Below are 55,977 nucleotides of genomic sequence, written 5' to 3'. Positions count from 1 at the left end.
CCGGCATGCAGCAAACGGCCTCGCGTCTGGTTTCGACGACCTACGCCAGCCAGAAGCTCAAACAGGCACTGGTGTTCAGTTCGTTTCATCTACCCCCTGAGGCGTGCGGTCTGGAAGATCAGGTGCCAGGGAGCGCGAGGCTGGTGCAAGTTCGCTTTGAACTGGCCGTCGTGGCTGTTCCCGAGGGCGCAGAGGACTTTCGCTTCATCAAGCGGCGTTGTCGGATCAGCGAGCTCGCCTCTCGCGCTCCAGCATCCGCTCCTTGACGGGCTGTCAGCGAGTGCAGGTCGGCATCCGTTGTGGGCTGGACATCTCATCCATGACGCGACCCAATGATGCCGGCAGCATCGCACCGTGGGTCAGTCCTTCGAACGGAACCAAGCACACCTGCATTCCGGTCGTTCGCTTCAGGTCCCGTGTCAGCTCACGCACCGGATTTAGCGTATCCGCCTGAGGCGTGCTGCGTGGTGTGAGCGGTTCTGCGCTCCCGCGCATCAGCAACAGCCGTGGGTGCCGGTCGGACAACCGTTCGCGCAGGCCTTGCGCTTCGTTGAGAATGACTCCGTCGTTCCACCACAACGATGGACTGGCCGCCGCATAGTCGCTGAACAGCCACGGGCGGGTGAACAGCGTGTGCAGCACCGCCAGCCCGCCATAGGAGTGGCCCCAGAGTGTCTGCCGTTGCGGGTCGACGGAAGCAACAGCGGCGATCATCGGGCGCATGCGCTGTTCCAATAGGTCGAGGAACTCATCGGCACCCCCGCTGGCCTGGCCGGTCAGGGGGTCGCGTTGCGCGGCCAGTCCGGGCACCACGGGGGTGTAGTCGTAGGTACGTGCGGCGCGCTCGATGCGTTGGTCTGTCTGGTAGCCGACGGCGACCAGCAGCGGTGCCTGGCCGTTGTCGAGCGCCTGCAGCTGCTGCGGCGTCAGGGTACTGATGGCGGCGTTGCCGTCGAGCATCCACAGCACCGGGTAACCGCTGGCGGGGGCCGGACGTCGGGGCTGGCCGATCCACAGGCGGTAATGGCGCTGGCCATCGCGCGAATCCAGGTCGAGGTGGCTGAAGCGATAGGCCAGGTCCTGGCGCTGCAGCAGGGTCGTGTCCATCTTCTGCTCGGGTTGCGGCTGGGCCAGGGCCGTGCCGCTCAGCGCCAGCGTCAGGACAAGGGAGAGGATCTTCATCGGGCGTTCTCGTGAGGTCATCCATGACAGGCCGCCGCGGCATCGTCGGATGCGGCGGCGGCACGGGTTCAGAAGGAGGCGGTCAGGCTGGTGTAGAGAGTGCGCCCGGGTTCGTTGTAGGTGGCCGCGCCCGCACCCTCGATACCGTTCACCGCCTGGGCGTTGCCGGCCCGGTACAGACGCTTGTCGAACAGGTTGTCGATGCCGGCGGTAACGCTCAGGTTTTTAGTGAGTGCATAGGTGCCGCTGGCGCCGACCAGGGCGTAAGGGGCCACCTGGTCGTTGGCGGTGCCGGTGACCCGCTTGCCCTGGTAGTCGTACTTCTTCGGCGTCTGCTTGCCGTACCAGGCCACGCTCAGCTGCAGCGACAGGTCGTCGCAGGCTTGCCAGTCGAGCATCGAATTGAGGGTGTAGGCCGGGGTCACCGACAGGGTCTCGCCGGTGGTCTTGTTCTTCGACTGCAGCATGTAGGTGAAGTTGTTGCTCCACTTCAGCTGTTCGCTCAGCGGGATGGTCAGGGTGCCCTCGAGGCCCTCGACCAGCGCCTTGGGAATGTTCTCCCACTGGTACAGGGTGGCGTTGGCGTTGAGGCCTGCGCCACCGGATGCCTGGCCGATGCCGCTCAGGCCCGAGTCGATCTTGTTCTTGTAGTCGTTGCGAAAGTACGTCAGGCCGGCGACCCAGCCGTTTTCCTGGAACTCGATGCCCAGTTCCTTGTTGACGCTGGTCTCGGCTTCCAGGTGCGCGTTGCCCTGCAGGTAGCAGCTGGTGCTCTGCCCGTAGCAGCCCTGGCCTCGGCTGTAGAGCAGGTAGTCGGGATTGAGCTGGTACAGGTTCGGCGCCTTGTAGGCGCGGGCGATGCCGGCCTTGAGCGTCAGGGTGTCGGTCAGCGCGTGGGACAGGTTGAGCGACGGGCTCCAGTTGTCGCCGACGATGCTGTGGTGATCGAAGCGCAGTGCCGGAGTGAGCATGGTGCCGGGCAGCAGTTCGATGTTGTCCTCGGCAAACAGCGAGAAGATCTGCGCCTGGCTGCTGGTGCTGCGGCCGCTGCTGCTCAGGCCGGGCACGCTGCCGCCTTCGCTGGTGGTCTGGGTATTGGCGTTGGGGTCGTCCAGTTTCTGCTGGCTCCACTCGCTGCCCAGGGTCAGGGTCTGGTCGCGCCAGGCGTGCAGTGGCAGGTTGAGCTCACCGTGGGCGGTCAGGTCGCGCAGGGTCGAGGTGTAGAAGTCGGTGTTGCTGAAGATGCCTTCGGTGCCGCCGGCCAGCCCTTCGTTGATGCGCTGGTTACGGGTCTTTTCGTATTGCAGAAAGGCCATGCTGCTGCCGAAGTCCCAGTCGCCCCGGTGAGTGATGGCGAAGTTCTCGCGGTAGAGAATGTTGGTCTCCTTGCCCAGCATGTTTTTGACGTTGGCATTGGAGTTGGTGTTCTGCGTATCGCCCGCGTACAGGTTGCCCTGGCGGCTGAAGCCGGCTTCGAGCTCCAGGGTCTGCTCCGGGGTCAGGCGCCAGCTCAGCAGGCCGTTGAGGTCCTTGTTGCGCACGCCTTCGCGGCCGGCGGGCAGGGTACCGGCCTGGGTGCCGGTGCGCGCGGACTCGTGGCCGGCGTTGATGTCCCAGTCGTCCGCGTCGGTCTTGGCCACGTTGCCGTACACCCGATAGCTGAGGGTGTCGGTCAGTGGGCCGTTGAGGCCGAAGCTCACGCGCTTGGTGGCGCCTTCGTCACCGTGCTGCGGGAAGTTCTGGTACACGGTCATGTTGCCGTGGGTCTCGCCCGCCGGTTGCTTGGTGATGATGTTGATCACCCCACCCATGGCCCCGGAGCCGTAGCGCGCCGCCGCCGGGCCGCGGATCACCTCGATGCGCTCGACCTGGTCGGCCGGCACCCAGTTGGTGTCGCCGCGCGAGTCGCGTTCGCCGCGCCAGCCGTAGCGCACCGAGCTGCGGCTGCTGACCGGCTTGCCGTCGACCAGGATCAGGGTGTTCTCCGGCCCCATGCCACGGATATCGATCTGCCGGTTGTTGCCGCGCTGGCCGCTGGTGGAGTTGCCGGTGAGGTTGACTCCAGGCATGGTGCGGATGATCTGCGACAGGTCGTTGGCCGGTGGGCGTTTCTGGATGTCCTCGGCGGTGATGACCGATACACCCGGTGCCTGCTTGGTCTCCTCCAGGGCGGTGGCCACCACGTTCTGGCTTTCCAGCACGATGGGTTCTGGCTGGTTGGCGGCCTGCACGGCGCTGCTCAGCAGGCAGCTGGACAGCAGCAGGAAGGGGGCGAGGGAAAGCGGGCGGGGCGACATGTGTGATCTCCGGCACGGCGGGCTGAATTCAAGAGATCACAGATGGTAATAACTCCTATTTGAGAGTAAAGCGCATTAACTTTCTAAACACTTTCGCTGGCCGGCAGCAGCAGGTGCAGGCACAGGCCGGGATGGCCATTGGTCGCCCACAAGCGCCCGCCTTGCAGCTCGATGGCGCGTCGGGCGATGGCCAGACCCAGGCCGAAGCCGGCGCCGCTGCCAGGCAGGCGGCGATAGGGCTGGAAGATCTGTTCGAGTTCCGCCTCCGGCACCCCGGGCCCTTGGTCGCGCAGGCACAGGCGCCAGAAGGCGCCCTCGCGCCAACCGTCCAGGCTGACCCGGCCAGTGGCGGGCGAGTGGCGGATGGCATTGCGCAGCAGGTTTTCCAAGGCCTGGGCCAGGCTGTCCAGGTGCGCCTGCACATTGCATTCGAGCCCGAGCGAGCAGGGCAGCCGTTCGGACGGCCAGCCGCTTTCGAAGCAGCTGTCCTGGACCAGCGCCTCCCAGACCGAGAGCACCAGTACCGGCTCGGTCGCCAGTTGCGGCCGCTCGGTGTCCAGCCAGGCCAGGTCGAGGGTGTTCTCCAGCAGTTTCTGCATGTCGTCCACCTCGCGGTCCAGGCGCTGGCGCAGCTGCTGCGCCGGTAGTTCGCTGTCGTGGGCGATGCGCAGGCGCGCCAGCGGGGTGCGCAGTTCGTGGGACAGGGTGCGCAGCAGCAGGCGTTGCTGGTCGAGGCTTTTGCGCAGGCGCACGGCCATGTGCTCGAAGGCCTGGGCCAGCTCGCCCAGCTCGTCGCGACGCTCCTGCAGGGGCAGCCCGGGACCGTCCAGATCATCGGCGCGCAGGGCGTCGGCGCGGTCGCGCAGGCGGTTGAGCGGCACGACCAGATGACGGTACAGCGCCAGGCCCAGCAGCAGGGCGAGCAGGGCGGGGGCCACGCCGTGGGTGACCACGTGGGTCCAGGGTGTCAGGCCGGTGGGCAGCAGGTGCTCGGGGAGCTGGATGACCAGGCGGCCGTCCTCGGGGTGCTCGGGGAAGGCGATGCTCACGTACGGCAGCTCGTCCTGCAGGCGCCGGCTCATCGGCCAGTCGAGCTTGCGCATGAAAGTCAGGCGGCTGGCTTCATCGGCGCTCAGGGGCGTGGTGCCGAGGCTCTGCAGGTGGGGGCCGATGATGGCGACCCAGGTGTCCTCCTCGGTTTCGAGCCGGCGGCGCAGGCGTTCCACGCCATCGGCGCCCTCCGCGCGCCAGGCCTGCTCGGCCCGTTTGGCGAAGTCGGCGAGGAACACCCGGTCGGCGGGGGCCAGAAAGTAGGTGCTGCGCTCGACGGAAAGGCCCCAGGTCCAGATCAGCCAGGTCAGCAGCAGGCAGAAGCACACCTGCAGCAGCGCCAGCTTCCACAGCAGCGGATGACGGCGCATCAGCTGCTGCCCGCATCGACCAGGATATAGCCCTGGCCGCGCACGGCCTGGATCTCCAGGTGGCCGGCGCCGATGGTGGCGAGCTTGCGGCGCAGGTTGCAGACATGCACATCCAGGCCGCGGTCGAGGCGGGTATAGGCCCGGTGCAGGACGCTCTGGTAGAGAAACGCCTTGCTCAGCGCCTCGCCGGGATGGGCCTGCAAGGTCACCAGCAATCGGTATTCGGAGCCGGTCAGCCCGGCATTCTGGCCATGGTGGGCGACATCATGGTTGGCGGTATCGAAGGTCAGCGGGCAGGTGTTGCGTGGCATGGGCGGGCGTCGGTCCAGCGCCACCCGGCGCAGCAGGGCATCGATCCGGGCATCCAGTTCGGCCAGGCTGAAGGGCTTGGGCAGGTAGTCGTCGGCGCCGCGGGTGAAGCCGCTGATGCGGTCCTGCTCGGCGCCCAGGGCCGACATCAGCATCACCGGTACCGCCTGGTGCCGGCGCAGTTCGTCGAGCAGGCTGAGGCCATCGATGCCGGGGAGCATGATGTCCAGCAGCAGCAGGTCGAAGGGGGCCTTGTGCATCGCGTTCAATGCCTGGGTGCCGTTCTCGCAGGCCTGGACGCTGAAGCCGCGACGCAGGAAGTGCTGTTCCAGGTCCTGGCGCAATCGGGGGTCGTCTTCGGCGAGGAGGAGCTTGGGGGGCACGGGGTGACCTTGATGAGAATTCGTTGCAAATACGAATCATCCCATTGGCGATGGTGCCGGGGCAATGGCTGGATGCCGGCATTTCGTCGCGTGGTTGATGCCTGCGGCCCCTTTTTCAGCGACTGATGAACATCCCGCCGGCTTCGGTGCGCACTCGCAGGCCATGGCTCTCGCTCAGCATGGCCAGGGCCAGTGGCAGGTCATCGACCGGGAAGCTGCCGGAGACCCGCAGCTCGGCCACGGCCGGGTCGCAGACCAGGCGTTGGTCGCCGTAGCGCATCAGCTCCTGGGCCCACTGCAATAGCGGCATGTCGTCGACCACCAGCAAACCCTTGCGCCAGGCCAGCTGGGTGTCCCGGGCGGTTTCCACCAGGCCGAGCCGATCGCGGTCGAAGCGCACCTGCGAGCCGGTGTGGATGACGGTGCCACGGCCAGCTTCGGGGGTGACGCGCACGGCGCCTTCATAAACCGCGAGCTGGGTCTCGCGAGGGAGCTGGCGCACGCTGAAGCGGGTGCCCAGCGCCTGCATCAGGCCGTGCTCGCTCCGCACCCGCAACGGCCGCGACGGGTCCTGCGCGGTGATGATGTATGCCTCGCCACGGCGCAGGTGCAGCAGGCGTTCCTTGGCCGAATACACCACCTGCAGCTCGCTGTGGCTGTTGAGCGTGACCTGGGTGCCATCGCTCAGCAGCAACTCGCGCCGTTCGCCCACTGCGGTCTGGTAGTCGACACCTTCCCGGGCCTGGCGCCATGCCCACCAGCCCAGCGGGGCCGCGCCGATCAGCACCAGCAGGCCACGCAGTACGGTGCGCCGGCTGCTGTCCTGCGGGCGAACGAGGGTTTGCCGGGCGAGGGTCGGCGGCAGGGTGCCCAGGCGGGTCAGCAGGCGCTGGGCACGCTTCCAGGCGCGTTCGTGGTCCGGGTCGCGGCGCCGCCAGCGCTCCAGCTCGAGCTGTTGCGCCGGCGTCAGCGGGCCTTCCTGCATCAGCAGCAACCAGGCGGCGGCCTCGGCAAGCACGGCCTGGGCAATGGCGGGCTGGTCAGTCATCGGGCATCTGGCTCAGGCAGGCCATGTAGCCTTCGTGGATGTACTTCTTCACCGTCGGCAAAGCGACGTTCAGGGCCTGGGCAATGTCTTTCTGTTTCATGCCGTCCAGGGTGGCCATCAGGAACGCCTGCCTGACCCGTGGACGCAGGCTGTCGAGCACCGCGTCGATCTCGTGCAGGGTCTCGAGGATGACGCTCTGCTGCTCGGGCGACGGCTGCAGCGCCTCGGGCACCAGCGCCAGCGCCTCGAGCCAGGCCTGCTCCAGCGAATGACGGCGGCGCCAGCTGACCAGCACGCAGTTGGCGATGCGGGTCAGGTAGGCGCGTGGCTGGCGCAAGGTGTCAGGCTGGTTGCTGTCGCGGCTGGCGAGCACGCGCACGAAGATGTCCTGGGCCAGGTCGTCGGCCACGCCACGCCCCCAGGAGCGCAGTCGGTACGCCAGCCAGCCGCGCAACCAGGCGTGGTGCTCGATGTACAGCGTGGTCACGGCGCAGCGCTCGGCGGGCTGGGGCGGAGTATTGAAAAGTGTCATGGCGGGGAGGTGTCAGGGCGTAAATGCAAACAATTATCACTAGATTTGGCTAAATCACAAGATCAAGTGAAAATGCGAATCGCACGCATATACCTTTTTCGCCGTCATGCGACAGAAGGGGTGCAAGCCCGCATCGAGTGCCGGGCACTGACCTCACGAGCGAGAAAAGCATGCCCGCAATCCGTCGGCTTTCCCCTGTTTCGCGTCCTTTGCAACGCTTGTCCCCGATCAGCTTCGCCGTGCGTTGTGCGATGCTCGGCTGCCTGATGGGCACGGCTTCGACCCTGGCCCAGGCCGCCGATACCCCGGCCGCGGCGTCCACCCGGTTAGACGATGCCAAGCTGCGCGACTACGACATCGTCCAGGGCCCGCTGGGCACCGCGCTGGGCGTGTTCGCCAGCCAATCGGGCCTGCTGTTGTCCTATGACCCGGAGCTGACCCGCGGTCGCGCCGCGCCGGCGCTCAAGGGGCGCTACACCGTGCAGGAGGGAGCCCGGCGGCTGCTGGCCAACAGCGGCCTGCAACTGCTGCCGAACTCGCGGGGTGCCTACATCCTCATCCCGCAGGCCCAGGCATTGGCGATGGCGACGGAACTGACGCCGACCATGGTCGCGGCCAGCGAGCTGGCTGACCCACAGCGCGACACCTACCGCGCGCCGCGCTCGACGGTGCACCTGTCGCGCGAGGACCTCGACCGCTTCAGCACCGTGTCGGTGGGCGACATGCTCAAGGGCGTGGCGGGCGTGCAGGTGGGCGACAGCCGCAACGGCGGCGCGCTGGACGTCAACATCCGCGGCATCCAGGGGCAGAGCCGGGTGGCGGTCAGGGTCGATGGCTCGGAGCAGGCGGTGGATGTCTACCGGGGCTACGGCGGTACCCAGCAGCGCAGCTACATCGACCCCGACCTGATCAGCAGCGTCACCGTGAACAAGGGCCCCAGCACCCGCTCGGGGGCGATTGGCGGCTCGGTGGAAATGAAGACCATCGGCGTCGATGACATCCTGGTCGATGGCAAGGACGTCGGCGTGCGCCTGACCGGCAACCTGTGGAACAACGGCGTGGAGCCCGAGCACCGCAACCGCAACTCCAAGGACGAGGATCTGAGCGCGGTGCCACGCGACGAACGCGGCAGCCTGTTCGGCTCCAAGGCCGAGTCCGGTAGCGCCGCCTTTGGTTACTCCCATGAACGCTTCGACCTGGTGGCGGCCTATGCGCACCGCAACCAGGGCAACTATTTCTCCGGCAAGAAGGGTCAGGACCGCTACCGGCTCTACGATCGCGACGGTGACGAGCAAGCCAGCGTCGCCAACACCTACAACGCCGGCGAGGAGGTGCTCAACTCGTCGTTCGAGACCGACTCCTACCTGCTCAAGACCACCTGGCGGCTGGCCGACGACCATACCCTGGACCTGGGTTACCGCCGCTTCGACGGGCACATGGGCGAGATCATGCCGTCGGACATCTTCCGTTATGGCACCGCGGGCATCTATCAGTACCCCACCAGCGAAATCCAGATCGACACCTACACCGCTCGCTATCACTACCTGCCCGAGGGCAATCCGTGGGTGGACCTCACCAGCAGGCTGTGGATGACCGACTCGAAGACCAGTACCTTGAGCGCGGCCTGGATGGCGCCCAAGTCGCAGCTGTACCGTACCGACCGCGCCTGGTCCCGTCAGGACAACCGTCGCATCGGCGGCGACCTGAACAACGTGTCGCGCTTCACCACCGCCCATGGCGATTTCAAGCTCGACCTGGGCGGCGCCTTCCAGCTCGAGGACCTGCAGCCGCAGAAGAGCGTGGTTTCCACCCAGCACGACATCAATGCCAACCGCATGCTGCGCGATGCCTCGCGCCAGGAATTCAGCTTCAACGGCAACCTGGAATACAAGCCCACTGAAGCGCTGACGCTGTGGGGCGGTGGTCGCTATGCCCACTACCAGACCAAGGACAACACCGTGCTGGCCGAGGCTCGCCGCGAAGAGCGGGAAATGCGCTGGATCACCGCCAGCAGCCCGGGGCATTGGGGCAGCATGATGTGGTTCCCCGACCAGAACGGCCAGTACACCGACGCCACCGACCCACGCCTGAACAACGGCATCGTCTTCGAGAACAGCAACGAGCCGTTCAATGGCGTGCCGTTCAACGAGTCCGGCGCGACCAACGTGGTGGTCCATCCCGAAGGCGTCAGTAACGTGGTCACCGGCTACGACTACACCCCACAGGGCAAGAGCCGCGGCGGTGGCTTCGCACCGGCCTTCGGTATCAATTTCGAGTTCCTGCCGGACACCTTCGTCTATGCCTCCTACACCGAGGGCCTGCGCCTGCCGTCGCTGTTCGAGACCAGCCAGGGCACCCAGCAGGTCACCCCGGGCAAGCACCTCAAGCCCGAGCGCTCGCGCAGCTGGGAAGTGGGCGTGAGCGCCTTGCGCAGCGACCTGCTGACCGCAGGCGACGAGGCGTCGGCCAAGCTGGCCTGGTTCGACAACGACATCAAGAACTACATCACCCGCTACTACGACCCGAGCCCGGGCCTGTGGGGGCAGATGACCTTCAGCAACACCGACAGCTTCCACACCCGCGGCCTGGAACTGCAGTCGCACTACGATGCCGGGCGCGTGTTCGCCGACCTCTCGGCCACCTACTACCTGATGACCGAGACCTGCGACGCGGCCTTCGCCGCCAAGCTGCGTGCCAGCGCCAATCGCTACCAGCGCACCCAGGACACCCCGGACTGCACGTCGGGCAGCTACATGGGCTCGTATACCAACACCCAGAACCCGCCGCGCTTCTCGGCCAACCTGCTCGGCGGGATGCGCTTCTTCGACGAGGCACTGACCGTGGGCGGGCGCATGACCTACAGCTCGGGACCCACCGCGCAGATGGACAAACCCTGGCAGACCGGCGCAACTACGCCGCAGATCGACTATCGCTCGGTGGCGTTGTTCGACCTGTTCCTCAAGTACAAGCTGCTGGAGCACACCGAGCTGAATGTGTCGGTGCAGAACCTGACCGACCGCTACTACCTGGACCCGCTGGCGCAGAGCTTCATGCCGGCACCGGGGCGGACCTGGCGGGTGGGGATGGTGGCGCGCTTCTGAGAGGGCGGCCAACTTTTCGTCAGGCATTAAAAAGCCGGCTTGTGGCCGGCTTCTCGGGGACGGTCTTGGCTCATTTTTGATAAGCCGCAACCGCCTTGAACGGTTGGCAACATGGCCTGAAAAAGATGGCGTACGGCTGTGTGAGGCGTCGCCAGGCCCTCTGGAATGCGGCTTGCACCATCAGGGGGTAAGATGTGCGGCGTAGCATACCCGTGTGTGCGGCACATGCCCAGCAAAAAGTGAGGTGCTTCAGCCGGGGCGTGCCGGGCGCAGGCTTGACCACCAGAACACCCAGCCGAGGATTTCCACGTTCTGCACCCGGCGCTGATAGGCCGTATAGCGTTCGCTGGGGTGGTTGAGACGGTCATGGCTGTGCAGGCACAGCGTGCCGTTGTGGCCAAGGGTGAGGTGCTGCACCCGCAGGCGGCCATTGTGCAGCAAGGCATAGCATTCGCCCTCGACCACCCGGGTACAGCTGCGGTCGATAGCCAGCAGGGTGCCCAGGGGCAGCAGGGGGGCCATGTTGTTACCCGGCATGCCGAGGCAGATGGCCTTTTCTGCGTTGACCTGCACGCACTCCAGGGCTCGCCGGGGTATCGGCTGGTAGTGGCCTGGCAGTGCCAACAGTCTGCCTTCCCGCACCTGGTGCAGGGGCAGGTGGACCAGGTCAGTGTCCAGGGCCTGCAACGGCGGCGGCAGGGCCAGGCTTGGCGCCGCCGATGATATGGGGGTCAGGGGCGTCGGATGCTTCGGTCCCTCGCCACTGCGCAGCCAGCGCCTGCGCACGCAGAACAGGTCGGCAATCTCGTCGAGCCGAGCCTGGGGCACACCGCGCTTGAACCAGTTGTTGACGTGCTGCGGCGTGACCTTGCGCTGGGCGGCAAAGTCGGACGGGGTCAGGTTGCACTCCAGCAGGAGGGCTTTGAGACGGTCACCGGATGTTTTCATGGTGCCGAGTCTATAGACCCTCGAACGGTGTGGAAATCAACCCGATGTCGAGGGTATTTGTAGGAAACGTGGTGGCTTGTAAGGTAATGCCTAGGAGCGAGTAAGAAGTTTCTCTCCATGCATGGTCGGTGTGCGATTCCCCTTGGCGAGCGCCCATAAAAAAGCCCTGCCGAAGCAGGGCTTTTCTTGTGTCAGGCTCAGCCCTTGTAGGCAGCGACCGACTTGGTGATCGCGGCGCGGGCGGCGTCGGCGCCGTCCCAGCCTTCGATCTTGACCCACTTGCCCTTCTCGAGATCCTTGTAGTTCGCGAAGAAGTGTTCGATCTGCTGGATCAGCAGGGCTGGCAGGTCGGTGTATTCCTTCACGTCGACATACAGCTGGCTCAGCTTGTCGTGTGGAACAGCGATGACCTTGGCGTCGCCGCCGCCGTCGTCGGTCATGTTCAGGATGCCGACCGGACGGGCGCGGATGACCGAGCCTGGAGCGACCGGGTACGGGGTCACGACCAGCACGTCCAGCGGATCACCGTCGTCGGCCAGGGTGTTTGGAATGTAGCCGTAGTTGGCCGGGTAGAACATCGGGGTGGCCATGAAGCGGTCGACGAACAGGGCATCGCTGTCCTTGTCGATCTCGTACTTGATCGGCGCGTGGTTGGCCGGGATTTCGATGGCGACGTAGATGTCGTTCGGCAGGTCTTTGCCGGCTGGAATCTTGCTGTAGCTCATTGGGCAATGCCCCCGTGTTTGAACAAAAAAGTGGCGGCGATTATAGGCACATTCCCACAGCGGGTGCCACGCCCGGCCTGATGTGCGGGCGCTCAGACGTGGCTTTCGCGGTAATCCGGGTGCTCGGCTTGCAGGCGCGCCAGACGCTCGAGCGGGTCCTGGCGGTAGAACAGCGACAGCTGCTGGTAGACCTGCGGCCAGGCCTGGTGCAGCAGGTCGGGGGCGCTGAAAAAGTATTCGCTGGTGACGGCAAAGAACTCGGCCGGGTTTTCCGCCGCGTAGGGGTCGATGGCCGTTTCGGCGTCCGGGTCGGCATCGAGCTGGCGATTCATCGCGTCATAGGCCTGCTGCATGGCCTGGGCCCAGTCCTCGACACGCATGCCGTGGTGCAGGGGCGGCAGGCCGTTGGCATCGCCGTTGAGCATGTCCAGCTTGTGCGCCAGTTCGTGGATCACCAGGTTGTAGGCTTCCCAGCCGCCGCTGGCCAGCACCCCGGGCCAGGCCAGGATCACCGGCCCCTGCTGCCAGGCCTCGCCGCTGTGCTCGGCGTCCCAGACATGCTCGACGCCGCTGGCATCGCGGTGGCGCTGGGGGCTCTTGAAATCGTCGGGATAGAGGATGATCTCGTGGAAGCCCTGGAACCAGTTCAGCTCTCCCAGGTGCAGCAGTGGCAATTGGGCCTGGGCGGCGAGGAACAGGCGCTGCTCGTCGTCCAGCTCGACGCCCGGCAGGGTGGTCAGGTGCTTGTCGCGCAGGAACAGCACGCTGGCTTCACGCAGCCAGCGGTCTTCTTCGTCGCTGATGCCGTCCAGCAGCGGCAGGCGATCGCGGATCACCTGCCATAGCTGTGGGTCGACCGGGTAGCGGGCCAGGGTACGCCGGCGGCGCCAGGCGCTGAACGACCACATGCGCCGGTCAGTGGGCCTTGGCCGTGCGGCCGAAGCGACCGCGCAGCAGGCCGAGGATCATCGGCACCAGCGACAGGATGATGATGCCGACCACCATCAGCGACAGGTGCTGCTTGATGAACGGCACGTTGCCGAAGAAGTAGCCCAGGGTCACCAGGCCGCCCACCCACAGCAGCGAACCGGTCACGCTGAAGGCCAGGAAGCGCGGGTAGTGCATGTGGGCGATGCCGGCGACGAACGGTGCGAAGGTGCGCAGGATCGGCAGGAAGCGCGCCAGGGTGACGGTCTTGCCGCCGTGGCGTTCGTAGAACTCGTGGGTGCGCTGCAGGTAGTCCTGGCGGAAGATCTTCGAGTTGGGGTTGCGGAACAGGCGTTCACCCGCCGTGCGCCCGATCACGTAGTTGGTGCTGTCGCCGAGGATCGCCGCGGCCATCAGCAGGCCGGCCAGCAGTCCCGGGTCCATACCGCCGCCCGCGGCCACGGCGCCGGCGATGAACAGCAGCGAATCGCCCGGCAGGAATGGCATGACCACCAGGCCGGTCTCGCAGAAAATCACGGCGAAGAGGATGGCGTAGATCCAGGGACCGTAGTTGTTGACCAGCAGATCGAGGTAGGCATCGAGATGCAGGATGAGGTCCAGCGGGTTGAAATCCATGTACAGCACCTGTGTTCTTGACCCGCGTCTACGGGCGCGCGATGACGGACAGCGCCATGGTTGGGGACGGTTTACCGGCTAGGCGGGTAACTTTTCGCACATGACAGGAGGGGGATTATACGGCTAAGTCCGGATTGTGCCCGGAGAGTTTGTAGCGAGGGGTTACGATGGGTAATTGGGCTTCCAGAGGGAAAGTCTGCGGCAACGCGGTTCCTCTGGGAGCGGCCTTGTGTCGCGATGGGGCGCGCAGCGGCCCCTGAATGTCGACATCATGCAAAATCGTCGGGGCCGCTGCGCGGCCCATCGCGACACAAGGCCGCTCCCACAGAGAGCACAAGAGCGCCAGGCATCAATCCTGACTGATCGGCAAGATATAGTTCTCGAACTCGGTGTCCTTGCGAAAGCCCATGGACTCATAGGTCTTGCGCGCCACTTCGTTGTCGCTGCTGGTGGACACGCGCATGCGCACGGCGTTGGATTGCTTGGCCATCTTCTTGGCTTCGCGCATCAGGTTGTCCGCTACCAGCATGCGTCGTGAGTCCTCGGCCACGTAGATGTCGTTGAGGATCCACACGCGCTTGAGCGACAGCGACGAAAAGCTTGGGTACAGCTGGCAGAAACCCAGCAGGCGATCATCGCCGTCATCCGGCAGGGCCAGGTAGATGATCGACTCTTTACGCTTGAGGCGCTTCTCGAGGAAGGATCGTGAGCTGTCCGGGTAAGGCAGTTGCCCATAGAACTCGCGGTATTTCACGAACAGCGGGGTGAGCAGGTCAAGGTGTTCCAAGGTTGCCTGGATGATGCGCATGGGCGGGCCTCTGAGTCCATTGGGGATACGGCGGATTGCCTGCAGCGTCCTCGGGCATGCTGCCTAAAGCAGGCTAGAAGCGCAATCCGCCTTCCGTGACATGTTTTTTACCCTTCACCGAGCAGGAAGTTTCCGCTTTTTCCGGCAGATTCTTCACTATCGATACTATGGACCTCCGCTTCGTCCTTCAGATTCACCCCCGACAGCTGGCGCCTGCAGGCTTCGCGCATGAGATACAGCAGGCGATGGGCGGCCATGCCATAGCTCAGGCCTTCCAGGCGCACGTTGGAGATGCAGTTGCGGTAGGCGTCGGTGAGGCCGACCTTGGGCGCGTAGGTGAAGTACAGCCCCAGGCTGTCGGGCGAACTCAGGCCCGGCCGCTCGCCGATCAGCATCACCGTCATGCGCGCGCCGAGCAGTTCGCCCACCTCGTCGGCCACCGCGACCCGGCCTTGCTCCACCAGGATCACCGGGGCGCTGGTCCAGCCATCGGCGGCGGCCTGTTCCTCGAAACGACCCAGGAAGGGCAGGGTGTGACGGTGCACGGCCAGCGCCGACAGGCCATCGGCGACGACGATCGCCAGGTCGACGCCGCCGGGGTTGGCCTGGGCGTGCTCACGCAGGCGCTGGGCCGAGTCCCCGTGCAGGCGCCGGCCAAGGTCCGGGCGTTGCAGGTATTGGTGGCGGTCGCTGGCGGCGCTGTGCAGCAGCAGGCTGTCGCGGCCGCGCTCGCCAAGCTGCTGGCGCAGGCCAACGTGGTCGAACGGCAGGTGCACGGCATCGCGGGCCTGGGCGTGGGCGAACTGGAAGTCCAACTGGGCGCCGGTCGGCAGGCTGATGCCGGTGCGGCCGAGGGCGATGCGCGCCGGGGTGAGGTTGCGCAGGGCCAGCCAGGGATTGTCCTGCGTGGGGGTGTGTCGTTCCATGGTCACCTCTAGGCCAGCTGTGCCAGGGCCTGGCGGAAGGCCGGCGGCAGGTTGTCGCCGAAGCGGATGCGGCCGTCGGACTGGGTGAAGATGCCGGTGCGCTCCAACCACGCCTCGAATTCCGGCCCGGGCTTCAGGCCCAGGGTCTGGCGCGCGTAGAGCGCGTCGTGGAACGAGGTGGTCTGGTAGTTGAGCATGATGTCGTCGGAGCCGGGGATGCCCATGATGAAGTTGATCCCGGCCACGCCCAGCAGGGTCAGCAGGGTGTCCATGTCGTCCTGGTCGGCTTCGGCGTGGTTGGTGTAGCAGATGTCGCAGCCCATCGGCACGCCCAGCAGCTTGCCGCAGAAGTGATCCTCGAGGCCGGCGCGGATGATCTGCTTGCCGTTGTACAGGTATTCAGGGCCGATGAAACCGACCACGGTGTTGACCAGGAACGGTTTGAAGTGGCGGGCCACGGCGTAGGCGCGGGTCTCGCAGGTCTGCTGGTCGACGCCGTGGTGGGCGTTGGCCGACAGCGCGCTGCCCTGGCCGGTCTCGAAGTACATCAGGTTCTGTCCGACCGTGCCGCGCTTGAGTGACAGGCCCGCCTCGTAGCCCTCCTGGAGCACGTTGAGGTTGATGCCGAAGCCGGCATTGGCCGCCTCGGTGCCGGCGATGGACTGGAACACCAGGTCCAGCGGCACGCCGCGGTTGATCGCCTCGATCGAGGTGGTGACGTGGGTCAGCACGCAGGATTGGGTGGGAATGTCGTAGCGCTGGATGATCGCGTCGAGCATCTCCAGCAGCGCGCAGATCGAGGCGATGCTGTCGGTGGCCGGGTTGATGCCGATCATGGCGTCACCGTTGCCGTACAGCAAGCCGTCGAGGATGCTCGCGGCGATGCCGGCCGGCTCGTCGGTCGGGTGGTTGGGCTGCAGGCGCGTCGATAGCCGCCCGCGCAACCCCATGGTGCCGCGAAAGGCAGTGACCACGCGGATCTTCTGCGCCACCAGCACCAAGTCCTGCACGCGCATGATCTTCGACACCGCCGCCGCCATCTCCGGCGTCAGGCCCGGGGCCAGGGCGCGCAGGCTGTGCTCGTCGGCCTGGTCGCCCAGCAGCCAGTCGCGCAGGCCGCCGACGGTCAGGTGGCTGACCGGAGCGAAAGCTTGCTGGTCGTGAGTGTCGACGATCAGCCGGGTGACTTCGTCCTGTTCATAGGGAATCAGTGCCTCGTTGAGGAAGTGCTTGAGCGGGATGTTGGCCAGGGCCATCTGCGCCGCCACACGCTCGCCGTCGTTGCTGGCGGCAACCCCCGCGAGGTAATCGCCCGAGCGCGCCGGGCTGGCCTTGGCCATCACCTCTTTGAGGCTGTCGAAGCGGTAGACCTGGTGGCCCACCGTGTGCGTGAAACTTGCCATACAGAATCTCCAGGGCGCCGCAGGCCTGGCCTGCGGCGCAAGTCGGCGATATCAGTGCAGGGCCTCTTCGGCCTTCTGGATCGCGGCGAATTCCTCTTCCGGGGTACCGGCCACCAGGTGGTGACGGCTGTAGAAAGCAAAATAGGCAATTAATACTGCATAGATCACTGCAGCGCCAATCACCACCCGCGGATCGACCAGGAACCCGGCGACCACGGCAATGCAGGCCAGCACCAGGGCCACGCCCGAGGTGAAGATGCCGCCGGGGGTACGGTACGGACGCTCCATTTTCGGGCGACGGATGCGCAGGGTGATGTGCGCGGCCATCATCAGCACGTAGGACAGCGTGGCGCCGAACACCGCCACCAGGATCAGCAGGTCGCCCTGGCCGGTCAGCGACAGGGCGAAGCCGATGATGCCGGGGATCACCAGGGCCAGTACCGGGGCCTTGCTCTTGTTGGTTTCCGACAGCTTGCGCGGCAGGTAGCCGGCACGGGAAAGCGCGAAGATCTGCCGCGAATAGGCGTAGATGATCGAGAAGAAGCTGGCGATCAGGCCGGCCAGTCCCACCAGGTTGACGAAGCCGCCCATCCAGGTGGAGCCGCCGTAGGCCTTGGACAGTGCCTCGACCAGCGGGTTGCCCGAGGCTTTCAGGGCCTCTGAGCCGGCGCCGCCGGGGCCGACCACCAGGATCAGCAGGGCAAAGGCCAGCAGCACCAGCATCGCGCCGATCAGGCCGCGGGGCAGGTCGCGTTTCGGGTTCTTGGTCTCTTCGGCGGCCAGCGGCACGCCCTCGACCGCCAGGAAGAACCAGATTGCATAGGGAATCGCTGCCCACACGCCGACATAGCCGAACGGCAGGAAGCTGCTGGCACCCACGGCGTCGGTCTTGGCGATGTCGAACAGGTTGGCTGCATCGAAATGGGGCACCATGCCGATCAGGAACACCGCCAGGGCGATGGCGGCGACGGCGGTGATGATGAACATCAGCTTCAGCGCCTCGCCCACCCCGAAGATGTGGATGCCGATGAACACGATGTAGAAGGCCAGGTAGATCATCCAGCCGCCGATACCGAACAGCGACTGGCAGTAGGCGCCGATGAACACGGCGATGGCCGCGGGGGCGATGGCGTACTCGATGAGGATCGCCGTGCCGGTGAGAAACCCGCCCCAGGGGCCGAAGGCGCTGCGGGCAAAGCCGTAGCCGCCGCCGGCGGTGGGGATCATTGACGACAGTTCCGCCAGGGAGAAGCACATGCACAGGTACATGGTGGCCATCAGCAGGGTGGCGAGGAACATGCCGCCCCAGCCGCCCTGGGCCAGGCCGAAGTTCCAGCCGGCATAGTCGCCGGAGATCACGTAGGCCACGCCCAGGCCCACCAGCAGGACCCAGCCGGCGGCGCCTTTTTTCAGTTCACGTTGCTGGAAATAGTCCGATCCGACTTTTTCGAAGTCGACGGAGGAGCTCGCCGGCGCGCTGCCGGAATGATCGCTTGGCATAGGGTTCACCTGTTGTTTTTCTTAGGTTGCCGGAGGGACTGCCGGCCCTTGGTGATTTTTACTGCAGGAAGCGAGCCAGAGCCTTTGGGGCCGCTTTGCGGCCCCTGGGGCCTGTTTAGAAGAAGCCCAGCGGGTTGATGTCGTAGCTCACCAGCAGGTTCTTGGTCTGCTGGTAGTGATCGAGCATCATCTTGTGGGTTTCACGGCCGACGCCGGACTTCTTGTAGCCACCGAACGCGGCATGCGCCGGGTACAGGTGGTAGCAGTTGGTCCACACGCGGCCGGCCTTGATGCCTCGGCCCATGCGGTAGGCGCGGTTGATGTCGCGGGTCCACACGCCGGCACCGAGGCCGAACTCGGTGTCGTTGGCGATGGCCAGGGCCTCGGCTTCGTCCTTGAAGGTGGTGACGCTGACCACCGGGCCGAAGATTTCTTCCTGGAACACGCGCATCTTGTTGTTGCCCTTGAGCAAGGTCGGCTGGATGTAGTAACCGCTGGCCAGCGCGCCTTCGAGCTGCTCCACCTTGCCGCCGGTCAGCAGCTCGGCGCCTTCTTCCTGGGCAATCTTCAGGTACGACTGGATCTTCTCGAACTGCTGCTGGGATGCCTGGGCGCCGACCATGGTGTCGGTGTCCAGCGGGTCGCCGCGCTTGATCTGCAGGACCTTCTTCATCACCACTTCCATGAACTGCGGGTAGATCGACTCCTGCACCAGGGCGCGCGACGGGCAGGTGCACACTTCGCCCTGGTTGAAGAACGCCAGCACCATCCCTTCGGCGGCCTTGTCGATGAAGGCAGGCTCGGCCTGCATGATGTCCTCGAAGTACACGTTGGGCGACTTGCCGCCCAGTTCGACGGTGGACGGGATGATGTTCTCGGCCGCGCATTTCATGATGTGCGAACCCACCGGGGTGGAGCCGGTGAAGGCGATCTTGGCGATGCGCTTGCTGGTGGCCAGGGCTTCACCGGCCTCGCGGCCATAGCCTTGCACCACGTTGAGCACGCCCTTGGGCAGCAGGTCGCCGATCAGTTCCAGCAGCACGGTGATGCCCAGCGGCGTCTGCTCGGCCGGCTTGAGCACCACGCAGTTGCCGGCGGCCAGGGCCGGAGCGAGCTTCCAGGCAGCCATCAGCAGCGGGAAGTTCCACGGGATGATCTGCCCGACCACGCCCAGCGGCTCGTGGATGTGGTAGGCCACGGTGGTTTCGTTGATCTCGGCGGCGCCGCCTTCCTGGGCGCGGATGCAGCCGGCGAAGTAGCGGAAGTGATCGACCGCCAGCGGGATGTCGGCGTTGAGGGTTTCGCGGATCGGCTTGCCGTTGTCCCAGGTCTCGGTGATGGCCAGCACTTCGAGGTTCTGCTCGATGCGGTCGGCGATGCGCAACAGGACGTTGGAGCGGTCCTGCACCGAGGTGCGGCCCCAGGCGTCGGCGGCGGCATGGGCGGCGTCGAGGGCCTTTTCGATGTCTTCGGCAGTGGAGCGGGGGAACTCGGCGATCGCCTGGCCGTTCACCGGCGAGGTGTTGGTGAAGTACTCACCCTTTACCGGAGGAACGAACTCACCACCGATGTAGTTGCCGTAGCGGCTCTTGAAGGAAACCTTCGCGCCCTCGGTACCGGGATGTGCGTAACGCATGGTGTGTCTCCTGGTCGTTGTGATTGTTGCGGAGTTTCCAAGCGTAGAGCAAAGGTCGGGCCAGCGCCTGGAGGTCCTTGTGTATCAATGACTTGGATCAAGATCAGGCAGTGGCTGGCGCAGCCCTGTGCCAGGGCCGGCACGGCCTGGGTGACACTTTGTACCGTTTGCGACACAGTCCGTGACCGCAGGGTCATTGCATCATTGCAAAGCGTTCCCGCCTGGAGGATGCTTGCGACACGCTCTATCTGCGGAGAACAACTACAAATGCAGAGCAACCCGTTCAGCCGCCATGCCCAGCAAGTGCTCACGGTCGCCCACGGCCAGGCCAGCGGGCCGGGCAGCGACCCGTCGATCGCCCGCTCCTGGCTGCGCTGCCTGGAGGACTACCACCTCGACCCGGCACGGGCCCAGGCCCCGGTGGTGCTCGAGCATGGCCGTCTGCTGGAGAGCCGCGAGCGCCTGCGCCAGGTGCTGCAGATCGCCGACAACGAGATGAACAGCCTGCACCAGCAGCTCTCCGGCAGCGGGCACGCGGTGCTGCTGACCGATGCCCGCGGGGTGATCCTCAACTGCGTCACCGCCCCCGGCGAGCGGCGCATCTTCGAGCGCGCCGGGCTGTGGCTGGGCGCCGACTGGAGCGAAGCCCGCGAGGGCACCAACGGCATCGGCACCTGCCTGGTCGAGCGCCAGGCCCTGACCATTCACCAGGACGAGCACTTCCGTGGCCGCCACACCGGGCTGACCTGCTCGGCCAGCCCGGTGTTCGACCCCCACGGCGAACTACTGGCGGTGCTCGACGTGTCGTCGGCGCGGCCAGACGTGTCGCGCCAGAGCCAGTTCCACACCATGGCCCTGGTCAACCTGTCGGCGAAGATGATCGAAAGCTGCTATTTCCTGCGCCATTTCGAGCAGCAGTGGCTATTGCGCTTCCACCTGCAGGCGGAGTCGGTCGGCTTGTTCAGCGAGGGGTTGCTGGCCGTCGATGGCGACGGGCGGATCTGCGCCGCCAACCAGAGCGCCTTGAACCTGCTGGGCACCGTCCGTGGCGGTGTGCTGGGCAAGCCCCTGGACAGGTTCTTCGCCTGCTGCCACGACGAACTGTTCAGCCGCGCCACGCCCCAGGGCAGCAGCGCCTGGCCGCTGCACACCCGCGATGGTCGCCAGGTGTTCGCCAGCCTGCGCGGCCAGGCCCGAACGCCGGTGTGGTCAGTGCCGGTGGCCTTGCCCCGGGCCAGCGACCCCGGCATCTGCCTGCTCGACCCGGCCCTGAGCGAGGACTTTCGCCGCGCCGTGCGGGTGTTCGAGCGTGACGTGCCGCTGTTGCTGCGCGGCGAGACCGGTTGTGGCAAGGAGGCCTTCGCCCAGGCCGTGCACCAGGCCAGCTCGCGCCGGCACAAGCCGTTCGTGGCAATCAACTGCGCGTCGATTCCCGAGAGCCTGATCGAGAGCGAGCTGTTCGGCTATCGCGGCGGCAGCTTCACCGGCGCGCGCAAGGAGGGCATGCGCGGCAAGCTGCTGCAGGCCGATGGCGGCACCTTGCTGCTGGACGAGATCGGCGACATGCCCCTGGCGCTGCAGACCCGCCTGCTGCGGGTGCTCGAGGAGCGCCAGGTGGTGCCCATCGGTGGCGAGCCGCAGGCGGTGGATGTGCGGATCGTCAGCGCCACCCACCGTGACCTGCTGGAACGGGTGGAGCAGGGGGGCTTTCGCGAAGACCTCTATTACCGCCTCAATGGTCTCGAGGTTGCACTGCCGGCGCTGCGCGAGCGCAGCGACAAGGCGCAGTTGCTCGACTTCCTGCTGGCGCAGGAGGCCGAGGGCCAGTCTATCGGCCTCGACCCGGCCGCCCGCCAGGCGCTGCTGGACTTTACCTGGCCGGGTAATGTGCGGCAGATGAGGAATGTGCTGCGTACGCTGGTGGCGTTGTGCGAAGGTGCGCACATCGAGTTTTCCGATCTCCCTGCAGTTGTCCGCCATGGCGCGCCCTCTGTAGGAGCGACCTTGTGCCGCGAAAGGGCCGCAGAGCGGCCCCAGCATCCTGACCATATCGCTGAAGTCGCCGGGGCTGCTGCGCAGCCCTTTCGCGGCACAAGGCCGCTCCTACACGCCGAGCGCGATGCATTGCTCGCCGTACTGGAGGCAAACCGCTGGCATCTGACCCGCGTCGCCGAGCAGTTGGGCATCAGCCGCAATACCTTGTATCGAAAACTGCGCAAACACGGCATCGCCAGGGCCGGTTGAGCGAAACAGCGAGTGCGATTTCCCTCGCCCTGGGCTACCCTGCCTCGACGTTTTGCGAGGTCGATCATGCACATTCATATTCTCGGTATTTGCGGCACTTTCATGGGTTCGCTGGCCGTGCTGGCCAAGGAGCTGGGCCACCGCGTCACCGGCTCCGACGCCAACGTCTATCCCCCGATGAGCACCCAGCTCGAGGCCCAGGGCATCGAGCTGACCCAGGGCTACGACCCGGCCCAGCTGGAGCCGGCACCTGACCTGGTGGTGATCGGCAATGCCATGTCGCGGGGCAACCCGGCGGTGGAGTACGTGCTGAACAAGGGCCTGCCCTATGTGTCTGGCCCGCAGTGTCTGGCCGACCATGTGCTGCAGGGGCGTTGGGTCCTGGCGGTAGCAGGTACCCATGGCAAGACCACCACCAGCAGCATGCTGGCCTGGGTCCTGGAGCATGCCGGCATGAGCCCGGGCTTCCTGATCGGCGGCGTGCCGCAGAACTTCTCGGTGTCGGCGCGCCTGGGCGATACGCCGTTCTTCGTGGTCGAGGCCGACGAATACGACAGCGCCTTCTTCGACAAGCGCTCCAAGTTCGTCCACTACCACCCGCGTACCGCGATTCTCAATAACCTCGAGTTCGACCACGCGGACATCTTTCCGGACCTGGCGTCCATCGAGCGGCAGTTCCATCACCTGGTGCGCACCATTCCCAGCGAAGGCCTGGTCATCCACCCGACCACCGAGCAGGCGCTGGAACGGGTCATCGGCATGGGCTGCTGGACCCCGGTGCAGACCACCGGCGAAGGCGGGCAATGGCAGGCGCGCCTGCTCAGCGCCGACGGTTCGCGCTTCGAGGTGCTGTTCGACGGTGAGGCGCAGGGTGTCGTGGATTGGGCGCTGACCGGTCAGCACAACGTCGCCAACGCCCTGGCTACCTTGGCCGCCGCTCGTCACGTTGGCGTGGCGCCGGCCATGGGCATTGAAGGCCTGAGCGGATTCAAGAGCGTCAAGCGGCGCATGGAGAAGGTCGCCGAAGTGCAGGGCGTGACCATCTATGACGACTTCGCTCACCACCCGACCGCCATCGCCACCACCCTCGACGGCCTGCGCAAGCGTGTCGGCGAGGCACCGGTGATCGCGGTGATCGAGCCTCGTTCCAACTCCATGAAGCTCGGCGCCCACCGCGATGGCCTGCCGGAAAGCGTCAACGACGCCGACCAGGTGATCTGGTACGCCCCGCCCAACCTGGGCTGGGACTTGGCGGGCACCGCCGCGCAGTGCAAGGTGCCGAGCGTGGTGGCCGACAGTCTTGAAGCCATCATCGAGCGCATCAAGGGCCAGGCCCGCCCGGGCACCCATGTGGTGATCATGAGCAACGGCGGCTTCGGCGGCCTGCACGGCAAGCTGGCCGAGGCGCTGAAGTGAGCGGGCCGGAACGCATCACCCTGGCCATGACCGGCGCCTCCGGGGCGCAGTATGGCCTGCGTTTGCTCGACTGCCTGGTGCGCGAGGACCGCGAGGTGCACTTCCTCGTCTCCAAGGCCGCCCAGCTGGTGATGGCCACCGAGACCGACGTGCTGCTGCCGGCCAAGCCCCAGGCCATGCAGGCGTTCCTCACCGAGTACACCGGCGCGGCTGACGGGCAGATCCGCGTGTACGGCAAGGAGGACTGGATGTCGCCGGTGGCCTCGGGCTCCGGCGCGCCAGCGGCGATGGTGGTGGTGCCCTGTTCCACCGGCACCCTCTCGGCGATCGCCACGGGCGCCTGCAACAACCTGATCGAGCGCGCCGCCGACGTGACCCTCAAGGAGCGTCGCCAGTTGATCCTGGTGCCGCGCGAGGCGCCGTTCTCCACAATCCACCTGGAGAACATGCTCAAGCTGTCGCAGATGGGCGCGGTGATCCTGCCGGCGGCTCCGGGGTTCTATCACCAGCCGCAGAGCATCGACGACCTGGTCGATTTCGTCGTGGCGCGTATCCTCAACCTGCTGAACATTCCGCAGGACATGCTGCCGCGCTGGGGCGAGCATCACTACGGGGTCGATGATTGAAGCGGGTGTTGGCGGGGCTGGTGATACTGGCCCAGCTCGGCGGCTGCGCCACGGTGCGCACCCTCGATGCCAACAAGCCGGGGGCGCCGGTGGTGTATGCCGGGACGCGGCTTGACCTGTACGTGATCAATGGCGGCTGTTGTCCCGAGGATCGCTTTGGTGCCGAAGCGCCGGCCTATCCGGGGCTGGACCTGCCGGGGAGCGCGTTGCTGGATACCTTGTTGCTGCCGCTGTCGTTGTTGACTGCGGCGGGGGTGGGTTTCAACGCCACGGGCGGTCTGTAGCGGCCCTTTCGCGGGTAAACCCGCTCCCACAGGGCCTGTGCACAACCTGTGGGAGCGGGTTTACCCGCGAAAGGGCATAACAGGTCAACGCTATTTCTTGCCGAGTTTTCGCAACTCGTCCGACTCGACCACCCTGATCCCATCTTCCTCCTCCAGCGCCAGGCGCCACAGCGCCCGAGCCAGGGTACAGGCCTCGATACCGCGATACTTGCCGGGTATCAGACGGGCAAACGGCGCCGCCATCCGTTCACCCAGGCGTGGCTCGATCCGCTCGCCCAGCAACAACGAAGGCCGCACGATGGTCAGTTGCGGCCAGTCCTGCTGCTTGAGTGCCTCTTCCATCTCACCCTTGACCCGGTTGTAGAAAACCGATGACTTCGGATCGGCGCCCAGGGCACTGATCACCAGGAGGTGGCGGGCGCCCATCTCGCGGGCACGCTTGCTGAAGGCCACGACCATGTCCAGGTCGACGGCGCGGAAGGCGTTTTCCGAGCCTGCCTGCTTGAGCGTGGTACCCAGGCAGCAGAAGGCGATATCGACGCGGCCGGCCAGTTGCGGGAGAAACACGGCCGGGTCGCCCACCGGGTTTTCCAGGTGCGGGTGCTCGGCCAGAGGGCGGCGAGTCGGTGCCAGCACGCGGCTGATGGTGGGCTCGTTGAGCAGGCGGTCGAGCAGGTGTTCACCCGTCAGACCCGTGGCACCGGCAAGCAGGACATGTTGAGGCGTCAGGTACATGATGTCTCTCCCTCGTTACTACACAGCTTAGTGGGCGCCAGGTTTTTTTGCCTGTTGCCCCGAAGCTGGCTGGGCTTCATTGCGCAGGGCTTGCTCGGCCTGTTGGCGGCGCAGGCGCTGCCAGTGGCTGATCACCGCCGACGGCGCCCAGAGCTGTGGCTCCGAGGCTTCGAAGCCCTCCCTTCGTTCTCTTTCGGCAACGCTTTGTCGCGCCAGTTCAAACGCCTGTTTCAGGTCGTCGGTCTGGTTCAGCGCCTGGGCGAACAGGGCGTCGCCAAAATAGGTGAAGTCGGCTTCTTCCGAACAGCCGAACGACACCCGGTCAGGGCGGGCGGCGGTCATGACCAGCGTGCGGTCGTCCTTGAGCGGGGCGATGTAGCCACCGGAATAGCAGGCAGAGATGACGATCACCTTGTCGCGGTCCTTCAGCGGGGCCAGGGCACTGGCCAGCTCGTCGGCGGACAGGTCGGCCAGTTGCAGGCGCGGCTGGTCGAGCACCAGTTGGTGGTCATGGCTGCCGTGGCTGGTCAGGTAGATGAACACCAGGTCCTCGGGGCCGCTGCGCTCGGCCAGGGTGCGGGCGGCGCGAGTGAGGTTCTCGCGGGTGGCCATCGGGCGGTCGGCCAGATGGTCGCGATGGTTGACCAGGGTCACCTGGCCGTGGGCACCGAAGCGCACCTTGAGCATGTTGCTGACATAGTCGGCCTCGCGCAGGAACACGCTCTGCTGACCGTCGCCGGCCACCACCAGGCTGTACAGCTGCACCGGCGGCTCCGACGCCGGCACCTTGGCCAGGGCATCGCCCAACAGCTTGCCCTGGTTGAGCAGGGCCAGGTCCAGCGGGTCGGGTAGCAGCTTGCCCTGGGCATCGCGCACCCGCACACCGTTGACCCAGGTGCCGCTCTCGACCCGCCCGTCCGGGCGGGTCAGCTTGCCGCGACCGTGGTAGGCATCATCGGCGAAGCCGCCGACATACTGGCTGCCGTCGGCCAACTGCAAGGTGCCGCTGCCGGCGAAGCGCCAGTCGCGAAAACCACCCTTGTAGCGGCTGCCATCGCTGCCCAGCAGTTCGCCCTGGCCGACCAGCGATCCATCCCTGAAGTCGCCGATCCAGACGTCGCCGTCGGCGCTCTCGTAGCGCCCCCGGCCTTCGAGGCGGTTGTCCTTGAATTCGCCGATGTACTGCTCGCCGTCGGCGCTGTCGTAGGTGCCGGCGCCTTGCAACTGGCCGTCGATGAAGTGGCCGCTGAACTGGTTGCCGCTGGCGTCGCTGCGCACCCCGGCGCCATTGGGCTTGCCCTTTGCGAACAGGCCCTGGTAGCGGCTGCCGTCGGCCAGTTCGAGTTGGCCGGCACCTTCGTACTGGTCGTCCTTGAACTGGCCGCGGTAGGTCTGGTCGTTCTGCCTGAGCGCGCCCTCGCCGTCGCGGCGGCCATGCTTGAAGGTGCCCGCATAATGGCTACCGGGTGTGGTCAGGTCGCCCAGGCCCTGGAACAGGCCTTCGCTGAATTGGCCGCGATAGACCTCGCCGTTGCTGCCGTGCCATTCGCCCTGGCCATGCCACTGGCCGTCCTTGAAGGTGCCGGCGTACCAACTGCCGTTGGGGTAGTCGATGCGCCCCTCGCCTTGCAGCAAGCCGTCGACCACCTGGCCGCGGTAGCGGCCGCCGTCGGGCAGCCGGGCGTCCGGGGGCGACAGCGGTTCGCCTTCGCCGCAGGCGGCGAGCAACAGGATCAGGGTCAGGGGGAGCAGGGGGCGCATGGCGGGTTCCGGGACAATCGATGCGCCGAGTATGCCGCAGAATGCGCGGGTGCGTGAATCGGGGCCGCGCGGCGGCCCCTGGGGCGTATCAGACGAAGCAGAGCGACAGAGGTTCGGCGATGTAGGCGGGTTTTTCTTCGCCTTCGATCTCGAGGGTGACGGTGGCCTTGAGCAGCCATTGCCCCGGTTTCTTCTCGGTGGCGTCGGTCAGGTCGACCTTCAGTCGCACCTGGCTGTCGACCTTTACCGGCTGGATGAAACGTACGCTGTCCAGGCCGTAGTTGACCACCATCTTCAGCCCTTCGGGCAGCACGAGGATGTCTTCCATCAGCTTGGGGATCAGCGACAGGGTGAGGAAGCCATGAGCGATGGTGGTGCCGAACGGGGTCTTGGCCGCTTTGACCGGGTCGACATGGATGAACTGGAAATCGCCGGTGGCCTCGGCGAACAGGTTGATGCGTTGCTGATCGATCTTAAGCCAGGCGGAACGTCCCAGTTCCTTGCCAACGTACTGCGAAAGCTCTGTAACGGGTACATAGGGCATCGCGACATCTCCAGATTGTCATTTGGTACGAATGTGCAAGATCAGCACGGCGAACCGTTTCAGTCAAGTTGCCCGCTTTTCGCCGAACATCGCCTTATAGGCAGTTGCTTAGCGTGCTTATAATGGTCGCCATGCTCTGAGGGAGGTCCATATGCTGTTGCGTGGTTTGACCTGGCTGGTGCTGTTCCAGTTGCTGGGAACGGCGATCAACCACCTGTTGCTGCCTATCCTGCCCGGGCCGATCATCGGCCTGTTGCTGCTGATGGCCTTCCTGATGATTCGTGGCGAAGTCGGCCAGCCGCTCAACGAGGCCGCGGGCAGCCTGCTGCGCTACCTGCCGCTGCTGCTGGTGCCACCGGCGGTGGGGGTGATGGTCTACGCCAGGGACATCGCCGCCGACTTCTGGGCCATCGTCGGGGCCTTGCTGATCTCCTGCCTGCTGACCCTGGTGTTCGTCGGCGTGCTGATGCAGAAGCTGATCCACCGCCAGGGCAAGCGCGAGGAGCAGCCATGATCCTCGACTGGCACGGCGCGCTCGAGGCGGTCATCCATCATCCGTTGTTCGGCATCGGCATCACGTTGGCCGCCTACCAGCTGGTGCTGGCGGGCTACGAGAAGACCCGCTGGATCTTCCTGCAACCGGTGCTGGTGTCGATGCTGGTGGTGATCGGCATCCTCCTGGCCTGCGGCATCGACTACGCCGAGTACCGCAAGAGCACTGAGATCATGAACATCCTCCTGGGGCCGGCCACCGTGGCCCTGGCGGTGCCGCTCTACCTCAACCTGCGGCGCATTCGGCAGCTGTTCTGGCCGACATTTACTACGCTGGTAATCGGAGGCCTGTTCGCCACCGTGGCGTGCCTGGCGCTGGGGTGGTGGTTCGGTGCCGAACACATGATCCTGATGACCATGGCGCCGAAGTCGGTCACTTCACCGATCGCCATGCTGGTGGCCGAGCAGATCGGCGGGGTGGCGGCCTTGGCCGCGGTGTTCGTGCTGATCACCGGGGTGATCGGTGCGATCTTCGGCCCGGCGCTGTTGACCCGCTGCGGCGTGCTCAGTCCGGAGGCTCGGGGCATGGCGCTGGGGGTGACCGCCCACGCGGTGGGCACCTCGGTGGCCTTGCAGGAAAGTGACGAATGCGGCGCCTTCGCCGCGCTGGCGATGAGCCTGATGGGGGTGGCCACGGCGGTGTTCCTGCCGTTGGCGGTCAGCCTGGTGGCTTGAGGAGTCGAGATGACGTTACCGCTGTTTCCCCTCAATACCGTGCTGTTCCCCGGTTGCCTGCTCGACCTGCAGATCTTCGAGGCGCGCTACCTGGACATGATCGGCCGCTGCATGAAGCAGGGCGCCGGTTTCGGCGTGGTGTGCATCCTTGAAGGCGAGCAGGTGGGCAAGGCGCCGCCGGTGGTGGCCTCGGTCGGCTGCGAGGCGCTGATCCGCGACTTCGTGCAGCAGGACAACGGCCTGCTGGGTATTCGCGTCGAGGGCGTGCGGCGGTTTCGTGTCGAACGGACCGAGGTGCAGAAGGACCAGCTGATGCTCGCCGAGGTGCAATGGCTGCCGGACCTGGCGGACAGCCCGTTGGTGGAGCAGGACGACGACCTGCTGGCCCTGCTGCTGGCGTTGGGCGAGCATCCGATGGTCGAGGCGCTGGACATGCCGCGCGACGTGGACGGGCGCCAGTCGCTGGGCAACCAGCTGGCCTACCTGCTGCCGTTCATGGAAGAGGACAAGCTCGACCTGCTGGCCATCGATTCGCCAAAGCTCAGGCTGGAGGCGATCCAGGCGTTGCTCGAGCGGATTCAGGGCGAATTGTTCGCCTGATCAGGCTCGCTCCCCCTGCGGCCCATGCGATCCCTGTAGGAGCGGCCTTGTGTCGCGAAAGGGGTGCGAAGCGCCCCCAGATCTGCGCATCAAGCTGATATTGTCGGGGCCGCTTTGCGGCCCTTTCGCGACACAAGGCCGCTCCTACAGGGATTCGCGCTGCTGCAAAATGGCCGTATCAATACTGGTAACGCAACAACGCCTTTGGCAGTGCATGCAGGGCAAAGAACGCCAGCAGCGCGACGCACGCCGGCAGCACTAGCCACCACACCCTTTGCGGCAGCGCCACCAGCGGCTGGCGATACTGCACCAGGGTCAGGCTCGCCGCGCACACGCAGCACGCCAGCAGTGCCCCGGCGAGGATGTCGGTTGGCCAGTGCGCCCCGAGGTACACCCGCGACAAGGCGATCGCCAGCGCTGGCAGGCAGCCCAGCATGACCCAGGTCAGGCGCATGCGCGGCGGCTGACCGCGTCCAGCCAGCACCGCCAGCACCAGGAAGAAGGCGAACGACGCCGAGCTGTGGCCGCTGGGCATGCTGTAGCTGGTCAGCGGATCGACCAGCACTTCGGGGCGGGCGCGGGCGAACAGCCATTTCAAGGTGCCGTTGGCGGCCGCCGCGCCGATCAGCGTCGCCCCGGCGAACAAGGCGTGACGCCATTGCCGGGCCAGCAGCAGCAGGCCGGTGAGCAGGCCTCCCAGGAAGAACTGGGTGCGGAAGTCGCCCAGGCGGGTGACCAGCACCACGGCGCCGTCGATCACCTGACTGCGGTGTTCCTGGACCAGGGTCATCACGCCTTGGTCGAACTCGCTCAGGTACGGCCAGCCGATGAACAGCGCGGCCACGGCCAGGCCGCTGAGGGCGGCGATCAGCCGGGTGCCATGGCGCTGGTCGCGAATGCTGGTGCTCAGGCTCAGGCCGATCAGCACCGCAAGGGTGCCGACGACGATCCCTGCGTCCAGCCAGAATCCTTCCGGCAGCGGCAGGCGCATGGCCGCGCCGGTGGCCCAGCCCGGCAGCAGGTAGGCCACCGACCAGCCGGCGCCGGCCACCAGGCTCACGGCGATGAAGCGCGGCAGCGGCATGTCGAACATGCCGGCGACCATCGGCAGCATCGGCCGCAGCGGGCCGATGAAGCGGCCGACCAGCAGACTGGCGATGCCGTAGCGCTGGAAGTACGCCTCGGCGCTGCCGATCCACTCCGGGTGGCTGCGCAGCAGCGGCAGGCGCCGGATGTTCTGGTGGAAATACTTGCCGATGCCGTAGGAGATCGCATCGCCCAGCAGGCCGCCGAGGAAGCCCAGCAGCAGGGTCTCGCCGAGGCTGAAGGCACCGCTGCCGGCGAGGACGGCGACGGCGAACAGCAGCACGGTGCCGGGCACGATGATGCCGGCGATGGCCAGGCATTCAACGCAGGCCACGATGAAGATGGCCAGGCCCAACCACTGCGGGTTGGCGCCAAGCCAGGCGGTCAGGCTGTCCAGCCATTGGCCCATGGTTCAGTTTCCTTGTTCGAGCATGAAGAAGTCTTTCCCTTCGGCCTGGCCACGGCGCAGCGGGTTTCGGGTGCAGAAGCGCGCGTAGTCGGCATCGACGAAGCGGTAGGGCAGGTGTTCGTCGCGGCCGTGGGGGATACCCAGGCGGGTGGTCTGGATCACCCTCGGCACCTGTATGGCGCAGTCCTCGACATACAGGCGCTCGGGATCGAAGCGCCGGGCGTCCCAGTGCGGCACCTTCAGGCCCATGGCCCGGCACAGCAGGGTCTGGCCGTTGCACAGGCGCTCGGGCGGGCGCAGGTTGCCGCTGGCGTCGGGGTTGTTCAGTTGCATCCGGGCCAGGCTGTTGGCGTCGGAGATGGCGTCGGTCCAGGGGTAGGCGGACTTGATCAGCACCGCGTTGCCCGGCCCCTGGGCGCTGAAGTTCAGCGAGTCGCCACCGCGGGCGTAGTACATGTAGATGTGCCCGCCATCGAGGAACAGCGCCTTGCGCTTCTCGGTGAAGCCGAGGGAGGCGTGGCTGCCCTTGTCGGTCAGGTAGTAGGCCTCGGTCTCGATGATTCGCGCCGCCAGCCAGAGATCGCCGTGGCGATGGCGGATGACCTTGCCCAACAGCTCGCGGGCGAGGGTCTGGGCGTCGCGGTCGAAGAAACTATCGGGCAGGGCCCGGGTCGGGCAGGGGGCTGGAGCGGACATACGCGCGGTTCGTGGCTGTGAAGGCGGCGATAATAGCAATGAATGGCTTAATCGAGGCTGAATCAGGTTGACGTCATCGCGGGGCAAGCCCGCTCCCACGATAATGCCTGGACAGCGCGGCTGGCGTGGGAGCGCGCTTGCCCCGCGATGAGGTCGAGGCGTTTTCCGATACGGGTGGTTACATCTTTCCTACACATTCCTAGCGGCATTTTCTACCATCCGCCACCCGCCGCTGGGCGTACCCGAGCGCTCCAGTTATAATCAGCCGATTTCCCCTTTGCCAAGACATCGAGCCCATGACCGAGTCCGTTCTTGACTACATGATCCGCCTGGGTCGCGCCGCCCGTGAGGCCTCGCGGGTGATCGGCCGTGCCAGCACCGCGCAGAAGAACCGCGCCCTGCAGGCCGCCGCCGACGCCCTCGACGCGGCCCGCGACGCGCTCACCGCAGCCAACGAACAGGACCTGGCCAACGGTCGCAAGAACGGCCTGGAGCCGGCGCTGCTCGATCGCCTGGCGCTCACCCCGGCGCGCATCGACGGCATGATCACCGGCCTGCGCCAGGTGGCCAGCCTGCCGGACCCGGTCGGCGCCATCCGCGATATGAGCTACCGCCCGTCGGGCATCCAGGTCGGCAAGATGCGCGTGCCGCTGGGTGTCATCGGCATCATCTACGAGTCGCGCCCCAACGTGACCATCGACGCCGCCAGCCTGTGCCTGAAGTCGGGCAATGCCACTATCCTGCGCGGCGGCTCCGAGGCCATCCACTCCAACCGCGCCATAGCCGCCTGCATCCAGCGCGGCCTGGCCGAGGCCGGTCTGCCGCCGGCGGTGGTGCAGGTGGTCGAGACCACCGACCGCGAGGCCGTGGGCGCGCTGATCAGCATGCCGGAGTTCGTCGACGTGATCGTCCCGCGCGGCGGCCGTGGCCTGATCGAGCGCATCAGCCGCGACGCCCGGGTGCCGGTAATCAAGCATCTGGACGGCATCTGCCATGTCTTCGTCGATGCCCACGCCGACTTGGACAAGGCCTGGCGCGTGGCCTTCAACGCCAAGACCTACCGCTACGGCATTTGTGGCGCCATGGAAACCCTGCTGGTGGACCAGGCCGTGGCCGAGCGCTTCCTGCCGGAAATGGCCCGCCGTTTCCACGACAAGGGCGTCGAGCTGCGCGGCTGCGAGCGCACCCGGGCGATCATCGACGCCAAGCCGGCCAGCGAAGACGACTGGCACACCGAATACCTCGACGCGATCCTGTCGATCCGCGTTGTCGACGGCCTGGAGCAGGCCATCGAGCACATCAACCACTACGGCTCGCACCACACCGACTCGATCATCACCGAGCACCAGGGGCAGTCCCGGCGTTTCATCGCCGAGGTCGACTCGGCATCGGTCATGCTCAATACCCCGACCTGCTTCGCCGATGGCTTCGAGTACGGCCTGGGCGCGGAGATCGGCATCTCCACCGACAAGCTGCACGCCCGCGGCCCGGTCGGCCTGGAAGGCCTGACCTGCGAGAAGTACGTGGTGATCGGTGACGGCCAGCTGCGCGGCCAGGAGTCGTGCTGAGTTGAGCAACGCGGTGGCAGTCCGGCGCATCGGCATTCTCGGCGGAACCTTCGACCCGGTGCATATCGGCCACCTGCGCAGCGCGCTGGAAGTGGCCGAGTTCATGCGCCTGGACGAGCTGCGCCTGCTGCCCAACGCCCGCCCGCCGCACCGCGACACGCCGCAGGTGTCGGCCCAGGACCGCCTGGCCATGGTGCGCGGCGCCGTGCAGGGCGTCGAACGCCTGAGCGTGGATGACCGCGAGCTGGCCCGCGACAAGCCGTCGTACACCATCGACACCCTTGAATCGATCCGTGCGCAGTTGCACGCGCACGACCAGTTGTTCCTGGTGCTGGGCTGGGACGCGTTCTGCGGCCTGCCCAGCTGGCATCGCTGGGAAGAACTGCTGCAACACTGTCACATCCTGGTGCTGCAACGCCCGGATGCTGATGTCGAACCCCCCGACGCGCTGCGCAACTTGCTGGCGGCGCGCTCGGAGAGCGATCCCACCGCCATGTCCGGCCCGGCGGGGCACATTTCGTTCGTCTGGCAGACCCCGCTCGCGGTGTCCGCCACACAGATCCGACAGCTGCTGGCCAGCGGCAAGTCGGCGCGGTTCCTGGTGCCGGACGCAGTACTGGCCTATATCGAGGCACACGACCTGTATCGTGTGTCCAACTGACGGTGCCCGCTGGCGCCTCAATCAATGAGTTGAACGAGTTTTATATGACCAAGCAGAAAATTTACGGCGAAGAACTGGTCGCAGTGACCAAGGCCGCGCTGGAAGACGTCAAGGCCCAGGACATCCAGGTCATCGACGTGCGCGAAAAGCACAGCCTGACCGACTACATGATCATTGCCACCGGTACCTCCAACCGCCAGATCAACGCCATGGCGGAAAAGGTCCGTGAGGCGGTCAAGGCCAAGGGCGCTCAACCGCTGGGCGAAGAAGGCAAAGGCGACAGTGATTGGGTGCTGCTGGACCTCAACGACGTCATCGTCCACATGATGACCGCCGCTGCCCGCCAGTTCTACGACCTGGAGCGCCTGTGGCAGGGTGCCGAGCAAAGCCGTGCCGCCGATGGCAAGCACCACAGCCCGGAGCACGCCCACGAGTACTCCGAGAAGCTCAAGGACCGGGAATAAGGAAGCGCCGTGCGTCTGCGTCTGATCGCGGTCGGCTCGCGCATGCCCAAGTGGGTCGAGGAAGGCTGGCATGAGTATGCCAAGCGCCTGCCCCCGGAACTTGCGCTGGAGCTGGTGGAAATCCCGCTGAACACCCGCGGCAAGAACGCCGATGTCGCCCGCCTGATCCGTCAGGAGGGCGAGGCGATGCTGAGCAAGGTGCAGCCTGGGGAACGCATCGTCACCCTCGAGGTCCATGGCAAGCCCTGGAGTACCGAGCAATTGGCGGGCGAACTGGACCGTTGGCGCCTGGATGCGCGTACGGTCAACCTGATGGTGGGCGGCCCGGAAGGGTTGGCGCCGGAAGTCTGCGCGCGCAGCGAACAGCGTTGGTCGCTGTCGCCGCTGACGTTGCCGCACCCGTTGGTAAGGATACTCATCGGCGAGCAGATCTACCGCGCCTGGACCGTGCTGTCCGGGCATCCCTACCACAAATGAACCTGTAAGCCTGTCCGATGCCGCAGCAGATCCGCCTCAAGGACCACGAAAAAGACGCCCGCCTGGTGCGCAACCGCGTCGTCGTGGGCGCCGTGGCGGTGGTGCTGCTCGTCTGCGTGCTGATCGCCCGGTTGTATTACCTGCAGGTCATCCAGTACGACTATCACTCGACGCTGTCGGAGAACAACCGGGTGCATGTGCAGCCAATCCCGCCGACCCGTGGGTTGATCTTCGACCGCAACGGCGTGGTGGTGGCGGACAACCGCCCCAGCTTCAGCCTGGTGATGACCCGCGAGCGCGCCGGCAACGCCGGCAAGTGGCAGGACGTGCTGGATGTGATCGTAGAGGTGCTCGAACTCACCCCTGACGATCGTGCCCTGTTCGAGAAGCGCATGAAGCAGGGGCGTCGGCCATTCGAGCCGGTGCCGATCCTGTTCGAGCTCAACGAGGAGCAGATTGCCCGCATCGCGGTCAACCAGTTCCGCCTGCCCGGTGTGGAAGTGGCGGCGCAGCTGGTCCGCCACTATCCCCAGGGCGCGCATTTCGCCCATTCGGTAGGCTACGTCGGGCGGATCAACGAGAAGGAACTCAAGACCCTCGACCCGGTGAACTACAGCGGCACCCACCACATCGGCAAGACCGGCATCGAACGTTTCTACGAAGACGAGTTGCATGGCCAGGTGGGCTACGAGGAAGTCGAGACTAACGCCCGTGGCCGCGTGCTGCGAGTGCTCAAGCGCACCGATCCGAAGCCTGGCAAGGACATCGTGCTGAGTCTGGACATCAAGCTGCAGGAAGCCGCTGAGCAGGCGCTGGGCGGGCGCCGTGGCGCCATCGTCGCCCTCGATCCGCGCACCGGCGAAGTGCTGGCCATGGTCAGCCAGCCGAGCTTCGACCCCAACCTGTTCGTCACCGGCATCGGCTTCAAGGCCTACGCCGAACTGCGCGACTCGATCGACCGGCCGTTGTTCAACCGCGTGCTGCGCGGCCTCTACCCGCCGGGCTCGACCATCAAGCCGGCGGTGGCGATCGCCGGTCTGGACAGTGGCGTGGTGACCGCAGGCAGCCGGGTGTTCGACCCGGGTTACTACCAATTGCCCAACTACGATCACAAATACCGCAACTGGAACCGCACCGGCGATGGCTGGGTTGACCTGGATGTGGCGATCATGCGGTCAAACGACACGTACTTCTACGATCTTGCACACAAGATGGGGATTGATCGGCTGTCCAGCTACATGAACAAGTTCGGTATCGGGCAGAAGGTCGCCCTGGACATGTTCGAGGAGTCGCCCGGATTGATGCCTTCCCGTGAGTGGAAGCGCGCCACCCGCCGCCAGGCCTGGTTCCCTGGCGAAACCCTGATCCTCGGCATCGGCCAGGGCTATATGCAGACCACGCCACTGCAGTTGGCCCAGGCCACCGCCCTGATTGCCAACAAAGGCGTGTGGAACCGTCCGCGCCTGGCCAGGACCATCGAAGGCCAGCCCCCGGTGGACGAGAACCCCATGGAAAACATCATCCTGCGCGACAAGTCGGACTGGGCCAGGGTCACTCACGGCATGGAGCAGGTGATGCACGGCGCCCGCGGCACCGCGCGCAAGGCCGCCATCGGCTCGCAGTACCGCATCGCCGGCAAGAGCGGTACTGCTCAGGTTGTGGCGATCAAGCAGGGTGAGAAGTACGACCGCAACAAACTCCAGGAACGCCACCGCGACCACGCGCTGTTCGTCGCCTTCGCCCCGGCCGACGATCCGAGGATCGTGGTCTCGGTGATGGTCGAGAACGGCGAGTCCGGCTCCGGCGTCGCCGCCCCCGTGGTGCGCCAGGTCATGGACGCTTGGCTGCTTGACGAGAACGGCCGGCTCAAACCCGAGTTCGCCCCCGCCACAGTCGCCCAGGAATCGGCCCCGTGAAGAACAACTTCGACCGCATGCTTTCCAGCGAGGACGTGATGCGCAGGCGTGCCAGCTTCCTGCAGCGCATCCATATCGACGGCCCCTTGCTGCTCATCCTGCTGACACTCGCCGCCGGCAGCCTGTTCGTGCTCTATTCGGCCAGCGGCAAGAACTGGGACCTGCTGATGAAGCAGGCCAGCTCGTTCGGCATCGGCCTGGTGTCGATGTTCATCATCGCCCAGCTCGAGCCGCGCTTCATGGCGCGCTGGGTGCCGCTGGCCTACCTGGCCGGGGTGTTCCTGCTGGTGGTGGTGGACGTCATGGGCCATAACGCCATGGGCGCGACGCGCTGGATCAACATCCCCGGGGTAATCCGCTTCCAACCCTCGGAATTCATGAAGATCATCATGCCGGCGACCATCGCCTGGTACCTGTCCAAGCGCACCTTGCCGCCGCACCTCAAGCATGTGGCGATCAGCCTGGTCCTGATCGGCGTGCCGTTCATTCTCATCGTGCGCCAGCCCGACCTGGGCACGGCGCTGCTGATCCTCGCCTCGGGTGCCTTCGTGCTGTTCATGGGCGGGCTGCGCTGGCGCTGGATCGTCAGCGTGATCGCCGCGGCGGTACCGGTGGCGGTGGCGATGTGGTTCTTCGTCATGCACGACTACCAGAAACAGCGCGTGCTGACCTTCCTCGATCCGGAAAGCGACCCGCTGGGCACCGGCTGGAACATCATCCAGTCCAAGGCAGCGATCGGTTCGGGCGGGGTGTTCGGCAAGGGCTGGCTGCTGGGCACCCAGTCGCACCTGGACTTCCTGCCGGAAAGCCACACCGACTTCATCATCGCCGTGCTCGGCGAAGAGTTCGGCCTGGTCGGCATCTGCCTGCTGCTGCTGATCTACATCCTGTTGATCGGCCGCGGGCTGGTGATCACCGCCCAGGCCCAGACCCTGTTCGGCAAGCTGCTCGCGGGCAGCCTGACCATGACCTTCTTTGTTTACGTGTTCGTCAATATCGGTATGGTCAGCGGCCTCCTGCCCGTGGTGGGCGTGCCGCTGCCCTTCATCAGCTATGGCGGAACTTCGTTGGTGACGCTGCTGTCAGCGTTTGGCGTTCTTATGTCGATCCATACGCACCGCAAGTGGATTGCACAGGTTTGAAAAAGGTGAAGAATTTCATGCAAGCAGTGCGTGGCTGGGCTGCCCGCCTGGCGCCGTGGTTCGGCGCGATGGGGCTGTTCGGCGCAATCCAGCAGGCCAATGCCGGCGACTACGACGGCTCGTCGCAGGTGGCCGAGTTCGTTGGCGAGATGACCCGCGACTACGGCTTTGCCGGCGAGCAACTGATGGGCGTGTTCGGGGAGGTGCAGCGCAAGCAGGCGATCCTCGACGCGATTTCGCGGCCGGCCGAGCGGGTCAAGCCGTGGAAGGAATACCGGCCGATGTTCATCACCGACGCGCGCATCGCCCGCGGTGTGGACTTCTGGCGCCAGCACGAGGCCGTGCTGGCCCGCGCCGAGCAGGAATACGGCGTGCCGGCGCAGTACATCGTCGCGATCATCGGCGTGGAAACCTTCTTTGGCCGCAACACCGGCAACTATCGGGTCATTGATGCCCTGTCCACGCTCGGTTTCGACTACCCTCCACGGGCCGAATTCTTCCGCAAGGAGCTGCGCGAGTTCCTCCTGCTGGCTCGCGAGGAACAGCTCGATCCACTCACGCTCAAGGGCTCCTACGCTGGTGCCATGGGCCTGCCGCAGTTCATGCCGAGCAGCTTTCGCGCCTATGCCGTGGACTTCGACGGCGACGGCCACATCAATATCTGGAACAACCCGGACGATGCCATCGGCAGTGTCGCCAGCTACTTCAAGCGCCACGGCTGGGTGCCCGGCGAACCTGTGGTCAGCCGCGCCAGTGTGGCTGGCGGGCGGGCCGACGAAGGCCTGACCACCGGCATCGAGCCGACCAGGACAGTCGCGCAGTTGCGGGCGCTGGGCTGGTCGGGTCATGATGCGCTGCGCGATGATCTGCCGGTCACCGCCTTCCGTCTGGAAGGCGCGGATGGCCCCGAGTACTGGATGGGCCTGAAGAACTTCTACGCGATCACTCGCTACAACCGCAGCGTGATGTATGCCATGGCGGTGCATCAGCTTTCGGAACAGCTGGTTCTGGCACGGGGCGTCAAGTAAATGCGCAATCTCTTCTCCGGCAACACCGCAAAACTGCTCACCTGTGTCGCCGTCGGCCTGGTGCTGGCCAGCTGCTCGTCGAGTCGGCCTTCCACCCCGCAGAGCGGCAACACCGTGCGTGCGCAGCCGGGTCTGGATATCAACCGCGCGCACAAGGACGGCGCGCCCTGGTGGGACGTGGACGTCAACAAGATCCCCGACGCCACGCCGACCGTGCACACCGGCAACTACAAGGCCAACCCCTACACTGTGCTGGGCAAGACCTACTACCCGATGCAGGACTCGCGCAATTACCGCGCAGAGGGCACCGCGTCGTGGTATGGCACCAAGTTCCACGGACAAAACACCGCCAACGGCGAGCTGTACGACCTGTACGGCATGAGCGCTGCGCACAAGACCCTGCCGCTGCCGGCCTACGTGCGGGTGACCAACCTGGCCAACGGACGCAGCGTGATCCTGCGGGTCAATGACCGTGGTCCGTTCTACTCCGACCGCATCATCGACCTCTCCTATGCTGCGGCTAAGAAGCTCGGCTACGCCGAGACCGGCACCGCCCATGTGCGCGTCGAAGGCATCGATCCGCAGCAATGGTGGGCCCAGCGTGGCCAGCAGCCGCCGATGATGCTCAAGGAGCCGCAGGTGGCCCAGGCCCAGCCGATTCCGGCGAGCACCGGTCGGGTCGAGCAGTGGACCCCGCCGCCGCAACAGCACGCGGCGCCGGTGGTGCCGGTGCAGGTGGGCGGCAACAACGTACCGAACGCCAGCGGCGGCAGCATCCTGCAGGTGGGCGCGTTCGCCAACCCGGACGCCGCCGAGCTGCTGCGCTCGAAGCTGAGCACCATGGTCAGCGCGCCGGTGTTCATCAGCTCCGTGGTGCGCAACCAGCAAACCTTGCATCGGGTTCGCCTGGGGCCGATCAACAGCCAGGGCGAGATCCAGCAGGCGCAGGACAGCATTCGCTTGGCGAACCTCGGTCAGGCGAAGGTCGTGACCGACTGACGTACGCGTCGGACCTTTCGCGGGTAAACCCGCTCCCACAGGGTTTTGCACAGATCCTGTGGGAGCGGGTTCACCCGCGAAGCAGAGCACACCGATCTGTCGGTTTGTTCATGAATTGCCGGGCAATGACATGTACAATGCCCGCTTTTGCCCGCAGCGGCATTACGTCGCACTGTCGGGCCAGGCCACCGGCCATAAAACTAGACTGACGGGGCGCTGGGCAAATGAACTTGCCCACGGAACATCAGACCATTAGCGATTTACGAGAGACGGATGAACATCACCAACCTTGCCAAACGACTTTGCCTGCCCGTTCTGCTGATGATCATGCCTGCTGCCTTCGCAGCGGAGCAGATGATGCCGGCACCACCGCAACTGGCCGCCAAGTCCTACGTACTCATGGACGCGTCCAGCGGCAACGTGCTGGTCGAGAACAACGGTGACGAGCGCCTGCCGCCGGCCAGCCTGACCAAGCTGATGACCGCCTACATCGCCACCCTGGACATCCGTCGTGGCCAGATCGGCGAGAACGACCCGGTCACCGTCAGCGAGAACGCCTGGCGTACCGGTGGTTCGCGCATGTTCATCAAGGTTGGCAGCCAGGTGACCGTCAGTGACCTGCTGCACGGCATCATCATCCAGTCCGGCAACGACGCCTCGGTCGCCCTGTCCGAGCACATTGCCGGCAGCGAAGACGCCTTCGCCGACATGATGAACAAGACCGCCGCCGACCTGGGTATGGCCAACAGCCACTTCATGAACCCGACCGGCCTGCCGAACCCGGAGCACTACTCCTCGGCCCACGACATGGCCCTGCTGGCACGCGCGATCATCAACGAAGATCCTGCGCACTACGCCATCTACTCGCAGAAAGAGTTCTTCTGGAACAACATCAAGCAGCCGAACCGTAACCTGCTGCTGTGGCGCGACAAGACCGTCGATGGCCTGAAGACCGGCCACACCGACGAAGCCGGCTACTGCATGGTCGCCTCGGCCGTGCGTGACGGCCAGCGCCTGATCGCCGTGGTGTTCGGCACCAACAGCGAGCAGTCCCGCGCCGCCGAGACCCAGAAGCTGCTGACCTACGGTTTCCGCTTCTTCGAAACCCAGACCTTCTACCAGAAAGGTACCGAGCTGACCCAGGCCCAGGTATGGAAAGGCGCGACCAACCAGGTGAAAGCCGGTCTGGCCAACGACCTGACCATGACCATGCCTAAAGGCCAATTGAAACGCCTCCAGGCTTCGATGACCATGAATCCGCAACTGACCGCTCCGATCGCCAAAGGTGACGTGATCGGCAAAGTGGAAGTCAAACTGGACGAGAAAGTGATTCACAGCGCCGACCTCATCGCCCTAGACGGCGTGGAGGAAGCTGGTTTCTTCGGCCGTATGTGGGATAGCATCCGCCTGTTCTTCTACGGTTTGTTCAACTGATACGTGACCTGCACGCCCCCGTGAACCAGGCGGGGGCGATGTTGCTGCCACGGCTTACGAGGCCGTTTCCGCCATGAGCGAAGAAGACGTCAAGTCGCACAAGATCGAATTCCCCTGCGAGGATTACCCGATCAAGGTGATCGGCGACACCGTTGTCGGTTTCCGCGACACCGTGATCGAGATCCTCAGCAAGCACGCCAAGGTCGACCTGTCGACCCTGGCCGAGCGCCAGAGCAAGGAAGGCAAGTACACCACGGTGCAACTGCATATCGTTGCCGAGAGCGAGAACCAGCTGCACGACATCAACAGTGCCCTGCGTGCCACCGGCATCGTGAAAATGGTGCTGTGATGTCCGGCGTGCTCGGTATTCGCGATCTTGGCCTGCAGCCCTATGAGCCGGTGCTGGAGGCCATGCGTCGCTTTACCGAGCAACGCGGCCCGGACAGCCAGGATGAAGTCTGGCTGGTCGAGCACCCGCCGGTCTTCACCCAGGGCCAGGCCGGCAAGGCCGAGCACCTGCTGATCCCGGGGGAAATCCCGGTAGTGCAGACCGATCGCGGCGGCCAGGTCACCTACCACGGCCCCGGCCAGCTGGTGGCCTACCTGCTGCTGGATGTGCGGCGCCTGAGCATCGGCGTGCGCGAGCTGGTCAGCCGCATCGAGCAGGCGCTCATCGATCTGCTCGCCAGCTACGGCGTGCAGGCGGTGGCCAAGCCCGATGCCCCGGGCGTCTACGTCGATGGCGCGAAGATCGCGTCCCTTGGCCTTCGAATCCGCAACGGTCGTTCCTTCCACGGCCTTGCCCTGAACGTGGACATGGACCTTGCGCCATTCCGCCGAATCAACCCCTGTGGGTATGCGGGGCTGGCCATGACCCAGCTGCGCGACCTGGCAGGCCCGATCGAACTCATTGAGGTCAGGACAAGGCTGCGCGGACAGCTGGTCAGGCACCTCGACTATGCTGAGCAGACGACCCTCACGGGCGGAATCGACTGATTATGACAACTGTGCAAGAAGCCGTGCCGAACCTGATCCCCACGCAAGACGTGACCCCGCGCCCTGCGCCGAAGAAAGTCGAGGCCGGCGTGAAGCTGCGCGGCGCCGAGAAGGTGGCGCGCATCCCGGTGAAGATCATCCCCACCGAAGAACTGCCGAAAAAGCCCGACTGGATTCGCGTGCGCATCCCGGTTTCGCCGGAAGTCGACCGCATCAAGCAACTGCTGCGCAAGCACAAGCTGCACAGCGTGTGCGAAGAGGCCTCCTGCCCGAACCTGGGCGAGTGCTTCTCCGGCGGCACCGCGACCTTCATGATCATGGGCGACATCTGCACCCGTCGCTGCCCGTTCTGCGACGTTGGCCATGGTCGTCCGAAGCCACTGGACCTGGACGAGCCGAAGAACCTGGCCATCGCCATCGCCGACCTGCGCCTGAAGTACGTGGTGATCACCTCGGTGGACCGCGACGACCTGCGTGACGGCGGTGCCCAGCACTTCGCCGACTGCATCCGCGAAATCCGCGCGCTGTCGCCGGGCGTCCAGCTGGAAACCCTGGTGCCGGACTACCGTGGGCGCATGGACGTGGCGCTGGAAATCACCGCGCAGACCCCGCCGGACGTGTTCAACCACAACCTCGAGACCGTGCCGCGCCTGTACAAGGCCGCGCGTCCGGGCTCGGACTACGACTGGTCGCTGGACCTGCTGCAGAAGTTCAAGCAGATGGTCCCGCACGTGCCGACCAAGTCCGGCTTGATGCTGGGCCTGGGCGAGACCGACGACGAGGTGATCGAGGTCATGCACCGCATGCGCGAGCACGACATCGACATGCTGACCCTCGGCCAGTACCTGCAGCCGTCGCGCAACCACCTGCCGGTACAGCGCTTCGTGCACCCGGACACCTTCGCCTGGTTCGCCGAGGAAGGTTACAAGATGGGCTTCAAGAACGTCGCCTCCGGCCCGCTGGTGCGTTCGTCGTACCACGCCGACCAGCAGGCCCACGAAGCCAAGATCAAGCTCTGAGCCGGGCTTGAGCGGGACATGCCGATGCGCGCCGGAAGGCGGCATCGGCATTTTTTTGAGCTACAAGTTTCAAGCGACAAGCTGCAAGGAGTGGCGCGATGAATTGCCTGGAAACTGCCGAGTACCTGTTGCCCAAGGCCCTGCCTGACAACGCCCGTTTCGCCATCATCGCCCCGGCCGGCCCGGCGCGGCTGGATACCGACAAGGCCCGCCAGTGGTTCGAAGACCGTGGCCAGCAGTGCCGCATCTACCCTGGGGTGCTGCAGGCGGACGGTTACCTTGCCGGCAGCGACGAGCAACGCCTGCGTGACCTGCACGATGCGTTCTGCTCCCCGGACATCGACGCCATCCTGTGCATGCGCGGCGGTTACGGCAGCATGCGCCTGCTGGACCGCATCGACTTCGAACTGATCCGTCGCCATCCCAAGCCGCTGGTGGGTTACAGCGACATCACCGCCCTGCATTCGGTGCTCAACCGACATGCCGGGATGCTGGCCTTCCATGGCGGGATGCTCAATGCCGACCTGCTGGGGGGCAAGCTCGAGCCCACCGTCGGCTCACTGTTCGGGCAACTGCGGGGACGGTTGGGGGCGGGCGATGCGATCAATCATCCTGCGGGGTTTGCGCTCAGCAGCGTGGTGCCCGGGGTTGCCAGCGGGCGTCTGGTCGGTGGCAACCTGTCGCTGCTCGGCACCACGCTGGGGACATTGGCGGAAGTCGATACCAAAGACAGCATCCTGTTCATCGAGGACGTCAACGAGCCGCTCTACCGTGTCGACCGCCTGCTGACCCAGCTGCGCCTGGCCGGCAAGCTGAAAGGGGTGCGAGGGGTGCTGGTGGGGGACTTTGCCGGGATCACGGTGGCGGCGATGACGCCACTGCTGCTGGACATCTTCGGCCCGCTCGGGGTGCCGGTGCTGGCAGGGTGGCGCAGTGGGCACTGTGATCCGAATGTGTGCTTGCCGTTGGGGGCAAGTGTGCGACTGGATGCCGAAGAGCAGAGTCTGGTGCTGTTGCAGGATCTGTTCAGGGTTTGAGATCGCCGGGGCTGCTTTGCAGCCCTTTCGCGGCACGAGGCCGCTCCTACAGGGGATCGCAATCTCCTGTAGGCGCGGCCTCGTGCCGCGAAAGGGGCGCAAAGCGCCCCCTGCGTTCTCTAGCGGCGCAGGCTATCAAGCAGCTTGTGGGTCGGATAACCATCCGCCGGCCAGCCCTGCGCCTGCTGCGCATTACGGATCGCCTTGCGGGTATTGGCGCCGATGATTCCATCCGGATTGCCTGCCTCATGCCCGTTGGCATTAAGCAAGGTCTGCAGCTCGATTCGTTCGCTGCGGCTAAGCGGCAGGTCCTCTTTCGGCCAGTTGCCGGCAATGAACCCCCACCCGTAGAAACGATCTCCCAGCAGGCTGACGGCCAGCGCGTAGGACGACGAGTTGTTGTACTTGAGAATGGCTCGGAAGTTGTCCAGCACCAGGAACGCCGGCCCACGGGCGCCCGCAGGCAGCAGCAGGGCGGCGGACAGCTGGCTGCTGCCGGCGGGCAGCGTGGTACCGGCAGGCAGTTTCACGCCCAGTTGCAGCCACTCGCTGACACTCTTGCGCTGGCTGCCATCGGCCAGCCAGTAGTCGAAGCCGGCAGGCACCTGCACCTCGAAGCCCCAGGGTTGGCCACGTTTCCAGCCGGACGCCTGCAGGTAGTGCGCGGTGGACGCCAGGGCGTCGGCGGTGCTGTTCCAGATGTCACGGCGGCCGTCACCGTCGAAGTCCACCGCGTGGGTAAGGTAGGTGGTCGGGATGAACTGGGTCTGCCCCATGGCGCCGGCCCAGGAGCCGCGCATCGCGTCGGGCTGGATATCGCCGTTCTGCAGGATCTGCAGGGCGGCGATCAACTGGTCCTGGGCGAACTGAGGACGGCGGCCCTCATAAGCCAGGGTGGCCAGTGAGCGGATCACCGACTTGCTGCCCTGGAACTGGCCGAAGTTGCTTTCCATGCCCCATACCGAGACCAGGACCTGGCGATCGACACCGTAGCGCTGCTCGATGCGGGACAGCAGCTCGGCGTTCTGCTCGAGCAGCTTCTTGCCGTTGCGCACGCGCAGCGGCGACAGGGCGCCGTCCAGGTACTCCCAGACCGGGCGAGTGAACTCGGGTTGGCTGCGGTCGGCCTTGATCACGTCCATGTCCGGGGTGACGCCGAGGAAGGCGCGGTCGAACAGGCTGGCACTGATACCGGCTTGCAGGGCTTGCTGGCGGAAACCGGCCTGCCATTGGGCGAAGGTCTGCAGGGGCTGGATTTCACCGTTGGCCTCGGGCGCGGTGCCGGGCAGGGTGACGACGGGAGCGGGCTGGGCGGGCGCCAGCGGCAGGGCGTCGGCGGCGGTGGGTTTCTCGGCGCAGGCGACGAGCAGGATGAAGCTTGTGGCCGCGATCAGCTGGCGGGGTTGCCAGCGGAGAGTGAGACGAGAGGGCATGCACGGATCCAGAATTGCAGGTCAGGTGCCGACCATACCATGCCTGCGCATTTCATGCCTTTCATGCCGCCATAAAGCAGGAAGCCTCCCAATCTCTCGATTGGAAGGCTTCGCGGCGGTAGCTGCCTTTGCCTTTTTCCGGTCGTTCCTGGCGGCAGCGGAACAGCGGTTGGGCGACGATGGACTTGGCCTTGTTGGGGCCGTGCTTTTTCGGCTTTTTGCTCATGGTGGATTCCCGGACTGGGTGGATGGCGGGCGCACTTTAGGCCTGTAGCGCTACGTGAGCCAATTGATTGTGTTTATGGTGGCGGGCCTCATCGCGGGTCAAGCCCACTCTTACGGTGCCTTTGGGAGCCCCGCGATGCGTTTTACTCGGCAGGCAGTGCCAATCGCTGTCCGGCCATCAGCAGCGACAAGCGCGCCAGGCTGGTCCAGGGCGAGCCCTCGGCCTGTCCCTTGATCTGCGCATCGATACGCTGGGCATCCTGCAGCAGCATGGCCCAGCGCTGCGCAGAGAGGCGCTGCAAGGCCTTGCTCACCAACGGACGGCGCTTGTCCCACACCGGCGGACGTGCCTGGCTGAACGCCTTGTCCAGTGGCACCCCCTGGCTGAACTGCTGGGCGAGCCCCGCCAACAGGCGCAACTCGCGGGCCAGCGCCCAGAGAATCACCGGTGGCTCGACGCCTTCGCCGCGCAACCCCTCGAGCATGCGCAGGGCGTGGGCCGCCTCGCCGTTGAGAATGGCGTCAACCAGACCGAAGACATCAAAGCGGGCGCTGTCGGCGACGGCGGCCTGGACGGTCTCCACGGTGATCTGGTTGCCCTCGGCCAGCAGCTTGAGCTTCTCGATCTCCTGGGCGGCGGCCAGCAGGTTGCCCTCGACCCGGGCGGCGATCAGGTCGACGGCGTCGCGCTGGGCCGACAGGCCGGCCTGGGACAGGCGCTGGTTGATCCACTGCGGCAACTGCTGGGCGTCCACTGGCCAGATCTGGATGAACTGGCAGTGCGCACCTTCGATCAGGGCCTTGCCCCACTTGGTCTTCTGCGCGCTGCCATCGAGCTTGGGCAGACTGATCAGCAGTAGCGTGTCCTCGGCGGGGTTGGCGCAGTACTCCATCAGCGCGGCGGCGCCCTTGTCGCCGGGCTTGCCCGAGGGCAGGCGCAGTTCCAGCAGGCGACGCTGGGCGAACAGCGACAGGCTGGCACCGGCCAGCAGCAGGTTGCCCCAGTCGAAGTTGGCGTCGGCGCTGAATACCTGGCGTTCGTCGTAACCTTGCTGGCGCGCGGCACCGCGGATGGCGTCGGCGGCTTCCTGGCACAGCAGCGGATCGTCGCCGCTGACGATGTAGACCGGCGCCAGCTGGCCTTGCAGGTGCTTGTTGAGTTGGGCGGGAGCGAGCTTCATGGGGAAAGGCGGGGCACCTCAGGTGCCCCGTTCAGGCTCAGGGAGCCGGGACTTCCAGCGGCGATTGCTGGGGCGTCTCGTCCTGGATGCGCTGGGCTTCCTGTTGGGCGCGGGCCTCGGCCTTGGCGCGCTCGTCAGCCTTGCGCTGCAGGTGATCCAGGTGTGCCGGGGTCAGCTGCTGCAGTCGGGCCATCATGCTTTGTACAAGATCGCGACGCATTTCCTCGCGAACCTGGTTTGCTTCCTGGCCGGAGCCGTTGACGTTGTTGCCGTTGTAGACGTAGTACTTCTGTACTTGCAGCTTGTCTTCCAGCAACTGGCTGTCGTTCTGGCCTTCGATCGCATAGTTCAGCACGGTGGTCAGTTCGTACTCGGCCGAACGGTTGCCGCCGCTGTAGGTGGCGGCGCGCTGGGTTTCCTGCTCGTTGGTCAGCACCAGTTTGTACGGTGCGCCGGCATAGACCTTCACACCGCTGCTTTCCAGGGCGCGGCGCAGTTGCATGACGGTGGTGCCGTACTGGTTGCGCGCGCCAAGGTCCAGTTCCTTGATGCTCAGCTCGTTGGTGCCGGTGCCGCGCAGCTGGAAACCGCAGGCGCTGAGCAGGACAGCCAGGCCCATTACCAGCAGATTGCGTTTGATCATGTGTGTTGCTCCCTCGTGGACCGATTACGCCCGCCTGCAGAGTGTGCAGGCGGGCGTTGCCATCAGTTGGCGACGATGTTGACCAGTTTGCCCGGTACGACGATGACCTTGCGGATGGTCAGGCCGTCGGTGAAGCGCAGGACGTTCTCGTTGTTGCGGGCGGCGGCTTCGATTTCCTCGCGGCTGGCGGCGGCCGGCATCTCGACCTGGCCACGCAGCTTGCCGTTGACCTGCACCACCAGCGTCACGGTGTCCTGCACCAGGGCGCTTTCGTCGACCGTCGGCCAGGCCGCGTCGATTGCCGCCTGGTCGTGGCCCAGCGCCTTCCACAGTTCGTGGGAGATGTGCGGGGTGATCGGTGCCAGCAGCAGGGTGACGGCCTCGAGGCCCTCCTGCAGCAGTGCGCGGTCCTGGGCGGTGGCCTGTGGCGCTTTCTCCAGCACGTTCATCACGGTCATCACCTGGGCGATCGCGGTGTTGAACTTGTGGAACTGGCCCACGTCGGTGCTGGCCTGCTTGATGGCGGCGTGGATGGCGCGGCGGATGACCTTCTGCTCGTCGCTCAGGGCGGCGATGTCCAGCTGGCCCGGCAGGCCCTGGGCCACATGGGCCTGGGCCAGGCGCCAGACACGGCGCAGGAAGCGGCTGGCACCCTCGACGCCGGAGTCGGACCACTCCAGGCTCATGTCGGGTGGCGAAGCGAACATCATGAACAGGCGGCAGGTGTCGGCACCGTAGGCTTCGATCATCGACTGCGGGTCGACACCATTGTTCTTCGATTTCGACATCTTCTCGGTGCCACCGATTTCCACCGGCAGGCCGTCGGTCTTCAGGCGTGCGCCGATGATCTTGGCCTTGGCGTCACGCTCGATCTCGACATCGGCCGGGTTGAACCAGTCCTTGCCGCCGTTGCTGGCGACACGGTAGTAGGTTTCGGCGACCACCATGCCCTGGGTCAGCAGGTTCTTGAACGGCTCGTTCGAGGTTACCAGGCCTTCGTCACGCATCAGCTTGTGGAAGAAGCGCGCGTACAGCAGGTGCAGGATCGCGTGTTCGATACCGCCGATGTACTGGTCCACTGGCAGCCAGTGGTTGGCGGCTTTCGGATCGACCAGGCCCTTGTCGTAATTCGGCGAGGCATAGCGGGCGAAGTACCAGGACGATTCGACGAAGGTGTCCATGGTGTCGGTTTCGCGCTTGGCCGCAGTGCCGCATTTCGGGCAGGTGCACTCATAGAACTCGGGCATGCGCGCCAGTGGCGAACCGGCGCCGTCCGGCACCACGTTCTCCGGCAGGGTGACTGGCAGCTGGTCTTCCGGCACCGGTACGTCGCCGCAGGACGGGCAGTGGATGATCGGGATCGGGCAGCCCCAGTAGCGCTGGCGGCTGATACCCCAGTCGCGCAGGCGGAACTGGGTGCGCGACTTGCCCAGGTCCTTGCGGATCAGTGCGGCTTCGATGGCGTCGAAGGCGCCCTGGAAGTCCAGGTCGTCAAACTCGCCGGAGTTGATCAGCTGGCCGTGCTCGCCGTAGGCGGCCAGCCACTCGCTGCCGACTTCGTCGCCGACGCTGGTGCGCACCACCGCCTTGACCGGCAGGTTGTACTTGTGGGCGAACTCGAAGTCGCGCTCGTCGTGGGCCGGCACGGCCATGACCGCGCCATCGCCGTAGTGCATCAGCACGTAGTTGGCGACCCATACCGGCAGTTTCTCGCCGGTCAGCGGGTGCTCGACGCACAGGGAAGTGGCCATGCCCTTCTTCTCCTGCGTGGCCATGTCGGCCTCGGCAACGCTGCCGCTCTTGCACTCGTCGATGAACGCCTGCAGCGCCGGGTTGCCCTGGGCGGCCTGGGTGGCCAGCGGGTGCTCGGCGGCGACGGCGACGTAGGTCGCGCCCATCAGGGTGTCCGGACGGGTGGTGAAGACCTTCAGGGTGCCCGGGTGACCGATGCTCGCCTGGTCGTACGGGAACTGTACTTCCATGCCGCGCGACTTGCCGATCCAGTTGCGCTGCATGGTCTTGACCTGCTCAGGCCAGCCCGGCAGCTCGTCGAGGCTTTCCAGCAGCTCGTCGGCGTAGTCGGTGATGCGGAAGTAGTACATCGGGATTTCGCGCTTTTCGATCAGCGCGCCCGAACGCCAGCCACGGCCGTCGATGACCTGCTCGTTGGCCAGTACGGTCTGGTCCGCCGGGTCCCAGTTCACGGTACCGTTCTTGCGGTAGATGATGCCTTTCTCGAACAGGCGGGTGAACAGCCACTGCTCCCAGCGGTAGTAGTCCGGCTTGCAGGTGGTGACTTCACGCGACCAGTCGATGGCCAGGCCCAGGCTCTTGAGCTGGGTCTTCATGTAGTCGATGTTCTCGTAGGTCCACTTGGCCGGAGCGACGTTGTTCTTCATCGCGGCGTTTTCCGCCGGCATGCCGAAAGCGTCCCAGCCCATCGGCTGCAGGACGTTCTTGCCCAGCATGCGCTGGTAGCGGGCGATCACGTCACCGATGGTGTAGTTGCGCACGTGGCCCATGTGTAGCTTGCCGCTCGGGTACGGGAACATCGATAGGCAGTAGTACGTGTCTTTGCCTGGCTGTTCGGTGACAGCGAACGATTGTTGCTCGTCCCAGGCATTCTGGGCGGCGGCTTCTACATCACGGGGCGTGTATTGTTCGTGCATGGCTACTTTGTATTGAGAGGAATAAGAGACATGTTCCAGGCAGCTCGACCTCGCTGCGTCCGGCACTCCGGGATCTTATGAGAGTGAACGCCGTAGCATACATGAGCGCCGCGCGTCGTGGGAAACCCTGATTGCATCGCCCGTCGCGCGGGCCGTTGGTCGCAGCGCCCTGCCGCTTTTGCGAGTGACGCTAAGCTCATCTGTGGGGGGAGATATTCTTACCTTCAATGAGGTGAACGGATGGGAGAGTCGCAACTAACCGCAAACAAGCCGGAGCTTTACGAACGCCTGATCGACCGCCTGGGCCTGGCATTGGAAGTGGCCAGGACCTCTGTGCGATTGCGCGACGAGATGCCTGCCGAACTGGAGCTGCGTGGCCTGAGCCATGCCGAGTTCGAGGTCATCAAGGCCTACCTGGAATCCCTTCCGGAGGGCCGTTTTGCCAGTGCCGGTGCCTACCCGCAACCGGAGCCGTCCTCGGCCAGGATTGTCTGGCTCAAGGACCGCAAGCGCTCCGGCGCCCCAGCCAGCTCCAGGACGTTGCCGTCCCGATAGCCGTTCAGGGTTGCAGGCGCGGATCGACGCGCCGGTTTTTCGCAATGCACGCATCGATCGGCGCCGGTTGCCCTTGAGGCCCGGTGCCGATCCTCTTAGGCTGCACGCCTTCCCTGGAGGTGTGTGATGCCGCTGCGCTTTTTCATCAAACAATGGCTGATGCCGCCCGGCATCCTGTTCCTGCTGCTGCTGGCCGCCTGGTGGTGGCGCCGTCGCCGGCCGCGCCTGGCTGCGGTCTGCTTTGCCCTGGGGTTGGGAGGGTTGTGGCTGATGAGCCTGCCAGTGGTGGTGCAACAGGGGGCTCAGGCGCTGGAAACCGAACCCGCGCTGATGATGGACGCCTGGACGGCGCTGGCGAGCAGGGCTGACGCCATTGTCATCCTGGGCGCTGGAAGGGATCGGGGCGATCCGGCTTGGGAAAGCGCGGACCAGCCGAGTTATGCCGCCTTTGAACGCATTCGTTATGCGGCTCAACTGGCCAAGGCCTCGGGTTTGCCGGTGCTGACCAGTGGCGGTTTGCACTATGGCACACCGCCCAGCGAGGCTCAGCTGATGGCTGATCGCATGCAGGCCGATTTCGGGGTGAAGGTCACCTGGAAGGAGGAAGCCAGCCGTACCACCTGGGAAAACGCCGAGTTCAGCGCCAAGGTGTTGCAGCCACTGGGTATCAGGCGTGTGGTGGTGGTGACCCAGGCCTGGCACATGCAGCGTTCGCGCTGGAGCTTCGAGCGGGCTGGGTTCGAGGTGGTGTCGGCGCCGGTGGGCTTCCTGGGGCGCGATCATGCGCGGCCGTTCGCGGGGTTGCTGCCGGAAAGCCGAGCCATGTGGCAGAGCGGGCAGTTGCTGAATGAGGCGGTAGGGTTGCTGGGGTATCGGTTGTTCTACTGATGCCAAGCGCACGCGGCCCCCTGTAGGAGCGGCCTTGTGTCGCGAAAGGGCCGCAAAGCGGCCCCAGGGTTTCAGCGTTGACGCAAAGATCGCCGGGGCCGCTTCGCGGCCCTTTCGCGACACAAGGCCGCTCCTACAGGGGGCGTCGGTCAGACGGTCTTGGCGATACGCCCGGCCAGCAGCGCCCAGCCCAGCAACAATGCGCAGACAATTGCCAACGGCCACGAGCGCCATTGCAGGTAAGGCGTCAGCTGCTGCATCGGCACCACCTCGCCGTACAGCACGGCCCGCTGGAACTGCGGGATCTGCGCGGTGATCCTGCCGAACGGATCGATCAGCGCCGTCACGCCGTTGTTGGTGGCGCGGATCATCCAGCGACCGGCCTCCAGGGCGCGCATCTGGGCCATCTGCAGGTGCTGCAGCGGGCCGATCGAGGTGCCGAACCAGGTGTCGTTGCTGATGGTCAGCAGCAGGTCGCTGCGCGCGGCAAGGCTTGCGGCGAACTCGGGGTAGACCACTTCGTAGCAGATGTACGGTGCCACCTGGTAACCCTTGGCCTGCAGCAGGGGCTGGTCCTCGGGGCCGCGGGCGAAGTCCGACATCGGCAGGTTGAAGAACTCGATCAGGCCGCGCAGCATGTCCTGCAGCGGCACGTACTCGCCGAACGGCACCAGCTTCTGCTTGAGATAGGTGCCGTCGCCTTCGCCGGCCACGGTGATGCCGTTGTAGTAGCGGCGCTGGTGGTGGACCATCTGCCGCACCGGTACCCCGGTGATCAGCGCCGAGTGCCGTTCGGCGGCAAAGGTGCCCATCATGTCGATGTAGCCCTGGGCCTGGTCCTTGAGCACCGGCACGGCGGTTTCCGGCCAGACCAGCAGGTCGACGGGTTTCGAGCTGAAGCTCATGTCGCGGTACAGCGCCAGTTGCGCATTGACGTGCGCCGGATCCCATTTCAGGTCCTGTTCGACATTGCCCTGCAAGGCGGCGACCTTCAGCGGATCGCCCGCCGGCTGGGTCCAGGCATGATCCTTGAGGGCCAGGCCGAGGATCCACGGCGCCAACAGCAACACCGCGCCAACGGCCAGGAACGAACGGCGTTCACGCAGGCGGTACAGGTTGCACAGCAAGGCGGCGCTCAAGGCCAGGACGAAGGACACCAGCCAGACGCCGCCCAGCGGGGCGAGTCCGGCGAGTGGGCCGTCGAGCTGGCTGTAGCCGGCATACAGCCAGGGGAAACCAGTGAGGAACCAGCCGCGGAAGGCCTCCTGCAGCAACCACAAGGCGGCGAAACACAGGGCATCGGCCAGTGGCGCCTCGTCGCGGCGTAGCCAGCGCGCCCATAGCCAGGCGGGCAAGGCGAAGAAGAACGCCAGGCAGGCGAAGAACGCCAGCAGCAGGGCGATCGCCAGCAGCGGCGAGGCGCCGCCGTAGGTGTTCATGCTGACGTAGATCCACCAGGTGCCGGCGCCGTAGAGGCCGAAGCCGAAGCACCAGCCGCGGCCCAGGGCCTGGCGCGGCGTCAGTTCGCGCAGGCCGGCGTAGAACAGGGCGATGGACAGGATGGCCAGCGGCCAGACGTCGAACGGCGCCAGGGCCAGGAGGGTGGAAGCGCCGGCCGCCATGGCCAGCAGGTTACCGGGCCAGCCGGGGCGGGTGATCCAGCGCATTTTCGTCCTTAACGGTTGATCGGGGTTAGGCGCAGCAAATGTATCCGCCGGCTGTCGGCGTTGAGAATACGGAAGCGGTAGCCACCGATCTCGGTGGTTTCGTTGCGCTTGGGCAGATGGCCGAACGCGCTCATCACCAGGCCGCCGACGGTGTCGAACTCGTCATCGGAGAATTCGCTGTCGAAGAACCCGTTGAAGTTCTCGATCGGGGTCAGCGCCTTGACCAGGAAGTCGCCGCTGGGCAGCGGCTTGATGTAGCTGTCTTCCTCGACATCGTGCTCGTCCTCGATATCGCCGACGATCTGCTCGAGCACGTCCTCGATGGTTACCAGGCCCGCCACGCCGCCGTACTCGTCGATGACGATGGCCATGTGGTTGTGGTTGGCGCGGAACTCGCGCAGCAGCACGTTCAGGCGCTTGGACTCCGGCACGAAGGTGGCCGGGCGCAGCAGGTCCTTGATGTTGAAGCTGTCGCCGTTCTCCTTGAGGATCAGCGGCAGCAGGTCCTTGGCGAGCAGGATGCCGAGCACATCGTCATGGCTCTCGCCGATCACCGGGTAGCGCGAGTGCGCGGCGTCGATCACCGCCGGCAGGAATTCACGCGGCGACTGGCTGGCCTTGATGCTGATCATCTGCGAGCGCGGCACCATGATGTCGCGCACTTGCAGGTCAGCGACCTGGATGGCGCCTTCGACGATGGTCAGCGCTTCGCTGTCGAGCAGCTTGTTCTGATGGGCTTCGCGCAGCAGCTCGAGGAGCTCCTGGCGGTTTTTCGGCTCATGGGCAAAAGCCTGGGTCAGTTTACCCAGCCAGGACTTCTGCCCGTTGCTCGATCGGTCTTCGCTCATGGCGGTTACTCGTGATCCTTGCAGTATCAGTGTGTGATTGATTCGGTTTCGTCGTCGGCGTACGGGTCCGGATGACCCAGTTCCGCCAGCAATGTTCGTTCCAGCGCTTCCATCTCCTCGGCCTCATCGTCCTCGATGTGGTCGTAGCCGAGCAGGTGCAGGCAGCCGTGGATGACCAGGTGCGCCCAGTGTGCCTCGAGGGCCTTGCCTTGTTCGGCGGCCTCGCGCTCGACCACCGGCACGCAGATCACCAGGTCGCCCAGCAGCGGGATGTCGAGCAGCTCGTCGGGCACGTCGGCCGGGAATGACAGCACGTTGGTGGCGTAATCCTTGTGCCGGAAGGTGTGGTTCAGCTCGCGGCCTTCGGCTTCGTCGACCAGGCGAATGGTCATTTCCGAGTCGGCGGTGCGCTGGCGCAGGGCAAGCTCGCACCAGCGGCGGAAGGCGGCGTCATCGGGGGCAGCGGCGTCCGTGGCCCGTTGCAGGTCGAGTTCAAGCATCTTTGCCGGGTGCCTCGGGCTTGGCCTGACGGGCGTCGAAGCGGTCGTAGGCCTCGACGATGCGCTGCACCAGCGGGTGGCGCACCACATCCTTGGGCTGGAAATGGGTGAAGCTGATACCTGGGACGTCCTTGAGCACCTCGATCACATGGGCCAGCCCCGACTTGGTGCCGCGTGGCAGGTCGACCTGGGTGATGTCGCCGGTGATCACCGCGGTCGAGCCGAAGCCGATGCGGGTGAGGAACATCTTCATCTGCTCGAGGGTGGTGTTCTGGCTCTCGTCGAGGATGATGAAGCTGTTGTTCAGGGTGCGGCCGCGCATGTAGGCCAGTGGCGCGATCTCGATCACCTGGCGTTCGATGAGCTTGGCCACATGTTCAAAGCCGAGCATCTCGTAGAGCGCGTCGTACAGTGGGCGCAGGTAAGGGTCGATCTTCTGGGCGAGGTCGCCGGGCAGGAAACCGAGCTTTTCGCCGGCCTCGACCGCCGGGCGCACCAGCAGGATGCGGCGCACCTGTTCGCGCTCCAGCGCATCGACCGCGCAGGCCACGGCCAGGTAGGTCTTGCCGGTACCGGCCGGGCCGATGCCGAAGTTGATGTCGTTGGCCAGGATTTCCTTGACGTAGCGCTGCTGGTTGGCGCCGCGCGGGCGGATGTTGCCCTTGCGTGTGCGCAGTGAGACGCTGACTTCGTTGACCGCCGGGTTCTCGAGGGTCTCGACTGTCGATTCCTGGAGATAGAGATGGACCGTTTCCGGCGACAGGTCGGTGGCCTTGGCCTCGCGATAGAGACGGCGCAGCAACTGTTCGGCGGCGGAGGTGGTCTTGGGTTCGCCGATCAGTTCGAACTGGTTGCCGCGGTTGCGGATCTCGATGGCCAGGCGTTGTTCGATCAGGCGCAGGTGCTCGTCGAACTGGCCGCACAGGTTGGCGAAACGATGGGCCTCGAAGGGCTCGAGGATGAAACGATGGGGTTGTATGGGTGCGTTCAAGGTCGTTTTTAGCCGCTCGACGGCAATGAATGTGAACTCAAGAATAACCCTTGAGTGGCAGTGGCGAAAGCACTGAAACGATCAAGGGTCGGTGCGACGCTTCCGATCCGCGTGTCGATCATGGCAGGGCAAGTTGACGAAACGATGATGCCGGTGGGCCGCGCAGGGTCCGGGGCGGCTCAGGGCAGGGGCGAGAAGGGCGTGCGGCCTTCGGCGTTCTGCAGTT

At 65.5% G+C, this 55,977-nt stretch carries 54 protein-coding genes (2 of these 54 cut by a window edge); 24 read left to right on the top strand and 30 right to left on the bottom strand.

What is annotated here, in order from left to right; all coding sequences use genetic code 11:
- Positions 1-266, top strand: the 3' portion of a protein-coding gene (locus DMX06_RS13915) for a hypothetical protein (protein WP_110737988.1). It extends 706 nt beyond the left edge of the window; 266 of the gene's 972 nt are visible here — the last part of the coding sequence; its start codon lies beyond the left edge, outside the window; it ends in the stop codon at positions 264-266.
- 7 nt (positions 267-273) lie between these two features.
- Here DMX06_RS13915 and DMX06_RS13910 read toward each other — a convergent pair whose 3' ends face one another.
- The 6 genes from DMX06_RS13910 to DMX06_RS13885 all read right to left on the bottom strand — a co-directional run bounded on the left by DMX06_RS13910 (position 274) and on the right by DMX06_RS13885 (position 7,172).
- Complete coding sequence (locus DMX06_RS13910; RefSeq protein ID WP_110737986.1) at positions 274-1,182, bottom strand: alpha/beta hydrolase; 909 nt, start codon at positions 1,180-1,182, stop codon at positions 274-276.
- 68 nt (positions 1,183-1,250) lie between these two features.
- Entirely contained in the window at positions 1,251-3,479 is a 2,229-nt protein-coding gene (locus DMX06_RS13905) for a TonB-dependent siderophore receptor (RefSeq protein ID WP_110737984.1), read from the bottom strand.
- A gap of 83 nt (positions 3,480-3,562) precedes the next feature.
- A complete protein-coding gene (locus tag DMX06_RS13900) occupies positions 3,563-4,900 on the bottom strand; it encodes a HAMP domain-containing sensor histidine kinase (RefSeq protein WP_110737982.1) in 1,338 nt (445 codons plus the stop codon).
- Positions 4,900-5,592 (bottom strand): response regulator transcription factor, encoded by a 693-nt coding sequence (locus DMX06_RS13895; protein ID WP_110737980.1) that lies wholly within the window; start codon positions 5,590-5,592, stop codon positions 4,900-4,902. Before DMX06_RS13895 ends, DMX06_RS13900 begins: the two co-directional genes overlap by 1 nt.
- 115 nt (positions 5,593-5,707) lie before the next feature.
- Positions 5,708-6,640, bottom strand: a complete 933-nt coding sequence (locus tag DMX06_RS13890) for a FecR family protein (RefSeq protein WP_110737978.1) — start codon at positions 6,638-6,640, stop codon at positions 5,708-5,710.
- Entirely contained in the window at positions 6,633-7,172 is a 540-nt protein-coding gene (locus DMX06_RS13885; protein ID WP_110737976.1) for a sigma-70 family RNA polymerase sigma factor, read from the bottom strand. Before DMX06_RS13885 ends, DMX06_RS13890 begins: the two co-directional genes overlap by 8 nt.
- A 170-nt stretch (positions 7,173-7,342) precedes the next feature.
- Here DMX06_RS13885 and DMX06_RS13880 point away from each other — a divergent pair, with 170 nt between their 5' ends.
- Positions 7,343-10,273 (top strand): TonB-dependent receptor, encoded by a 2,931-nt coding sequence (locus DMX06_RS13880; protein ID WP_181427826.1) that lies wholly within the window; start codon positions 7,343-7,345, stop codon positions 10,271-10,273.
- A gap of 249 nt (positions 10,274-10,522) precedes the next feature.
- Here DMX06_RS13880 and DMX06_RS13875 read toward each other — a convergent pair whose 3' ends face one another.
- The 9 genes from DMX06_RS13875 to exaC all read right to left on the bottom strand — a co-directional run bounded on the left by DMX06_RS13875 (position 10,523) and on the right by exaC (position 19,782).
- Positions 10,523-11,221, bottom strand: a complete 699-nt coding sequence (locus DMX06_RS13875; protein WP_110737972.1) for a LexA family transcriptional regulator — start codon at positions 11,219-11,221, stop codon at positions 10,523-10,525.
- A 197-nt stretch (positions 11,222-11,418) separates the two neighbouring features.
- Positions 11,419-11,946 carry an inorganic diphosphatase gene (gene ppa, locus DMX06_RS13870; RefSeq protein ID WP_110737970.1) on the bottom strand — a complete coding sequence of 176 codons (528 nt, stop codon included), beginning with the start codon at positions 11,944-11,946 and terminating at the stop codon, positions 11,419-11,421.
- Between the two features lie 92 nt (positions 11,947-12,038).
- Positions 12,039-12,854: a M90 family metallopeptidase gene (locus tag DMX06_RS13865; RefSeq protein WP_110737968.1), complete on the bottom strand. Its 816-nt coding sequence runs from the start codon at positions 12,852-12,854 to the stop codon at positions 12,039-12,041.
- Positions 12,855-12,861: 7 nt separating this feature from the next.
- Positions 12,862-13,509: a DedA family protein gene (locus tag DMX06_RS13860; RefSeq protein ID WP_110738048.1), complete on the bottom strand. Its 648-nt coding sequence runs from the start codon at positions 13,507-13,509 to the stop codon at positions 12,862-12,864.
- A 349-nt stretch (positions 13,510-13,858) separates the two neighbouring features.
- The gene (locus DMX06_RS13855; protein WP_110737966.1) at positions 13,859-14,317 is read right to left on the bottom strand and encodes a GNAT family N-acetyltransferase; all 459 of its coding nucleotides are present in this window, start codon (positions 14,315-14,317) and stop codon (positions 13,859-13,861) included.
- A 107-nt stretch (positions 14,318-14,424) separates the two neighbouring features.
- On the bottom strand, positions 14,425-15,243 hold the full coding sequence (eutC, locus tag DMX06_RS13850) for an ethanolamine ammonia-lyase subunit EutC (RefSeq protein WP_110737964.1): 819 nt from the start codon (positions 15,241-15,243) through the stop codon (positions 14,425-14,427).
- Between the two features lie 8 nt (positions 15,244-15,251).
- Positions 15,252-16,646, bottom strand: a complete 1,395-nt coding sequence (locus tag DMX06_RS13845) for an ethanolamine ammonia-lyase subunit EutB (protein ID WP_110737962.1) — start codon at positions 16,644-16,646, stop codon at positions 15,252-15,254.
- A gap of 51 nt (positions 16,647-16,697) precedes the next feature.
- The gene (eat, locus tag DMX06_RS13840) at positions 16,698-18,146 is read right to left on the bottom strand and encodes an ethanolamine permease (protein ID WP_028690369.1); all 1,449 of its coding nucleotides are present in this window, start codon (positions 18,144-18,146) and stop codon (positions 16,698-16,700) included.
- Between the two features lie 115 nt (positions 18,147-18,261).
- Positions 18,262-19,782 (bottom strand): acetaldehyde dehydrogenase ExaC, encoded by a 1,521-nt coding sequence (gene exaC, locus DMX06_RS13835; RefSeq protein WP_110737960.1) that lies wholly within the window; start codon positions 19,780-19,782, stop codon positions 18,262-18,264.
- A 267-nt stretch (positions 19,783-20,049) separates the two neighbouring features.
- Between exaC and DMX06_RS13830 the strand changes: the two genes are divergently transcribed.
- The 4 genes from DMX06_RS13830 (at position 20,050) to DMX06_RS13815 (ending at position 24,352) form a co-directional block, all read left to right on the top strand.
- Complete coding sequence (locus tag DMX06_RS13830; RefSeq protein WP_110737958.1) at positions 20,050-22,026, top strand: sigma-54-dependent Fis family transcriptional regulator; 1,977 nt, start codon at positions 20,050-20,052, stop codon at positions 22,024-22,026.
- Between the two features lie 66 nt (positions 22,027-22,092).
- On the top strand, positions 22,093-23,442 hold the full coding sequence (mpl, locus tag DMX06_RS13825) for a UDP-N-acetylmuramate:L-alanyl-gamma-D-glutamyl-meso-diaminopimelate ligase (RefSeq protein WP_110737956.1): 1,350 nt from the start codon (positions 22,093-22,095) through the stop codon (positions 23,440-23,442).
- Entirely contained in the window at positions 23,439-24,068 is a 630-nt protein-coding gene (gene ubiX, locus DMX06_RS13820; RefSeq protein ID WP_062575312.1) for a flavin prenyltransferase UbiX, read from the top strand. The genes mpl and ubiX overlap by 4 nt, the downstream gene beginning before the upstream one ends.
- Positions 24,065-24,352: a YceK/YidQ family lipoprotein gene (locus DMX06_RS13815; protein WP_050707139.1), complete on the top strand. Its 288-nt coding sequence runs from the start codon at positions 24,065-24,067 to the stop codon at positions 24,350-24,352. Before ubiX ends, DMX06_RS13815 begins: the two co-directional genes overlap by 4 nt.
- A 90-nt stretch (positions 24,353-24,442) precedes the next feature.
- Here the strand turns inward: DMX06_RS13815 and DMX06_RS13810 are convergent, their stop codons facing one another.
- The 3 genes from DMX06_RS13810 to DMX06_RS13800 form a co-directional block, all read right to left on the bottom strand.
- Positions 24,443-25,087: an oxidoreductase gene (locus tag DMX06_RS13810; RefSeq protein ID WP_028690375.1), complete on the bottom strand. Its 645-nt coding sequence runs from the start codon at positions 25,085-25,087 to the stop codon at positions 24,443-24,445.
- A gap of 27 nt (positions 25,088-25,114) precedes the next feature.
- Complete coding sequence (locus DMX06_RS13805; protein ID WP_110737954.1) at positions 25,115-26,848, bottom strand: C13 family peptidase; 1,734 nt, start codon at positions 26,846-26,848, stop codon at positions 25,115-25,117.
- Between the two features lie 88 nt (positions 26,849-26,936).
- Entirely contained in the window at positions 26,937-27,392 is a 456-nt protein-coding gene (locus tag DMX06_RS13800) for a MaoC family dehydratase (RefSeq protein ID WP_110737952.1), read from the bottom strand.
- A gap of 151 nt (positions 27,393-27,543) precedes the next feature.
- Here DMX06_RS13800 and DMX06_RS13795 point away from each other — a divergent pair, with 151 nt between their 5' ends.
- The 3 genes from DMX06_RS13795 to DMX06_RS13785 are packed head-to-tail and all read left to right on the top strand — an operon-like array spanning position 27,544 to position 29,219.
- Entirely contained in the window at positions 27,544-27,906 is a 363-nt protein-coding gene (locus tag DMX06_RS13795) for a CidA/LrgA family protein (RefSeq protein WP_110737949.1), read from the top strand.
- Complete coding sequence (locus tag DMX06_RS13790) at positions 27,903-28,619, top strand: LrgB family protein (protein WP_110737947.1); 717 nt, start codon at positions 27,903-27,905, stop codon at positions 28,617-28,619. Before DMX06_RS13795 ends, DMX06_RS13790 begins: the two co-directional genes overlap by 4 nt.
- Before the next feature lie 9 nt (positions 28,620-28,628).
- Entirely contained in the window at positions 28,629-29,219 is a 591-nt protein-coding gene (locus DMX06_RS13785; protein ID WP_110737945.1) for an LON peptidase substrate-binding domain-containing protein, read from the top strand.
- Positions 29,220-29,397: 178 nt separating this feature from the next.
- Here DMX06_RS13785 and DMX06_RS13780 read toward each other — a convergent pair whose 3' ends face one another.
- Positions 29,398-30,714, bottom strand: a complete 1,317-nt coding sequence (locus DMX06_RS13780) for a bifunctional DedA family/phosphatase PAP2 family protein (protein WP_110737943.1) — start codon at positions 30,712-30,714, stop codon at positions 29,398-29,400.
- Positions 30,715-30,717: 3 nt separating this feature from the next.
- Entirely contained in the window at positions 30,718-31,410 is a 693-nt protein-coding gene (locus DMX06_RS13775) for a DNA-3-methyladenine glycosylase (protein ID WP_110737941.1), read from the bottom strand.
- 296 nt (positions 31,411-31,706) lie between these two features.
- On the opposite strand from DMX06_RS13775, the gene DMX06_RS13770 reads away from it, so the two are divergent.
- From DMX06_RS13770 to DMX06_RS13710, 13 genes are all read left to right on the top strand, one after another.
- Positions 31,707-32,978, top strand: a complete 1,272-nt coding sequence (locus DMX06_RS13770) for a glutamate-5-semialdehyde dehydrogenase (protein WP_110737939.1) — start codon at positions 31,707-31,709, stop codon at positions 32,976-32,978.
- Position 32,979: 1 nt separating this feature from the next.
- Positions 32,980-33,639: a nicotinate-nucleotide adenylyltransferase gene (gene nadD / locus DMX06_RS13765; protein ID WP_110737938.1), complete on the top strand. Its 660-nt coding sequence runs from the start codon at positions 32,980-32,982 to the stop codon at positions 33,637-33,639.
- A 44-nt stretch (positions 33,640-33,683) separates the two neighbouring features.
- Complete coding sequence (rsfS, locus tag DMX06_RS13760; RefSeq protein WP_028690385.1) at positions 33,684-34,103, top strand: ribosome silencing factor; 420 nt, start codon at positions 33,684-33,686, stop codon at positions 34,101-34,103.
- Positions 34,104-34,112: 9 nt separating this feature from the next.
- Positions 34,113-34,580 carry a 23S rRNA (pseudouridine(1915)-N(3))-methyltransferase RlmH gene (gene rlmH, locus DMX06_RS13755; RefSeq protein ID WP_023631106.1) on the top strand — a complete coding sequence of 156 codons (468 nt, stop codon included), beginning with the start codon at positions 34,113-34,115 and terminating at the stop codon, positions 34,578-34,580.
- Positions 34,581-34,597: 17 nt separating this feature from the next.
- Entirely contained in the window at positions 34,598-36,496 is a 1,899-nt protein-coding gene (gene mrdA / locus DMX06_RS13750; RefSeq protein WP_110737936.1) for a penicillin-binding protein 2, read from the top strand.
- Positions 36,497-36,534: 38 nt separating this feature from the next.
- The gene (gene rodA / locus DMX06_RS13745) at positions 36,535-37,638 is read left to right on the top strand and encodes a rod shape-determining protein RodA (RefSeq protein WP_050707084.1); all 1,104 of its coding nucleotides are present in this window, start codon (positions 36,535-36,537) and stop codon (positions 37,636-37,638) included.
- 17 nt (positions 37,639-37,655) lie between these two features.
- On the top strand, positions 37,656-38,666 hold the full coding sequence (mltB, locus tag DMX06_RS13740) for a lytic murein transglycosylase B (protein ID WP_110738047.1): 1,011 nt from the start codon (positions 37,656-37,658) through the stop codon (positions 38,664-38,666).
- Positions 38,667-39,665, top strand: a complete 999-nt coding sequence (locus tag DMX06_RS13735; RefSeq protein WP_110737934.1) for a septal ring lytic transglycosylase RlpA family protein — start codon at positions 38,667-38,669, stop codon at positions 39,663-39,665.
- A gap of 273 nt (positions 39,666-39,938) precedes the next feature.
- Entirely contained in the window at positions 39,939-41,099 is a 1,161-nt protein-coding gene (locus DMX06_RS13730) for a D-alanyl-D-alanine carboxypeptidase family protein (protein WP_050707061.1), read from the top strand.
- 73 nt (positions 41,100-41,172) lie between these two features.
- Positions 41,173-41,448, top strand: coding sequence for a DUF493 domain-containing protein (locus tag DMX06_RS13725; protein WP_011535839.1), 276 nt, complete (start codon positions 41,173-41,175; stop codon positions 41,446-41,448).
- On the top strand, positions 41,448-42,095 hold the full coding sequence (lipB, locus tag DMX06_RS13720) for a lipoyl(octanoyl) transferase LipB (RefSeq protein WP_110737932.1): 648 nt from the start codon (positions 41,448-41,450) through the stop codon (positions 42,093-42,095). The genes DMX06_RS13725 and lipB overlap by 1 nt, the downstream gene beginning before the upstream one ends.
- Positions 42,096-42,097: 2 nt before the next feature.
- Entirely contained in the window at positions 42,098-43,114 is a 1,017-nt protein-coding gene (gene lipA, locus DMX06_RS13715; RefSeq protein ID WP_028690392.1) for a lipoyl synthase, read from the top strand.
- A 98-nt stretch (positions 43,115-43,212) separates the two neighbouring features.
- Entirely contained in the window at positions 43,213-44,151 is a 939-nt protein-coding gene (locus tag DMX06_RS13710; protein ID WP_110737930.1) for a S66 peptidase family protein, read from the top strand.
- Between the two features lie 119 nt (positions 44,152-44,270).
- Here DMX06_RS13710 and DMX06_RS13700 read toward each other — a convergent pair whose 3' ends face one another.
- The 5 genes from DMX06_RS13700 to leuS form a co-directional block, all read right to left on the bottom strand.
- Positions 44,271-45,584, bottom strand: a complete 1,314-nt coding sequence (locus DMX06_RS13700) for a lytic murein transglycosylase (protein WP_110737925.1) — start codon at positions 45,582-45,584, stop codon at positions 44,271-44,273.
- Positions 45,585-45,645: 61 nt separating this feature from the next.
- Positions 45,646-45,810 carry an alternative ribosome rescue factor ArfA gene (arfA, locus tag DMX06_RS13695; protein WP_028690395.1) on the bottom strand — a complete coding sequence of 55 codons (165 nt, stop codon included), beginning with the start codon at positions 45,808-45,810 and terminating at the stop codon, positions 45,646-45,648.
- Positions 45,811-45,952: 142 nt separating this feature from the next.
- Positions 45,953-46,990 (bottom strand): DNA polymerase III subunit delta, encoded by a 1,038-nt coding sequence (gene holA, locus DMX06_RS13690; protein WP_110737923.1) that lies wholly within the window; start codon positions 46,988-46,990, stop codon positions 45,953-45,955.
- Between the two features lie 37 nt (positions 46,991-47,027).
- Positions 47,028-47,633 (bottom strand): LPS-assembly lipoprotein LptE, encoded by a 606-nt coding sequence (locus tag DMX06_RS13685; RefSeq protein ID WP_110737921.1) that lies wholly within the window; start codon positions 47,631-47,633, stop codon positions 47,028-47,030.
- 62 nt (positions 47,634-47,695) lie between these two features.
- Complete coding sequence (gene leuS, locus DMX06_RS13680; RefSeq protein WP_110737919.1) at positions 47,696-50,302, bottom strand: leucine--tRNA ligase; 2,607 nt, start codon at positions 50,300-50,302, stop codon at positions 47,696-47,698.
- 240 nt (positions 50,303-50,542) lie between these two features.
- Here leuS and DMX06_RS13675 point away from each other — a divergent pair, with 240 nt between their 5' ends.
- Both DMX06_RS13675 and DMX06_RS13670 read left to right on the top strand, forming a co-directional pair.
- Complete coding sequence (locus DMX06_RS13675; protein ID WP_110737917.1) at positions 50,543-50,857, top strand: hypothetical protein; 315 nt, start codon at positions 50,543-50,545, stop codon at positions 50,855-50,857.
- A gap of 126 nt (positions 50,858-50,983) precedes the next feature.
- Entirely contained in the window at positions 50,984-51,745 is a 762-nt protein-coding gene (locus tag DMX06_RS13670; protein ID WP_110737915.1) for a YdcF family protein, read from the top strand.
- 149 nt (positions 51,746-51,894) lie between these two features.
- On the opposite strand, the gene lnt is transcribed toward DMX06_RS13670, so the two are convergent.
- From lnt to DMX06_RS13645, 5 genes are all read right to left on the bottom strand, one after another.
- A complete protein-coding gene (gene lnt, locus DMX06_RS13665) occupies positions 51,895-53,412 on the bottom strand; it encodes an apolipoprotein N-acyltransferase (protein ID WP_110737913.1) in 1,518 nt (505 codons plus the stop codon).
- A gap of 8 nt (positions 53,413-53,420) precedes the next feature.
- Positions 53,421-54,260 carry an HlyC/CorC family transporter gene (locus DMX06_RS13660; protein WP_050707049.1) on the bottom strand — a complete coding sequence of 280 codons (840 nt, stop codon included), beginning with the start codon at positions 54,258-54,260 and terminating at the stop codon, positions 53,421-53,423.
- A 26-nt stretch (positions 54,261-54,286) separates the two neighbouring features.
- Positions 54,287-54,760 (bottom strand): rRNA maturation RNase YbeY, encoded by a 474-nt coding sequence (gene ybeY / locus DMX06_RS13655; RefSeq protein WP_110737911.1) that lies wholly within the window; start codon positions 54,758-54,760, stop codon positions 54,287-54,289.
- Entirely contained in the window at positions 54,753-55,751 is a 999-nt protein-coding gene (locus DMX06_RS13650; RefSeq protein ID WP_110737909.1) for a PhoH family protein, read from the bottom strand. The genes ybeY and DMX06_RS13650 overlap by 8 nt, the downstream gene beginning before the upstream one ends.
- A gap of 179 nt (positions 55,752-55,930) precedes the next feature.
- Positions 55,931-55,977: the 3' end of a tetratricopeptide repeat protein gene (locus DMX06_RS13645; protein WP_110737907.1), read on the bottom strand. Its footprint extends 499 nt past the window's final position; the window shows 47 of its 546 coding nt (coding positions 500-546); its start codon lies beyond the right edge, outside the window; it ends in the stop codon at positions 55,931-55,933.

Source organism: Pseudomonas mosselii (assembly GCF_003205295.1).
GTDB classification, from domain to species: Bacteria; Pseudomonadota; Gammaproteobacteria; order Pseudomonadales; family Pseudomonadaceae; genus Aquipseudomonas; species Aquipseudomonas mosselii_B.
Note: the sequence above shows the minus strand (reverse complement) of the source record. Positions and strands in the feature narration are given on the sequence as shown.

Excerpts from the sequence above, each read along its gene's own strand:
- DMX06_RS13910 (WP_110737986.1), bottom strand. The coding sequence starts at position 1,182 with ATGAAGATCCTCTCCCTTGTCCTGACGCTGGCGCTGAGCGGCACGGCC.
- DMX06_RS13905 (WP_110737984.1), bottom strand. The coding sequence starts at position 3,479 with ATGTCGCCCCGCCCGCTTTCCCTCGCCCCCTTCCTGCTGCTGTCCAGC.
- DMX06_RS13900 (WP_110737982.1), bottom strand. The coding sequence starts at position 4,900 with ATGCGCCGTCATCCGCTGCTGTGGAAGCTGGCGCTGCTGCAGGTGTGC.
- DMX06_RS13890 (WP_110737978.1), bottom strand. The coding sequence starts at position 6,640 with ATGACTGACCAGCCCGCCATTGCCCAGGCCGTGCTTGCCGAGGCCGCC.
- DMX06_RS13885 (WP_110737976.1), bottom strand. The coding sequence starts at position 7,172 with ATGACACTTTTCAATACTCCGCCCCAGCCCGCCGAGCGCTGCGCCGTG.
- DMX06_RS13880 (WP_181427826.1), top strand. The coding sequence starts at position 7,343 with ATGCCCGCAATCCGTCGGCTTTCCCCTGTTTCGCGTCCTTTGCAACGC.
- DMX06_RS13875 (WP_110737972.1), bottom strand. The coding sequence starts at position 11,221 with ATGAAAACATCCGGTGACCGTCTCAAAGCCCTCCTGCTGGAGTGCAAC.
- ppa (WP_110737970.1), bottom strand. The coding sequence starts at position 11,946 with ATGAGCTACAGCAAGATTCCAGCCGGCAAAGACCTGCCGAACGACATC.
- DMX06_RS13865 (WP_110737968.1), bottom strand. The coding sequence starts at position 12,854 with ATGTGGTCGTTCAGCGCCTGGCGCCGCCGGCGTACCCTGGCCCGCTAC.
- DMX06_RS13860 (WP_110738048.1), bottom strand. The coding sequence starts at position 13,509 with ATGGATTTCAACCCGCTGGACCTCATCCTGCATCTCGATGCCTACCTC.
- DMX06_RS13855 (WP_110737966.1), bottom strand. The coding sequence starts at position 14,317 with ATGCGCATCATCCAGGCAACCTTGGAACACCTTGACCTGCTCACCCCG.
- eutC (WP_110737964.1), bottom strand. The coding sequence starts at position 15,243 with ATGGAACGACACACCCCCACGCAGGACAATCCCTGGCTGGCCCTGCGC.
- DMX06_RS13845 (WP_110737962.1), bottom strand. The coding sequence starts at position 16,646 with ATGGCAAGTTTCACGCACACGGTGGGCCACCAGGTCTACCGCTTCGAC.
- eat (WP_028690369.1), bottom strand. The coding sequence starts at position 18,146 with ATGCCAAGCGATCATTCCGGCAGCGCGCCGGCGAGCTCCTCCGTCGAC.
- exaC (WP_110737960.1), bottom strand. The coding sequence starts at position 19,782 with ATGCGTTACGCACATCCCGGTACCGAGGGCGCGAAGGTTTCCTTCAAG.
- DMX06_RS13830 (WP_110737958.1), top strand. The coding sequence starts at position 20,050 with ATGCAGAGCAACCCGTTCAGCCGCCATGCCCAGCAAGTGCTCACGGTC.
- mpl (WP_110737956.1), top strand. The coding sequence starts at position 22,093 with ATGCACATTCATATTCTCGGTATTTGCGGCACTTTCATGGGTTCGCTG.
- DMX06_RS13810 (WP_028690375.1), bottom strand. The coding sequence starts at position 25,087 with ATGTACCTGACGCCTCAACATGTCCTGCTTGCCGGTGCCACGGGTCTG.
- DMX06_RS13805 (WP_110737954.1), bottom strand. The coding sequence starts at position 26,848 with ATGCGCCCCCTGCTCCCCCTGACCCTGATCCTGTTGCTCGCCGCCTGC.
- DMX06_RS13800 (WP_110737952.1), bottom strand. The coding sequence starts at position 27,392 with ATGCCCTATGTACCCGTTACAGAGCTTTCGCAGTACGTTGGCAAGGAA.
- DMX06_RS13795 (WP_110737949.1), top strand. The coding sequence starts at position 27,544 with ATGCTGTTGCGTGGTTTGACCTGGCTGGTGCTGTTCCAGTTGCTGGGA.
- DMX06_RS13790 (WP_110737947.1), top strand. The coding sequence starts at position 27,903 with ATGATCCTCGACTGGCACGGCGCGCTCGAGGCGGTCATCCATCATCCG.
- DMX06_RS13785 (WP_110737945.1), top strand. The coding sequence starts at position 28,629 with ATGACGTTACCGCTGTTTCCCCTCAATACCGTGCTGTTCCCCGGTTGC.
- DMX06_RS13780 (WP_110737943.1), bottom strand. The coding sequence starts at position 30,714 with ATGGGCCAATGGCTGGACAGCCTGACCGCCTGGCTTGGCGCCAACCCG.
- DMX06_RS13775 (WP_110737941.1), bottom strand. The coding sequence starts at position 31,410 with ATGTCCGCTCCAGCCCCCTGCCCGACCCGGGCCCTGCCCGATAGTTTC.
- DMX06_RS13770 (WP_110737939.1), top strand. The coding sequence starts at position 31,707 with ATGACCGAGTCCGTTCTTGACTACATGATCCGCCTGGGTCGCGCCGCC.
- rsfS (WP_028690385.1), top strand. The coding sequence starts at position 33,684 with ATGACCAAGCAGAAAATTTACGGCGAAGAACTGGTCGCAGTGACCAAG.
- mrdA (WP_110737936.1), top strand. The coding sequence starts at position 34,598 with ATGCCGCAGCAGATCCGCCTCAAGGACCACGAAAAAGACGCCCGCCTG.
- rodA (WP_050707084.1), top strand. The coding sequence starts at position 36,535 with ATGCGCAGGCGTGCCAGCTTCCTGCAGCGCATCCATATCGACGGCCCC.
- mltB (WP_110738047.1), top strand. The coding sequence starts at position 37,656 with ATGCAAGCAGTGCGTGGCTGGGCTGCCCGCCTGGCGCCGTGGTTCGGC.
- DMX06_RS13735 (WP_110737934.1), top strand. The coding sequence starts at position 38,667 with ATGCGCAATCTCTTCTCCGGCAACACCGCAAAACTGCTCACCTGTGTC.
- DMX06_RS13730 (WP_050707061.1), top strand. The coding sequence starts at position 39,939 with ATGAACATCACCAACCTTGCCAAACGACTTTGCCTGCCCGTTCTGCTG.
- DMX06_RS13725 (WP_011535839.1), top strand. The coding sequence starts at position 41,173 with ATGAGCGAAGAAGACGTCAAGTCGCACAAGATCGAATTCCCCTGCGAG.
- lipB (WP_110737932.1), top strand. The coding sequence starts at position 41,448 with ATGTCCGGCGTGCTCGGTATTCGCGATCTTGGCCTGCAGCCCTATGAG.
- lipA (WP_028690392.1), top strand. The coding sequence starts at position 42,098 with ATGACAACTGTGCAAGAAGCCGTGCCGAACCTGATCCCCACGCAAGAC.
- DMX06_RS13710 (WP_110737930.1), top strand. The coding sequence starts at position 43,213 with ATGAATTGCCTGGAAACTGCCGAGTACCTGTTGCCCAAGGCCCTGCCT.
- DMX06_RS13700 (WP_110737925.1), bottom strand. The coding sequence starts at position 45,584 with ATGCCCTCTCGTCTCACTCTCCGCTGGCAACCCCGCCAGCTGATCGCG.
- arfA (WP_028690395.1), bottom strand. The coding sequence starts at position 45,810 with ATGAGCAAAAAGCCGAAAAAGCACGGCCCCAACAAGGCCAAGTCCATC.
- holA (WP_110737923.1), bottom strand. The coding sequence starts at position 46,990 with ATGAAGCTCGCTCCCGCCCAACTCAACAAGCACCTGCAAGGCCAGCTG.
- DMX06_RS13685 (WP_110737921.1), bottom strand. The coding sequence starts at position 47,633 with ATGATCAAACGCAATCTGCTGGTAATGGGCCTGGCTGTCCTGCTCAGC.
- leuS (WP_110737919.1), bottom strand. The coding sequence starts at position 50,302 with ATGCACGAACAATACACGCCCCGTGATGTAGAAGCCGCCGCCCAGAAT.
- DMX06_RS13675 (WP_110737917.1), top strand. The coding sequence starts at position 50,543 with ATGGGAGAGTCGCAACTAACCGCAAACAAGCCGGAGCTTTACGAACGC.
- DMX06_RS13670 (WP_110737915.1), top strand. The coding sequence starts at position 50,984 with ATGCCGCTGCGCTTTTTCATCAAACAATGGCTGATGCCGCCCGGCATC.
- lnt (WP_110737913.1), bottom strand. The coding sequence starts at position 53,412 with ATGCGCTGGATCACCCGCCCCGGCTGGCCCGGTAACCTGCTGGCCATG.
- DMX06_RS13660 (WP_050707049.1), bottom strand. The coding sequence starts at position 54,260 with ATGAGCGAAGACCGATCGAGCAACGGGCAGAAGTCCTGGCTGGGTAAA.
- ybeY (WP_110737911.1), bottom strand. The coding sequence starts at position 54,760 with ATGCTTGAACTCGACCTGCAACGGGCCACGGACGCCGCTGCCCCCGAT.